At 37.2% G+C, this 44,048-nt stretch carries 41 protein-coding genes, 1 pseudogene and 1 other annotated feature; of the genes and pseudogenes, 10 read left to right on the forward strand and 32 right to left on the reverse strand.

All coding sequences use genetic code 11. From position 1 onward, the window contains the following. On the forward strand, positions 1–242 hold a 242-nt coding region (locus tag SAY88_RS18955; RefSeq protein ID WP_332633723.1), incomplete at its 5' end, for a hypothetical protein. A 224-nt stretch (positions 243–466) separates the two neighbouring features. Here SAY88_RS18955 and SAY88_RS18960 read toward each other — a convergent pair. Next, positions 467–991, reverse strand: a complete 525-nt coding sequence (locus SAY88_RS18960) for a GNAT family N-acetyltransferase (protein WP_332633760.1) — start codon at positions 989–991, stop codon at positions 467–469. Positions 992–1,278: 287 nt separating this feature from the next. Between SAY88_RS18960 and SAY88_RS18965 the strand changes: the two genes are divergently transcribed. Continuing rightward, positions 1,279–1,701 carry a VOC family protein gene (locus SAY88_RS18965; RefSeq protein WP_332633724.1) on the forward strand — a complete coding sequence of 141 codons (423 nt, stop codon included), beginning with the start codon at positions 1,279–1,281 and terminating at the stop codon, positions 1,699–1,701. 152 nt (positions 1,702–1,853) lie between these two features. Here SAY88_RS18965 and SAY88_RS18970 read toward each other — a convergent pair whose 3' ends face one another. The 6 genes from SAY88_RS18970 to SAY88_RS18995 all read right to left on the reverse strand — a co-directional run bounded on the left by SAY88_RS18970 (position 1,854) and on the right by SAY88_RS18995 (position 5,030). Beyond that, positions 1,854–2,189, reverse strand: coding sequence for a nitrite reductase (locus tag SAY88_RS18970; RefSeq protein WP_332633725.1), 336 nt, complete (start codon positions 2,187–2,189; stop codon positions 1,854–1,856). Positions 2,190–2,398: 209 nt separating this feature from the next. Then, positions 2,399–2,809, reverse strand: coding sequence for a hypothetical protein (locus tag SAY88_RS18975; RefSeq protein ID WP_332633726.1), 411 nt, complete (start codon positions 2,807–2,809; stop codon positions 2,399–2,401). A 114-nt stretch (positions 2,810–2,923) separates the two neighbouring features. Next, positions 2,924–3,346, reverse strand: coding sequence for a hypothetical protein (locus SAY88_RS18980; RefSeq protein WP_332633727.1), 423 nt, complete (start codon positions 3,344–3,346; stop codon positions 2,924–2,926). Positions 3,347–3,592: 246 nt separating this feature from the next. Continuing rightward, complete coding sequence (locus SAY88_RS18985) at positions 3,593–4,156, reverse strand: DUF2812 domain-containing protein (RefSeq protein ID WP_332633728.1); 564 nt, start codon at positions 4,154–4,156, stop codon at positions 3,593–3,595. Position 4,157: 1 nt separating this feature from the next. Further along, positions 4,158–4,475 carry a PadR family transcriptional regulator gene (locus SAY88_RS18990; RefSeq protein ID WP_332633729.1) on the reverse strand — a complete coding sequence of 106 codons (318 nt, stop codon included), beginning with the start codon at positions 4,473–4,475 and terminating at the stop codon, positions 4,158–4,160. A gap of 363 nt (positions 4,476–4,838) precedes the next feature. Further along, positions 4,839–5,030 carry a hypothetical protein gene (locus SAY88_RS18995; RefSeq protein WP_332633730.1) on the reverse strand — a complete coding sequence of 64 codons (192 nt, stop codon included), beginning with the start codon at positions 5,028–5,030 and terminating at the stop codon, positions 4,839–4,841. A gap of 196 nt (positions 5,031–5,226) precedes the next feature. On the opposite strand from SAY88_RS18995, the gene SAY88_RS19000 reads away from it, so the two are divergent. Beyond that, positions 5,227–5,781: an undecaprenyl-diphosphatase gene (locus SAY88_RS19000; RefSeq protein ID WP_332633731.1), complete on the forward strand. Its 555-nt coding sequence runs from the start codon at positions 5,227–5,229 to the stop codon at positions 5,779–5,781. 498 nt (positions 5,782–6,279) lie between these two features. On the opposite strand, the gene SAY88_RS19005 is transcribed toward SAY88_RS19000, so the two are convergent. Continuing rightward, positions 6,280–12,531, reverse strand: coding sequence for a GH32 C-terminal domain-containing protein (locus tag SAY88_RS19005; RefSeq protein ID WP_332633732.1), 6,252 nt, complete (start codon positions 12,529–12,531; stop codon positions 6,280–6,282). Between the two features lie 175 nt (positions 12,532–12,706). Beyond that, positions 12,707–12,925 (reverse strand): GH32 C-terminal domain-containing protein, encoded by a 219-nt coding sequence (locus tag SAY88_RS19010; RefSeq protein WP_332633761.1) that lies wholly within the window; start codon positions 12,923–12,925, stop codon positions 12,707–12,709. 483 nt (positions 12,926–13,408) lie between these two features. On the opposite strand from SAY88_RS19010, the pseudogene SAY88_RS19015 reads away from it, so the two are divergent. Then, positions 13,409–13,507: pseudogene (locus SAY88_RS19015) on the forward strand (LacI family DNA-binding transcriptional regulator); the annotation flags it as partial. A gap of 563 nt (positions 13,508–14,070) precedes the next feature. Here SAY88_RS19015 and glgA read toward each other — a convergent pair. The 10 genes from glgA to SAY88_RS19065 form a co-directional block, all read right to left on the reverse strand. Further along, a complete protein-coding gene (gene glgA, locus SAY88_RS19020; protein WP_332633733.1) occupies positions 14,071–15,522 on the reverse strand; it encodes a glycogen synthase GlgA in 1,452 nt (483 codons plus the stop codon). 18 nt (positions 15,523–15,540) lie between these two features. Then, positions 15,541–16,638 carry a glucose-1-phosphate adenylyltransferase subunit GlgD gene (glgD, locus tag SAY88_RS19025; RefSeq protein WP_332633734.1) on the reverse strand — a complete coding sequence of 366 codons (1,098 nt, stop codon included), beginning with the start codon at positions 16,636–16,638 and terminating at the stop codon, positions 15,541–15,543. Positions 16,639–16,675: 37 nt separating this feature from the next. After that, the gene (locus SAY88_RS19030) at positions 16,676–17,830 is read right to left on the reverse strand and encodes a glucose-1-phosphate adenylyltransferase (protein WP_332633735.1); all 1,155 of its coding nucleotides are present in this window, start codon (positions 17,828–17,830) and stop codon (positions 16,676–16,678) included. A 16-nt stretch (positions 17,831–17,846) separates the two neighbouring features. Continuing rightward, positions 17,847–19,757: a 1,4-alpha-glucan branching protein GlgB gene (gene glgB, locus SAY88_RS19035; RefSeq protein ID WP_332633736.1), complete on the reverse strand. Its 1,911-nt coding sequence runs from the start codon at positions 19,755–19,757 to the stop codon at positions 17,847–17,849. A gap of 1,102 nt (positions 19,758–20,859) precedes the next feature. Further along, a complete protein-coding gene (locus SAY88_RS19040; RefSeq protein WP_332633737.1) occupies positions 20,860–21,453 on the reverse strand; it encodes a hypothetical protein in 594 nt (197 codons plus the stop codon). A gap of 305 nt (positions 21,454–21,758) precedes the next feature. Next, entirely contained in the window at positions 21,759–22,751 is a 993-nt protein-coding gene (gene trpS / locus SAY88_RS19045; protein ID WP_332633738.1) for a tryptophan--tRNA ligase, read from the reverse strand. 105 nt (positions 22,752–22,856) lie between these two features. Then, positions 22,857–23,114 (reverse strand) — a binding site (T-box leader). Between the two features lie 173 nt (positions 23,115–23,287). Beyond that, positions 23,288–24,061, reverse strand: coding sequence for an APH(3') family aminoglycoside O-phosphotransferase (locus SAY88_RS19050; protein ID WP_332633739.1), 774 nt, complete (start codon positions 24,059–24,061; stop codon positions 23,288–23,290). 685 nt (positions 24,062–24,746) lie between these two features. Further along, positions 24,747–26,117: an aspartate kinase gene (locus SAY88_RS19055; protein ID WP_332633740.1), complete on the reverse strand. Its 1,371-nt coding sequence runs from the start codon at positions 26,115–26,117 to the stop codon at positions 24,747–24,749. Positions 26,118–26,408: 291 nt separating this feature from the next. Further along, positions 26,409–26,951, reverse strand: coding sequence for a hypothetical protein (locus SAY88_RS19060; RefSeq protein WP_332633741.1), 543 nt, complete (start codon positions 26,949–26,951; stop codon positions 26,409–26,411). A gap of 110 nt (positions 26,952–27,061) precedes the next feature. Beyond that, positions 27,062–27,346 carry a hypothetical protein gene (locus tag SAY88_RS19065; protein ID WP_332633742.1) on the reverse strand — a complete coding sequence of 95 codons (285 nt, stop codon included), beginning with the start codon at positions 27,344–27,346 and terminating at the stop codon, positions 27,062–27,064. A gap of 280 nt (positions 27,347–27,626) precedes the next feature. On the opposite strand from SAY88_RS19065, the gene folE2 reads away from it, so the two are divergent. Further along, positions 27,627–28,511 (forward strand): GTP cyclohydrolase FolE2, encoded by an 885-nt coding sequence (gene folE2 / locus SAY88_RS19070; protein ID WP_332633743.1) that lies wholly within the window; start codon positions 27,627–27,629, stop codon positions 28,509–28,511. A 25-nt stretch (positions 28,512–28,536) separates the two neighbouring features. On the opposite strand, the gene SAY88_RS19075 is transcribed toward folE2, so the two are convergent. Genes SAY88_RS19075 through cobA form a run of 3 tightly spaced genes read right to left on the reverse strand, consistent with a single transcriptional unit; the run spans position 28,537 to position 31,482 of the window. Continuing rightward, positions 28,537–29,178 carry a precorrin-2 dehydrogenase/sirohydrochlorin ferrochelatase family protein gene (locus tag SAY88_RS19075; protein ID WP_332633744.1) on the reverse strand — a complete coding sequence of 214 codons (642 nt, stop codon included), beginning with the start codon at positions 29,176–29,178 and terminating at the stop codon, positions 28,537–28,539. After that, positions 29,175–30,011 carry a sirohydrochlorin chelatase gene (locus SAY88_RS19080; protein WP_332633745.1) on the reverse strand — a complete coding sequence of 279 codons (837 nt, stop codon included), beginning with the start codon at positions 30,009–30,011 and terminating at the stop codon, positions 29,175–29,177. The genes SAY88_RS19075 and SAY88_RS19080 overlap by 4 nt, the downstream gene beginning before the upstream one ends. A 4-nt stretch (positions 30,012–30,015) precedes the next feature. Beyond that, positions 30,016–31,482, reverse strand: a complete 1,467-nt coding sequence (gene cobA / locus SAY88_RS19085; protein ID WP_332633746.1) for a uroporphyrinogen-III C-methyltransferase — start codon at positions 31,480–31,482, stop codon at positions 30,016–30,018. Between the two features lie 269 nt (positions 31,483–31,751). Here cobA and SAY88_RS19090 point away from each other — a divergent pair, with 269 nt between their 5' ends. The 4 genes from SAY88_RS19090 (at position 31,752) to SAY88_RS19105 (ending at position 35,467) form a co-directional block, all read left to right on the forward strand. Further along, the gene (locus SAY88_RS19090; protein WP_250096033.1) at positions 31,752–32,057 is read left to right on the forward strand and encodes a MerR family transcriptional regulator; all 306 of its coding nucleotides are present in this window, start codon (positions 31,752–31,754) and stop codon (positions 32,055–32,057) included. Between the two features lie 143 nt (positions 32,058–32,200). Further along, positions 32,201–33,013 carry a divergent polysaccharide deacetylase family protein gene (locus tag SAY88_RS19095; RefSeq protein WP_332633747.1) on the forward strand — a complete coding sequence of 271 codons (813 nt, stop codon included), beginning with the start codon at positions 32,201–32,203 and terminating at the stop codon, positions 33,011–33,013. Between the two features lies 1 nt (position 33,014). After that, the gene (locus SAY88_RS19100) at positions 33,015–33,578 is read left to right on the forward strand and encodes a GNAT family N-acetyltransferase (RefSeq protein ID WP_332633748.1); all 564 of its coding nucleotides are present in this window, start codon (positions 33,015–33,017) and stop codon (positions 33,576–33,578) included. A 5-nt stretch (positions 33,579–33,583) separates the two neighbouring features. Further along, entirely contained in the window at positions 33,584–35,467 is a 1,884-nt protein-coding gene (locus SAY88_RS19105; protein ID WP_332633749.1) for a S8 family peptidase, read from the forward strand. 158 nt (positions 35,468–35,625) lie between these two features. Here SAY88_RS19105 and SAY88_RS19110 read toward each other — a convergent pair whose 3' ends face one another. The 10 genes from SAY88_RS19110 to SAY88_RS19155 all read right to left on the reverse strand — a co-directional run bounded on the left by SAY88_RS19110 (position 35,626) and on the right by SAY88_RS19155 (position 43,204). Continuing rightward, a complete protein-coding gene (locus tag SAY88_RS19110; protein ID WP_332633750.1) occupies positions 35,626–35,826 on the reverse strand; it encodes a DUF3906 family protein in 201 nt (66 codons plus the stop codon). Beyond that, the gene (locus SAY88_RS19115; protein WP_332633751.1) at positions 35,823–37,442 is read right to left on the reverse strand and encodes a nitrite/sulfite reductase; all 1,620 of its coding nucleotides are present in this window, start codon (positions 37,440–37,442) and stop codon (positions 35,823–35,825) included. The genes SAY88_RS19110 and SAY88_RS19115 overlap by 4 nt, the downstream gene beginning before the upstream one ends. Positions 37,443–37,456: 14 nt before the next feature. Next, complete coding sequence (cysC, locus tag SAY88_RS19120; RefSeq protein WP_332633752.1) at positions 37,457–38,053, reverse strand: adenylyl-sulfate kinase; 597 nt, start codon at positions 38,051–38,053, stop codon at positions 37,457–37,459. Positions 38,054–38,135: 82 nt separating this feature from the next. After that, the gene (gene cysP / locus SAY88_RS19125; protein WP_332633753.1) at positions 38,136–39,212 is read right to left on the reverse strand and encodes a sulfate permease; all 1,077 of its coding nucleotides are present in this window, start codon (positions 39,210–39,212) and stop codon (positions 38,136–38,138) included. Between the two features lie 18 nt (positions 39,213–39,230). After that, positions 39,231–40,367, reverse strand: a complete 1,137-nt coding sequence (sat, locus tag SAY88_RS19130) for a sulfate adenylyltransferase (RefSeq protein ID WP_332633754.1) — start codon at positions 40,365–40,367, stop codon at positions 39,231–39,233. Positions 40,368–40,389: 22 nt separating this feature from the next. Further along, entirely contained in the window at positions 40,390–41,097 is a 708-nt protein-coding gene (locus SAY88_RS19135; protein WP_332633755.1) for a phosphoadenylyl-sulfate reductase, read from the reverse strand. An 85-nt stretch (positions 41,098–41,182) separates the two neighbouring features. Continuing rightward, the gene (locus SAY88_RS19140) at positions 41,183–41,326 is read right to left on the reverse strand and encodes a YezD family protein (RefSeq protein WP_332633756.1); all 144 of its coding nucleotides are present in this window, start codon (positions 41,324–41,326) and stop codon (positions 41,183–41,185) included. Positions 41,327–41,504: 178 nt separating this feature from the next. Next, a complete protein-coding gene (locus SAY88_RS19145) occupies positions 41,505–42,275 on the reverse strand; it encodes a DUF4097 family beta strand repeat-containing protein (protein WP_332633757.1) in 771 nt (256 codons plus the stop codon). 93 nt (positions 42,276–42,368) lie between these two features. Continuing rightward, positions 42,369–42,623 carry a hypothetical protein gene (locus SAY88_RS19150; protein ID WP_250096045.1) on the reverse strand — a complete coding sequence of 85 codons (255 nt, stop codon included), beginning with the start codon at positions 42,621–42,623 and terminating at the stop codon, positions 42,369–42,371. 152 nt (positions 42,624–42,775) lie between these two features. Further along, positions 42,776–43,204 carry an SRPBCC family protein gene (locus SAY88_RS19155; protein ID WP_332633758.1) on the reverse strand — a complete coding sequence of 143 codons (429 nt, stop codon included), beginning with the start codon at positions 43,202–43,204 and terminating at the stop codon, positions 42,776–42,778. A gap of 54 nt (positions 43,205–43,258) precedes the next feature. Here SAY88_RS19155 and SAY88_RS19160 point away from each other — a divergent pair, with 54 nt between their 5' ends. After that, positions 43,259–43,867, forward strand: coding sequence for a CPBP family intramembrane glutamic endopeptidase (locus SAY88_RS19160; protein ID WP_332633759.1), 609 nt, complete (start codon positions 43,259–43,261; stop codon positions 43,865–43,867). Positions 43,868–44,048 lie beyond the last annotated feature (181 nt).

Here is a 44,048-nt window from a genome sequence, read left to right on the forward strand (position 1 = left end):
TCTTAGCAATAATTTGTGCACTCATTTTACCTAGAATCCGTAATTGGGCAAAACCGCTAGCACTTGCTATGATTGCTAGTTTAGGCATTTTCTTCTCTTTATTTGCTTACAGTAAAGGCTGGTTGATTTTTCATAAATGGAACCACTTATTAATGGCCTTGCGTTACATCGTCCCCTTAACTTTAATATTTATATACGACCGCTGGGAGACAGCATACAGGTGCCGCCATCATCGCGTGTAGAAAGTATATTTCTTAGCCTTCTCTATTCTTCGTGGAGAAGCGTTTTTTCAAGTAAATGGTGAAATTCACAACTATATTTGGAAGTGGTAAATTTCCTAAATTCAATTTTGGTGATTTTATTGAATTTTTGGTAATAGCCCAAGAGAAGCAAAGTCAAGAATATAGATTTTACCTTGCAAAAGCAGAAGGTATTAGGCAAGATATTGAAAATAAATAAAACGTTCTTATAAAAACCATTCGTTTTCTAAAATACTCATTTCCCATAAACTCCAGTATTCATCACCATTTTTTCTTAAATCTCGAAGTAAACCCTCTTTTATAAATCCTGCTTTTTCGTAACAGGCAATAGTAGAAACATTAAAGTCAAATACCCCAAGTCTAACTCTATGTAGTTGAAGTTCATCAAATGCGATTTTAAGAATTTCCTTAATCATTTGCTGACCTAGTCCTTTACCTCTTGTGTTTTTATCACCGACTAATACTTTTCCAACTCTTGCAGATTTGTTTTTTCTATCAATATTATACAAAGAGATATGACCAATAGTTTCACCAGTTTCATTATCAATTACTTTATAAACCATAGTTTCTGCGTTTTCATTATTGGCATTTTCAATGTACTTTTTTAATTGAGTATCATTCAAGGGGGAATCCAACCCTGGACCTCCCCATTGAAGTAAGAATGCAGGTGAATCAATCCATTTGATAAGTTGTTTGAAATCAGAACGCTCAAAATACTTTAGCTCTACCATCATAAATACCTTCTCCTTTTGGTTTGTAACTTTGGCGCTTTATCACTTTATATAACTAAAGTACAACCTGATAATTCCTTGTTCCTCAACTTTTCTTTAAAGGCATTGCTCCACAATATGGCACAATTCATGAAGAAGAGCACATTTCTTGTTCCAGAAATGCGCCCGATTGCTGAAGATCCTTTTTCTATTGAATAGTATCGTTGTACTGTGCATAATTCTTTAATTTTTCTCCTAATCATAAACTGATATAATTTACTTAAAAATCAGTTTAGGAGGCCCATTTTATGAAACCACGAGTTACTGTAATTACTTTAGGTGTAGATAATTTAGAAAAATCTTTAGTTTTTTATCGTGATGGTCTTGGTCTTCCCACAGAAGGCATAATCGGTGAAGAATTTGAAAATGGCGCAGTTGCTTTTTTTGAATTACAACCTGGATTAAAACTTGCCATTTGGAATCGAAAAGATATCGCTCATGAAGCAAAAGTTTCCTTATCTGCACCAAGCACTACCGAATTTACATTAGGTCACAATGATAATAGTAAAGCCGAAGTTGATGAAATAATGGAACAAGCAAAACAGGCAGGAGCAACTATAACTGATCCCACTCACGACACTTTTTGGGGTGGATATTCAGGTCACTTTCAAGACCCAGATGGTCACTTATGGGAAGTAGTTTGGAATCCTCATTGGGATACAATTGAGTAATTCGATTTTGGAAAATCTGGTAATCGCCGGCTTTTTTGCTGCGCAGTATTTAGTCTACTACCTAATATATGTTACTCCACAATCTGGCCCTTTTCATGAAGAAAGACGCTTTCCTTATTTCAGAAAAGCGCCCGATTGTGGAATAAACTATTCTACTTTTTCTTTATACGAAGTTCAGCTACTTCTTCTAATAAATGAATAAACTTTTCCTGTTCCCTCTTACTCCTTTTAAGTCGGTATACACGAATAGAACTTTCTAAATATTTTCTGACTTTTAGGCTTACAAAAAAAGAGCGATGATGTTGTTCGTTTTCATACAATTCTTCAAACCATGAGAACTGTTTTAATTTTTCTATATTCTTTTCGATTTTCTCTGTTTTTAAGCCTGTACGTCCACCACTAACAAGATCAGTATTGGATATTAGACTAAGTAAAATTGCGAATAAAGAGATAATAAAAGAACCTAGCACTCTCCAAAATTTATTCATATACATCTCCCTAAGAATATTATGACCAGTTTATCATTGCTATAATTATTGTTGTATCTAATAATGCTAAACCTTCATAATCTCAATTACTTTTTTACATGAGTACGTGATAACGTTCCTCTACAATATGACCCTTTTCATGAAGAAAGACGCTTTCCTTATTTCAGAAAAGCGCCCGATAACGGAGTAACAAAAACATGAGATCATCGTTATAACTTTAACTTGATTACATCTTGTTTATCTTTGAATTTTATCGTAATTTTAAATTTATCCTCTTTATATGTCTCAAAATTAACAGTACCAATTAAAAATGAAATAACGTTACCCTCAATTTTTGTTTCCATTTCCCCTACATTTCCTGTAATCAAACTGTCCCTACTTTCAATCTCGATATCAATTTTGTTTATGTCTTCCTCAGAAAGCTCTAAATCTTTCAATTCGAGTTCAACCCAATTTACTTTTTCATCATCATATAGTTCTGAATTAAAAATGTACTTAACTTTCCAATATTCTCCCTCGCCATAAAAGATTGCTTTATCAGAAACAACAGTTTGTGCGGATGCTGAACAAGCCGTCAAAATAATTAAAAGAAAAATACCCAAAAACACTCTCAACTTCATTACAAAACCCCTTCATAGTAAATAAATTCTTAAATAAACCTGCCTTTTCAAGAAGAAAGGCCATTTCCTTTATTTCAGAAAAGCCCGATTGTTCAATAACAAATGATTATTAATCTAATATTGTTTACTTCCATCTAAAGAAAATATTCCGTTTTCTCCTCTCATACCTTTTTCAACAGGATTGTAAGAGTTTCCCCCAATCGCTTTTCCATCTGAAATAATAACAGATACCATTGTTTCTTCATGTTCAATATCAAAAGGATGGTTACTGATGCTGAAGTATTCCACTACCATTTCCTTACCAATATGATCACTTGCAGTGAATTCTTGCACTGAACAGCTCAATTTATCTGGAAGTTGACTAACCATTCCTTCGGTCAATAAAAAACTATCCTCATTTATATGGCGTAAAACATTATATCCGTGTTCTTCTAAGTAATCATTCGCTATCTGTACATTTCCCTCCACTTTTTCAGTAGTGTTACAACCTGGAATCACAAATAACATAGCGGTTAAAAATATAATAAATCTTCTCAACAATTTCCCCCCTCTTTGAAAGTGTCGGTTACTTACATTTATTACGAATTCCACAAATGTACTTAAAACCCCTTTCTCTTGTTCAACTCTACTGCCCCATTAATTAAATAAAAAGAGCTGAGTCAACATTACTTGTTGCTCAACTCTTGCTCACTTGTTCAATTTGTGCGCCCGATTGGTGAATAAAATCACTTTGATCCACTTTATTAATCTACAAAAAGAATAACATGTGTAATAATGCTTAAATTACACTAGTGATCTAAGAGCTTTTCTATGTCTAAAGTAATCGACCATAAATTTCAAACTGGAAATTAAGAAAAGAAGTCCCACTCCTCCAAAAACAGGTTTTTCAAATATGCCATAAAGAATTGTTAAGATTGTAAAACCAACAAAACCAGTAATAGCTGATATAAGGGAATTGTGTATCTTTCGCTTTTCTCGTCCTTTATAAGATTCTGTATCAGAGAAAATATCCAGGTTTGAACTTCTTGATTCCGCACAAAATATATGTTTGGAATACCATTTATTTTTCGAAAGTACCGTCCATCCATCATCTTCAAAAATAGCTTTATATTCTAGGAAATCTTCTTTTTTATCAAACTCCCGGTAGTCAATTTTATAAATAATATTTTGTTGTTCTTTATTTTCAATGGGTTTGAACACATACGTGCAACCATCTTCATCCTCGTATCCGTACTTTTCAAGTATCCAACCATCTTGTAACATATTTTGTAACCAACGTTCTTCATCAGCAAAATTAGTAAACTTTTTGAATTTGTGCTTCTTTTTTGCAGTGTTTTTTTTAAACATTTCAAAGCTCCTTTTCTTTCATTATTTTTTTCGTAAAAAAAATAATATTTTCATATCGATGAAACTCTGCTCGTAATGTCTCTTTGCCCTGTTCTGTAATACAGTATGTCTTCTTTTTGCGGTGATTTTTTTCTTCTTTTACTGTTTCAATTAACCCTTGTTTCTGCAAATTTTTCAAAACCCCATAAAGAGTTCCGGGGGCTATAATATAGGCACCCTCACTAACTTTTTCTATACTTTTAATAATTCCGTAACCGTGCAAAGGTTCATGATATAGGGCTAATAAAACTAAATATGTAGATTCAGATAAAGGATTCATAGCTATCACCCCTAAAATATAATGACTTCCAATATATCGACTGACAACATATCGTTACCCATAGTATGAGATATAATATATCGAGTGTCAATATATAATTAACATAAAAATATCCCCTGAGTAGAGATTTTTTATAACAACAAATAGAACCTGTTCCTCCATTAAATGGCCCTTTTCATGAAGAAAGACACTTTCCTTATTTCAGAAAAGCGCCCGATTGTGGAAGATCATTTTATGTTGCATTATTGAAGAAAGCTCCCATTACTTAGAGTGATTCTTAAGCTATCTACCCTTTAATCATTGACTACAAAAATTTCTCCATTATAACGTAGGATTTCCCTTCTTTTATAAAACTGGAGTTTGTCACTTGTAAACCAAACTTTTTATAAAAAGTGAGATGACAGATATCAATATATCCCCTTTAATAAGACCATAATGAATACCTAAATCATCGTCTTCCAATTTTATATAGTCAAAGGGCATATCTGGCCACATAACCTTATGCCTCAATTCCCAAACTTCTTGCCTATCTACTTGTCTAATAGTGATTTCCATAGTCCTCCCCTTTATGTCTTCGCTTTAATGAAAATATTATCTACGCATAAAAAAGCAAAAGAACAAGCCAAAATTTAATTAATTAATTAAATTATTTTTCTTATTCAACTAAATTGTAAATGTTTAATTGATCTTTTTACATGTTAAAAATCAGTTGGGGAAAAGTATGACTATCTATTTTTAAGGAGAGAACATCATGGACTACAAAATATTCAAAGCGATCAATCGACTTGCTGGCCACTTTCCCCCATTAGATGCGCTTATGATTTTTATTTCAAATAAAATACGATATGTATATATGGGTGTGCTCGTATTCACGTGGTTTAAAAACAAAAAAATGACCGTAAATGTTTTGATTTCAGTTCTGGTTGGAATCTTGATTAATACAATTATTAAAGCGTTTTGCTTTAAACCACGTCCTTACATGAAGCATCGAGTGGGTATTCTTCTTCCTTCAAAAAATGATTCAACCGTTTTAAGTAAGCATACTTTACTAGTATTTGCGGTATCGACCTCTATTCTATTCCGTGATCGTTTCCTTGGTACGATCATGACAGCTTTTTCTATTATTACAGGCTTTTCGCGAATTTGGTTAGGATTGCATTATCCATCGGATGTCATAAAAAGTGCTTTTACTGGTAGTATTATTAGTATGCTTGTTGAAAGGATACAACGGTTTAAAAACACCTGGTGTCATGACCCGAAATCAAGTGATCTACAAGATCTGCAGTCGGAAAGGTATTTCGATTAGCATGGAAAATAGTCATATTTAGGATATTAAAATACTGGAAGGATCCTGTTGAATAAAAGGAAATGGTCTCCCGATTTTTAACTCTTTAAGTTGATAGTGCCCCCAATTGATATTGGAAACAGTAATGGTGTCATAGCTACTATATTAAATTTTATACTGTTTCCTTTGTCATCTAAAATACCTTATTTGAGCTTTTTACCAAAGGCACATGATCTATAAAATACCCAACCCATAAACATGGAATATTTCACCACAAATATCCAATCTATTCTTCAACTTTCCTGACAGTTAGTTCAATTAGTCCTACTCCAAAATATGACCCTTTTCATGAAGAAAGACGCTTTCCTTATTTCAGAAAAGCGCCCGATTGTGAAACTTCTTTCGGATAGAAAAACAAAAATCTTTCTCTCTTCTATTTATTCCTTTTCATCCCCGATCATCCATTTCACATCATAAAAGTAAGGCACTGCTTACTTCTCCAGCTTTTTATGCTGCTTGCTACTTATTTCCTTTTGGTACGTCAAACTGGAATGGAATACGTTCTAGTATGTTTTGAAAAATCCCTTTTCCCTTTCCTGGCTTTTCTTTCTTCTCTTCTCCTTGTTCTTCTACTTGCTTTTCTTCTAAACCAGTTAAATCAAATTGAGTACTCGGGTCAACTGGAACATTTACGTTATCGAAGTTGATATGTCCCCAACCGCCTGTTGCTTGGTCCACTACTTTCAAATACAATTCTTCGCCAATATACTCAGATGCATCCCAACGCACTCTGCGATATTGTTCCGAGTTGTGACCAGTAGCTTTCATGATATATTCATCATCAGACGCCCTCACTAATGCGACATAAAGCTGGTCTGGAATGTTTCCTCCTGCTACTAAGAAGTCAATTTGGCCATTGCCGCCTAAAATAAAGTTTTGCGACTTCATGACCCCTGTTGCCCCATCTCCTCCTTGATCAGGATGGAAACCCCAATAATGATAATGGTTCATATCAACATCTGTATGAGCTTGATTAAACGGACCGCCCCAGCCCCAATCGTAACGATCGGTAATATGTTCATCTGAAAACGCATTGCCTTCTGTGATCCAGCCCGTTAAATCTCCCGTTTGGAAATCATGATTTGGCAAGTCAATCGAATCCGGAGCTTGTTTCACGTCAGGCCAATAAGCTGGAACCGTTTCTCCATAAGCAGAACCCAGCTCCCACACTTCCATTGACTTAATCTTCACTTCACCTTTTTCACTCCACAGCTCTAGTCCAAGCGCATCCGAGCGCGTCGGGTACACTCTTGATGTCAGACTCTTATAGCCATTTGCATACGCTTCGACCATTGATCGGTCTAAGTAAATGTGGAGTTTCAAATTTTCTCCATCCAAATCCATGACATCTCCTTGGATTCCTTTCCGAACATCGGGATCTAAACTAGATTTGTTTCGATCAATCGAATACATGAAATTCTCGTAGTCATAATAGATCCGTGTTTCCTCTTCTCCATTTTCACTGCGTCTTACTTTGATTCCAAATTTACTCGCATTTTTATTGTCTACTTCTAAAATAATCTCTAATAGATCTCCCTGAACATCTGATAAGAGCTCATTTGCTTTTGAGATCTTCGTATTTTTAAAGGAAGCTAATTGCTCCATTCGAAGCTCTTGCAGCTCTTTAATAGGTTCGATTCCAAGTTGATTGTTATCACGCAACGTCAGGCTTAATGGCAGTCCGGCATTATGAGCCCAACCAGCATCATGCTGTGCTTGCTCCGATCGTCTGCCTTGAGCAATGCTAAACAAAATCGAACGTCCATCATGATCGACAAATCCACTTGGACCGGTGAAATGCTCACCCTTATCGAATATTCTCGGCTCCGTGTGATCAGGAGTAAACTCTAAGTTTTCCTTATCCCACGTTCCGATCCAATGCCAGACATATTTGATGTTGTGCGGGCTGTAGCTTTCATACCATGGATTAATTAATAACACATGTTTGCCTGTGTCATGTCCTTCTTCGTCTTTTAACGGTAAGAATACAGGCAGCTCCCAAACTTGTCCGGTCTCAGGATAGTTCTCGTAATCCCCAACCAAAAACGGCTTTTCATATGTCCAGTTTTCTAAGTCGGTTGACGTATAAAGCAGCGCTGTTCCGCCTACACTTTTGTCGCCATTTCGAATCCCAGAACCGACTAATTGATACCATGTATCTCCCTCCTGCCACACATATGGGTCTCTAAATTGTCCGTACCAAACTTCGCCTTCCTCGGCGTGTAAATTTGGTGCTTGAACCGTTACAGGCTCATCATTCATTTCCCAATCTGGCAAGTTAATATCTCCGTCTTTGGCAAATGTACTTCTTGCAAGACCTGTCATTTGGTTAGGAACTTTACTATCATCACCAGCGGTAAACAATAACACCGGCAGACCATCTTCATCAAACGTCGCATCCCCTGACCATACTCCATCCGGGGTCACAGAACCCCCTTCTGGCGCTAAGGCTATCGGCATATCCTCCCAGTGGATCATATCATCACTAACGGCGTGTCCCCAGTGAATATGGTTCCAATATGGTCCTTGCGGGTTATGCTGATAAAAGATATGGTATTTTCCCTTAAAATAAAACGGCGCATGCGGCTCATTCATCCAATGTTCAGGCGAAATAAAGTGATACTGTGGACGATGACGGTCTCCGTCAAAACGGCTGCGGTCCATGGCTACATTCGGCGTTGGATGCTCACCGTTTTCAAATGTGTCCACATATTCTTTGTAAATTTCGCTTACCTTTTCTGCACTAAAGGAAGCAGTATGAATTTTCACTTCATCCATTAAGCCATTAAACATATTTGCTGAAAACGTCCCATTGATAATGGCTGGATGATTATGCTTCCCTATAATAAGCGGTTCATTGGATGGCGTGATATTGGCATGTAACGGAGTTTTGGTCGTTCCTACTTTCTCACCATTTAAATACAACGTGAGCTCACTCTTTTCTTTATCATATGTGGCAACGATATGGGACCATTTAAACTTTTCCAGCGGCTTATCTTTATCTGCCCAAAGCTCAATCCATTCCCCATTCATGCCAACTTCGATCGACCAGCTTCCATGTCTGCCCATTCCTAACGCAAAGCCTTCATTTTTGCTGGCATCATGCTGGTTCACAATCATCGACTTTTTGCCTTCATTTCCCCATTCATATGCTCTTGGAGCAACCCAAGCTTCAATCGTCAGGGCATCTGTGATTTGGGCAAACTCACTTGCTTCTCTTTCAATATAAGTAGAATACCCATCAAACAGCAAACCGCTGCCAACAATCCCTTCTCTCCAAAGCGGATCGGATGACGGTTTGTCCACGGCATCATGAAAGATATAGTCAATATGGTCTTCGATTTCACTGATTTCATCTAAGGCATTTGTTCCTGCTCCTTCATCAAAGGACCAATAGGAGACAGGACCATGATGCAAGACGTTAAAATCGTCGACATTAATATGGGACCAGTCGCCAGAATCATCGTTATCGACGATTAACAGATACAGCTCTTCTCCAATGTATTTAGAGGCATCCCACGTAACACGGTGGTAGTTCTCAGAATCATCAAACCACTCATTTGTTTGACGCATTAATTCTTGATCATCAGAGGCCCTCATTAAGGCAACATATTGATTTTCAAGGTCGTTTCCTCCACCGATTAAAAAGGTAATCGCACCCGTACCAGCTAAAACAAAGTGACTAGATTTGATTTTTGCCGTCTTATCATCTTTTCCCCAAAGGTGGTATTCGCCAGCTTTATTAATGGGTTCAGGATGCCAGTAATCGACTTCTGATGTTACATCATCGTCATCATACGTTCCTTCCAATACGGTCCAACCCGTTAAATCTCCTGTTTCAAAGCCCGGATTTTCAATCTCGTTCGGTATGATATCCTCATTGGAATTCAGCACACGAAAGTCGTCGACATTAATGTGACCAAAGCCGCCGGAATGCTGATCAACGACTTGAATAAACACCGCTTCCCCCAAGTATTCGGACGCATTCCATGACACTCTCCGGTATTGCTCTGTATTTCGGCCAGTCGTTTTAAATAACTCTTCTCCCGTTTTTGCCTTCACCAATGAAACGTAGAGATTGTTTTCATCTTGGCCGCCCCCTACTAGGAAGCTAATAGTTCCATTTCCATCTAACTTAAATAAGCTCGATTTCATCACCCCTGTACGGATGTCTGAACGGTCATCATTGTCGGCACCTGCAAAACCCCACACATGGTACGTACCTTCTTGTTGAAACGGTCCACCCCAAAATTGAGTTTCATCCGATACAACCCCATTAAAGGCACTGCCATGCGTAATCCACCCCGTTAGGTCCCCTGTTTCAAAGCTTGGATTTTCAATGTTTGTCGGTAAGCTCTCGACATCAATTTCACTAGGATCATAGCCATAGCTTCGTTTAAAGTCATTTTTATAACCTGGTGTAAAATGAGCTCGATTGACTTGATAGATTTCTAGATTCTTCAGATGAATCGTGCCTTCATCCGCAAACAATTCTAACCCTTTGCTGTTTGGATCAGGAAAGATTTGTTCCGTAAAGACAACCTCACCATCGTTAATAAACACTTCAACAGACGAACGATCCACAAACATATGCAGCTTTAGCGTCTCGTTATTCGATTCTAACGAAGCCGTATGCTTGGCTGCAAAATCAGGATGGAAATCAACGATTCCCGACTGACGTCGGTCGACAAAGGCTTCTTTCTTATCCTGTTGATAGCCAATCGCAGTATACTCTGAATCGCCTTTTCTTACATGAAAGCCTACTTCATTCGCAGTCGTTTGCTCAAGGTCAATTTCTGCGATGATCTCTAACGTATCCCCTTCAATTTCGGATAATAGAGTATTTGTACTTTCTACTGTCTCATTCGTCCAGCTCACGTTTTCTCCGCGTAACGAATCTAACTCATTTACTGGAGCTTGCGCTAAGCGAATCCCTGCATCCGTTGTTTCTAGTCTTAGCTCTCGAGGCAGTGTCATCGCACTTCTCCACGGATCAGTTGGAGTATCTCCCGCATACTTTGGCGGACTCATCCATCCAAGCAAGATCGGACGATCATTTGGTGTGTTGCTCCATGTCACACCTGCATAAATATCGGCTCCATAGTCAAGCCACTTGATCTCCTCTTCATCTGGAATGAAACTCTCGCCATCAAACTCACCAATAAAGTAGCCGATTCCTTGTCCACCCGTCGGACCATTCGCCACACTTGTAATGAGAACCCATTTTTCCTGAATTCCCTTCTCCGTTTCAACCGGCATCTTCAACAGATCGGAGCATTCCCATATACCAAGATCTCCATTTACCGCTGGGTTTTCAAAGCGGCTGACCTTTGTCCACTCTTTTAAATTTGGCGACGTATAGAGATCCACTTGTTTACCGCTTGCGATGACAAAGACCCACTCATTGTTTTCCTCATGCCAAAATACTTTTGGGTCTCTGAACACACCGTCTCCGCCATTAGTCACTTTCGCTTCTTCCGGCATATCGATGACAGGATTTCCTTCATATTTTTCCCATGTCCTGCCTTTGTCGTTACTGTACGCTAAACCAACCGTTTGGTTATCATTGCCTAACTCATACGAAAAGATTGCGACTAACGGCGGCCCGCTACGATCGCCAAATCCGCTTGTATTATTCTCATCGACAACCGCACTTCCTGACCAAATAAAGCCATTTTCATCTGGGTACAGAGCAATCGGCATATGCTCCCAATTAACGAGGTCTGTACTAATCGCATGACCCCAATACATCGGCCCCCATACTTTATCGGTCGGGTTATGTTGATAAAACAAATGATATTCTCCATCTAAGTACACCATTCCATTTGGATCATTCATCCAATTTTTTTCTGGTGTGAAATGAAACTGTGGTCGAAACGCTTCATCATAATAATCTCCAGGCATATTATCATTCGTTTCATTTTCTTTTGGTGTTTTTGTTTCTTCTTCTGTTTCTTCTCGTGATTCTTCCTCTTCAGGCACTGCTTCTTCAGCTCCTTCCTCTTTTGGTACTTCTGTTTCTTCGGGAGCCTCTTTTTCTTCAGGTATTGCCGGGTACAAAGAAATAGCCTCTACTCCAACTGTCGGAGCCTCTTCATAATACGTAAAGAAGGCATCTGCAAACAGCAGTCCCCATTCTTCTACGGCATTATCTACTAATTCTATATATAGATTTTTGCCAAGATGAGGGGTTAGATCTGCTTTATATTGTACAAGATTTGCTAGGTTCATTTCTTCTTCAGTATTGGGGAAATGACAATCGCAAAACTTTGTATTTCCGTATTGAGCGAGGAGCTCCTTTGAATCGGCATCATAAATATTGATATGAACAAGCTTAGGATCAACACCTCCCCCTAATTTAAAAGTAATCCAGCCTGACCCATCTAACGTAAAGGTCGATGAACGCAAGATCCCTGTTTCCTGCTCAGGGTACGCCCATCCATTTAGAAAGTAGTCTCCTTCTTGATCAAATGGAATGTCTTCATCCAACCACGTCTTCTCATCAGATATACTTTCCGGCCCAAAAGCACCTCCTTGGACAACGGTCCACCCTGTTAAATCTCCTGTTTCAAAACCAGGATTTTCAATTTCTGTCGGAAACTGATCACGAACAGGCGTTTCAGCTGAAACTGGATACATCAAAAATGGCTGGCTAACTAGTAAAACAGCCATAAACAATAGGATCCATTTCCGGAACTTCCTTTCTCTCATACCCTCTTCCTCCTTAAAATATTCTATAGAAACGCTTTCATTTTTGAGTTTTCATGTAAGCGTTTTTGAAAATGATTACGTGAATAAGCAAATGAAAGCAATATCTACCAATCATTTAGAACACCTAAATGATTGAACCATAGTACGGCATCATGCCGAACTATGGTTTACCCATTTACACGTTCGTACAATCAACGTTTTGAGCTGTTTCAAATCCAATACTTTTACGCAAGTTCCATTTTTTCAAGCTTTTAATCAAAGCAATCCCTTGAGCGAAAAACTTAATACCAGTAGACGCTTGCCCCGGATAAAGCCTTGATGTCATGACCTTCTCGCCGCCATTGATAAAAATCTCATCTGTAAAACTAGCAACCTTACAAAGGAAATGTGAAATTTACAGATCTGTTTGAAAGGGCTTACACAAAGTATACAGGCACAAACTCTTGTATGTCAAACGTTTCCATATAATTAAATCATAGTATTTTATAACTATATACGTAAAAAACCTTGTTATTATTGGTTTTTATTAGAAAAAAATCTATTTTAACTATTCATAAATTCACTTTTTCTAGCGAAAAATCCATAAAAACATGAATACGTTACCATATTTTCTTGTAGACATTGTCATTAATATAGGTGAATCGCTATAAATCTATGTTGTAAATTCATAAAATACAGATAATCCCCCTTATTTTCCCTATCCCATTCTGAGAATTCACGTGTCATTCGTTACCACTTTTATGTTACACTTTTAACGACCTTATCGAATTATCTAGAAATCGAAATACTTTTTCTTGTTCTTTCCTGTAACTTTCTGCTATTTAAAAATAGAGAACATTTCCATATGTTTTGGAATTCTTATACAAAGGAGATCACTATGGTAAGTATAAAAGATGTTGCAAAAGAGGCTGGCGTGTCCGTCACGACTGTGTCACGCGTCATTAATAATAGTGGCTATATCGGGAAAGAAACACGATGTTGGCATACGCCATGTACACCCACGCTCAAAAAACCAATATTCATGTACCTGAGCAACTTAAAATTGTAGGCTATGACTATACGTCCTTTACCCGGATGCTTCAACATCCAAGGCTCACTTCGTCCTACCCTGGCTATTGATATAATAGGCCCTACATAAAAAAGATCAACCAGTAAAATCTGGTTAACCTTATAATACAAAAGCATCCTTTGAATAAAGCTTCTGTAATTATTCCTTATTTTTCAAAAAATTGGCTTAGCGAACTTCGATAAGCCAATTCCATACATATTGTATTACTTTGATAATGCGATTTTTATATGGGATAGTGGTGCTCTTCATGCCAAGCTAAAGAAGCTTGTCCTGGAGATAACGTACAGGAAACTCCTTTTGAAGTTGAGGGTATTATCACCCAAGCAGGAGTACCGCTTCTAGCGTAGCCCAACAGTAAGGAGGAGATGAATCTTCATCACTTCCAGAACACAAATTCATATCAAAATATATAATTATTGAGTACACGTTCTTTGAAAATTGAAGTTATGCAGGAATCCCCCACTTAAGCGTTAGCTAAGTGGCGGGAGGTTCATTAAGCTTCTATAAACCTCCTTGTACTCCTTAGCTGAGGCAGTCCAGCTAAAATCTTTACTCATCGCTTTCCAAACAAGATCTGACCAAGTATCTTTATCTTGATGATAAAGTTCTACCGCCTGCTTAATCGTATAAAGCATGTCATGTGCATCATAATTTGTAAAACTAAAGCCAGCACCCTCCTTTGTATTTTGGTTATATCGTTGTACAGTATCTTTTAACCCCCCAGTTTCTCGAACGATTGGCAAACTTCCATAGCGCAATGCCAATAGTTGACTAATGCCACAAGGTTCAAATTGAGATGGCATTAAAAACAAATCAGACGCTGCATAAATTTGACGCGCTAAGCCTTCATCAAAATAAATGTGAACGGAGCATTTATTAGGACTCTGCCATGCAGCTTCTTTTAAACTGTTTTCATACTCTCTCTCTCCGGTACCCAGTATGATTAATTGTAAGTCTAAAACTAAGATGTCCTGAAGTACATGGAGAATTAAATCAATTCCTTTCTGATCCGTCAATCGTGTAATGACAGCAATCAATGGTTTCATGTCGTCTACAGGAAGACCAACTTTTTCTTGCAGCCCAAGTTTATTCATTCGTTTTTCTTCGTACGAGTACTTTGTATAGTTTGAAAATAAATATGGATCTGTCTCCGGATTATAAAGAGCATAATCGACTCCATTTACGATTCCCTTAAGCTCGTGACTTCGTTTTCGTAATAAACCATCAAGCCTTTCACCATAATCAGGCATCTGAATTTCTTGTGCATATGTCGGACTAACCGTAGTAACGATGTCTGAATATACTAGCCCAGCCTTCATAAAGCTTACATTCCCATAAAACTCTAGACCATCAGGATAATAGTAAAGCTCACTTAAATCTAACAAATCATGAAGAATTCCCTTTGGAAAAACCCCTTGATAGCGCAAATTGTGTATCGTAAACATCGTTTTAATTCCTTGATAATACGGATGATTTCGGAAATGGGCTCTCATTAACACACTAATCATTCCCGTTTGCCAATCATGGCAATGTATTATATCTGGCTTTTCACTTAAATACGGCATTGCCTCCAGAACAGCTCGGCAAAAATAGGCATATCGCTCTCCATCATCATAAAACCCGTAGACACCATCACCACGTCTAAAGTAATATTCATTATCAATAAAATAAAATGCAATGCCATCAAACTCTAAATACTCAATCCCGCAAAACTGATTACGCCAACCAACTGGAACAGTAATACTCGTTTTATGAACCATTTTTTCTTTAAATTGTTTTGGAATATTCCCATATTTCGGTAAGATTACTTGTGCATTTACACCTTGTTTTTTTAATTCTTTTGGTAATGCACCAATAACATCAGCAAGACCTCCCGTTTTTAGAAAAGGGACTGCTTCAGATGCTGTAAATAATACATTCATTTCAAACACTCCTATGATCTAAAGATGACTTGATTTGGCAAAAACAGTAGGGATTTCATCACCTTTTAAAATCCGGTCCTTTGATACTTTCACATCTTTATCAAGAATAACATTTTCTAAAAGAGCTCCTTCACCAATTTCTCCTTTTTGCATAATAATACTGTTTCGTATAATGGCCCCTTTGTGTACTTTAACACCTCTGAATAAAATACTGTTTTCAACTGTCCCTGCAATCGAACAACCATTTGCAATAAGAGAGTTTACTACTTGTGAACTTTGTAAGTATTTAGCCGGCGGTCCATGATTTACTTTTGTATAAATAAAACCATGGTTATAAAATAATTGCTGCAGGACATTTTCATCTAATAAATTCATACTATGATTATAAAAACTTTCAACGGAATGAATAAACGGCATATAGCCTTTAAAATGAAACCCTTGAACATGATAACTTTCTAAATTAGTTCTTATCGCATCTGTAAAAAAATCATAGTTTCCTTGCTCATATGTTTCTTTCATTAAATCAATAAACAACGATTTCTTCATTAAATACGTATTTAGAAATACATTGTCCCCTTGATTGACTATTTTCTCAAGATCTACAGCTTGGACACGTTCATTTTCATCAACATCAAGTGTATGATAAACCGCTTTCTCTTCCTGAATATAATCTTTATATATTAAAGTGATATCTGCACCTTGTTTTTTATGTTCTTCAAATACATGCCTAAAATCAATATTCCACACAATACTCCCTTGTGTGACAAGAATATATTCTTCTTTACTCCGCTCAAAATATGGAAGATTATCATAAAAATGCTGAATATCTCCTTTATATGACTCATTTGAATAATAAGGCATAATAAACAATCCATCTTTTTGGCGATCTAAATCCCACTCTTTTCCTGATCCTAAATGGTCAAGAAGGGAACGATAATAATTTCTAGCAAATACTCCAACATTACGCACCCCTGATTTCACAAAATTTGATAGAGTAAAATCTACTAATCGATAACGACCGCCAAAAGGTACAGAAGCTTGGCATCGGTGTTTTGTTAAGTCTCCCAGTGAATCTTTTTCATTTCCTAAATTAATCACTCCCATTATTCGCTCCATCAAACATTCTCCTTTCCTCCTGTAAACTTTCTCTATGCTAACGGCTTATTACGGTTGAATCTACTGCAATCCGATGGTCTTCCACAAATAATGTAATTTCACCTGAGTCATCTCCTATTACTGATCCGTCTTCAATTACTGTACCGCTTGCGATAATAGCTTTCTTAATCGTTACATTCGCTCCTATTTTAACGTCCGGCATAATAATAGATTCTTTAATTGTTGAACCTAGTCCAACATATACCCCGTAAAAAAGGACTGAGTTTTCAACATTTCCGTAAACTAGACATCCTTCATTAACAAGAGAGCGTTTAACCCTTGCCTCTGGTGCAATATATTGAGGTGGTTGATTGGGATTTACAGAGTAAATCTTCCAAGTTGGATCATTAATGTCTAACTCCGGATTGTCACTTAAAAGATCCATATTTGCTTCCCATAAGCTTTTAATCGTGCCGACATCTTTCCAATATCCTTGGAATTCATAAGCATACAACTTTTTCTCTTTATTAAGCATGGCAGGAATAATATCTTTTCCGAAGTCGTTTGAAGAAAGTTCATTTTGTTCATCTTCTAATAAAAATTGCTTTAACACTTTCCAAGTAAATATATAAATTCCCATTGATGCGAGATTTGACTTAGGATTTTTTGGTTTCTCTTCAAAATCTACTATTTTATTCGTAGCATTTGTATTCATTAAACCGAATCGACTTGCCTCGTCCCAAGGCACCTCTAATACAGCAATCGTCGCATCGGCTCCTTTTTCTTTATGATATTTAAACATTTTAGAGTAATCCATTTTATAAATGTGGTCGCCTGAAATAACAAGAACATATTCAGGATCATATTGATCGATATAATAGATATTTTGATAAATCGCATTTGCTGTCCCTTTATACCACTCGCCGCCTTTTTGTCCTTGATATGGCGGTAATACTGAAATACCTCTATGCTTACGGTCTAAATCCCATGCACTGCCGATCCCGATATAAGAATTTAAAATATAAGGTTGATATTGTGTCAGAACTCCAACCGTTTCTATTCCTGAATTGCTGCAGTTACTTAATGTAAAATCAATAATTCGGTACTTTCCTCCAAATGGAACGGCCGGCTTCGCTAATTTAGTTGTTAAATCTTTTAACCTCGTACCTTGTCCCCCAGCTAACAGCATAGCAATCATTTCTTTTTTAACCATTATGTCAACTCCTTTCTTATACGTTTCTTGGAACCCTTGTAACTTTTCTTAATATTGTGACACCAAATGGAGGAACTTTGATAGAAGCACTGTATGGTTGGTTATGATAAGGCTCTTTTTCTACTTTAATTTTCATTTGATTTAATTGACCAGATCCTCCAAATCTCTCAGCATCACTATTAAATAATTCTTCGTAAAATCCTTGTGAAGGAACTCCAATGCGGTAATCATGATAAACATCTGCAGAGAAATTACAAACAATGATACAATAATCACCTTTTCGTTTTCCTTTTCTCATAAAGGTCAGCACATTTTGTGACTGATCATCAGCATTAATCCATTCAAGCCCTTCCGGCTCATGATCAAGACGCCATAAACTTCTTGTTTCTTTATACAGATGGTTTAATTCTTTCACATAATCAAACATTTTCTTATGCATGTCATAATCTAACAGCATCCAATCTAACTCCGTAAAATCTTTCCATTCATCGTATTGACCAAACTCCCCACCCATAAAAAGAAGTTTCTTTCCGGGATGCGCTATCATAAATCCGTAAAGGGCCCGCAAATTAGCAAACTTTCTCCAATAATCACCAGGATATTTATTTAATAAAGAGCGTTTGCTGTGAACAACTTCATCATGTGATAAAGGTAAAATATAATTTTCAGAAAATGTGTACAAAAATGAAAAAGTTACCAAGTTCTGATGAGAAGAACGTTGGCTCGTATCTATTTCCATATATCGAAGCATGTCATTCATCCAACCCATATTCCATTTGTAATTAAACCCCAGTCCTCCCGCATCCACGGGAGCGCTTACATTAGGCCATGCTGTTGATTCTTCAGCAATCATTAAGGCATCGGGATATTGAGAAAAAACGGCTTTATTTATCTTTTTGATAAACTCAATTGCTTCTAGGTTTTCAAAACCGCCAAACTGATTTTTGACATCAAATTGATGATTTGCTTCATGATTTAAATAAATCATTGAAGACACAGCATCAACACGCAAACCATCAACATGATAAACATCCATCCAAAATAGAGCATTTGAAATTAAAAAGTTTACCACTTCTGGTTTACTGTAATCAAAGCTGTATGTTCCCCAATTTACTCGTTCAGCCATTCGTTCATCAGTCGGTTCGTAAAGCGGTGTACCATCAAACTTTCCTAATCCATGTTCATCCTTACAAAAATGGGCCGGTACCCAATCTAAAATAACACCAATTTCCTTTTCATGACATTTATCTACGAAATACATAAAATCTTGCGGTGTCCCGTACCGACTTGTAACAGAATAATAACCTGTTACTTGATATCCCCATGAACGATCATAAGGATGTTCAAGTATTGGCAATATCTCAATGTGTGTGTATCCTAAGTCTTTTACATAATTGACAAGCTCATCAGCCAGCTCACGATATGTATAAAATGAGCCGTTGGCTTTCTTTTTCCAAGAGCCTAAATGTACCTCATATATGAGCATTGGCTGATGATAACTATCTTTCTTTTTCTTTTTTGTAAACCACTTTGAATCATTCCACTTATAACCTTCTAAACTACAAACAACGGAAGCTGTGTTCGGGCGTAATTCAGAATAAAAAGCGTATGGATCGGCTTTTAATAGAATTTCTCCATTTGGTGTATGAATTTCATACTTATAAATTTCCCCGTCTTGAAGATTTGGAATAAACAAGTTCCAAATACCAGACTGTTCAACCCGTTTCATTGGATGGTTATTTCCATTCCAATGGTTAAAATCCCCTACAACTGACACTCGTTTGGCATGTGGTGCCCAAACAGAAAACCTTACACCTTTTTGCCCATCTTTTTCTGCTATATGGGCCCCCATCATTTTGTAGCTGTGAAAGAGGTTTCCTTCATGAAAAAGGTAAACATCATGATCACTCGGAACCGAAACTTTCACTTTACGTGCCTCCCTTCTATTTTTTTATAATTTAAATATGCAAAGGATATACCCTTTAAAAACTTATTTCGACAAAAATTTAATGAACCCCTTCATTATTTTGAATTTTCTTAATATTATTTCTTCTCTTTTTTTACAGCTTCCTACCCTGCGAGTTTTAATAGGTCGATTGCTTCCATATTAGTGGAAATTACAGTGGATAGTCCTGGATCCCGTGATGGGGCCTGAAAAGAAATTCTTCTTTTCGTGTAGAATGATAGAATGACCAAAAAGAATAACTTTTATGGTCATAATAAAAACATCAGGTAAACTTACCTATTGTTCAATACAATAGCCATCCTAGAACAAAAAAAGACGACTTACCCAAATAAAGCCGTCCTCCAAGTTAACTGATTATTTTAGTGCCTTACTAACTTTTAGTTTCTTCCCCTTAATTGTCGTGTTTTCCATAGCTTGTAGCATCCTTAAAATACAACTCCAACATGATTAATGTTTTTTCAATTATCTTGCTCGTTACGTTAAGTACAATGTTTCACAATCTCTAATTATTTTAACATAAATATCCAAATCAACTGCCAAGTGTTGTTCAATTAAATGGCCCTTTTCATGAAGAAAGACGCTTTCCTTATTTTAGAAAAGCGCCCGATTGCTGAAGATCATTTTAAGTTTCCTTATTGAAGAAATGCATTCTTTAGTTAAAGAAAACTCTACTGATTAAACTTATAAAGGGAAAATAAACCAATTAATAAAAGTATTATTCCAGTAGGTAAGAGCCATGTTTTACCGTCATAAGCCAAATAAATTAGTAATTCACAAAAATTAGCAGGTCCTGAATTTAACGGATTATTATTAGGAAAAGGTACAACAAAAGGAACTATGCCGAAAATGACTAATATTATCCCTAATACAAGTGTCCAAAACATCCATTTTTTTATATAAACCCTCTCCTTTACTTAGTAATTCTAGTTTTAATTAATAAATACCTCTCTTCAACTCTTCTGTACCGTTAGTCGATTAACAATAGCGATACCCACTGTTCAAGCGTCGCTCCCGTTAGCTGAAGAATAAAAGTAATGTATATCAAAAAGGTGTTTAAGGTAACTTAATCAAAATTACTCAGGTCGAAACTTGCGATTTCTTTATCGCTAATAGAAACAATTAAAGTTGCATCCATAGCAAATCCCTTCAACTTTTCTAATTGTTCTGATGAGGGTGCAAGTCTTATTTCAGGATTTTCTTCTAACACACCTAAAATAAAATCAAAGGTATATTCTCCTTCTTGATTTGGTTCAAGAATAGGCACACCAGTTTTCCCTGTACCTAACTTCGCTACCTGTCTTCCTTCTTCATCAAAAATAAAAATATTAACACCCATTATTTCTTCTGAAACAGCTTTCAAATTTTCACTAGGTTCAATATAAACTTTTATTCCATCATCGAATTCATATGTCTGTGCATTTGGCTTTTCGGCTCCCCCAAGAGTTTTTTTACCAGTATTCTTTAAAACGAAATCATAACTGAGTGCAATAGGTACTATGATTCCACCTTGCTCTTCTCCTGAAGTAATACCAATTCCTCCGAGTCTTTCTTCGTCATTTCTAATTTCAACAGTTGAGCTTACTAATTCTAAAGAAGGTTTACTTGAACACCCTGACAAGAGCAGTAAAATAATGAAAATAATTGTTAAAATTCGCATAAAATCCCCCCCTGAAATAATTGTATTTATAAACTAACTATAAATCCCTTAGTGAAACTATCCTCCCTCGTTACTTTAAGTACATGTTTCACAATCTCTAATTATTTTAACATAAATATCCAATTTAACTGCCAAGTGTTATTCCATTAAATGGCCCTATTCATTAAGAAAGGGACGCAATTCTTATTCCAGAATTGCGCCCGATTGTGGAAGATTAATTATATTTCTTTATTTGGAGTAATACCACGTAGCTGATACTAGGGGATAAATAAAAGTATCTGAATTGAAATTTATGTTAACTCTAATTAATTGGTAAAATAGTTCATTCCCATCGCTTCTCGTACTTCTTGCATCGTTTCTTTTGCCACAAGACGTGCTCTTTCTGTACCTGTCACCAGAATCTCATCGACCTTTTTGGGATTATTTTGATACTCTACTCTTCGTTCTCTCATTAGCTCTAGCAAATCGTTAATACTTTGAGCGATCTTTCTTTTACATTCCATACATCCGATTTGTCCTTTTTTACAATTTTGATAAATCTCTTCGGAGTCTTCTTTACGAAATGCTTGATGATATGCATAGATTGGGCAAACTTCAGGATGACCGAGATCCATTTTATGAATTCGGGCAGGGTCAGTTTTCGCTTTTTTAATCTTCTCATTAACCTCTTCTTTTGTTGAATCTAAATGAATAGCATTCCCGATACTTTTGCTCATTTTATTGTTTCCATCAAGCCCAACTAGACGAGGGACATCACCCACTAGTGGTTTCGGTTCCACTAAGACAGGCTGATAAAGTTGATTAAATCGACGTACTATTTTTCTTGTTTGTTCAATATGAGGCAGTTGATCTTCTCCCACAGGAACCAACGTCGCTTTACAAAATGTGATATCTGCTGTCTGACTAATAGGATAGCCAAGGAAACCATAATACATATCTTTGTAACCTCGTTCTTTGGATTCAGCTTTAATCGTAGGGTTATGGCGAAGAGAATTCACCGTTATAAACATGGAATAATAGGTCGTCAATTCTGCAATCTCTGGAATCAGGGATTGAACAAAGATGGTTGCTTTTTCTGGATTAATTCCTGCTGCTAAATAATCTAATGCCACATTTCTTAAGTTATCTTTGATCAACTCTGGATTTTCAAAGTGAGTAGTTAGTGCCTGTACATCTGCAAGTAAAAGGAACGTTTCGTATTGATTTTGCAACTCTACTCGATTTTTTAGACTTCCAACGTAATGGCCAAGGTGAAGTTTTCCTGTAATCCGATCTCCTGTTAATACACGCTCTTTCATTTAATATCCTCCTTATAATTTTGCTTAGATTTTTTGTGTTTGAGATCCACCAACCATCTTCCATGACCATCACCTCCTTTAAGAAATACAAAAAAACCCCGCCCAGTAAAGGACGAGGTTCTCGTGGTACCACCTTTATTAATCGCAAAAAGCGACTCACTCTTTAGTACAGAAAGGTAAAAAAAATTCCATTCGATACTCCTCTCTTGGTAACGGAGAGAGAAACCCGGCGACGCCTACTCATTGGTTCAGCGAAGCGATTCAGAAGCCCATTCGGTATCAGGTGAGGATCGGTTCACAGCAACCACCGACTCTCTGGACCTCATAATCTGATACGTACTTGCTCTTCCTCTACATCGTTTGTCCGTTCATGTTTCTTTTAAAAAGATTTTACGCTGATATACTAAAGAAGTCAACTGAAACTCCTTGTTTACTTCATTAAATTAGATCACTTATTGTATAGATAAGCGCCTAATTGCGGAATATTAAAAAATGTGAAAGAGCTACCAAAATAGCTCATCAATCATTTAACTAAATTAAAAAAACTCATCCATGAGTTGATAGTAAAAGATTTTTGATTCATCTAATTCTTTAACACCATACTCCTTAAGAAAAAAAGGAATATACTCCTTCCCAAAATTATAGGTAATACTTCTAATTGCCAAAGCTAAATCTTGATATCTGTCAGAAACTCCTGCTCTCCCCAAATCTATAAAACCACTTACTTTCCCCTTATCAATAATAATATTTGGTAAGCAATAGTCACCATGAGTAAAGACCAGATCTTCATTTATTGTTTTTTTTGAAATAAGTTCTTCAAAGAGTTCCCTTGCTTTCAAACCTTTTCTTACTTCATCAAAATCTTCTTCATCAACCAGTCCATTTTCAACCCTTCTTTTTGCCTCTTCAATTTTCACATCCAATTTTTGATTAAAAGGGCAACTTTCAATACTTAAACTATGTAATGTTTTTAGCCCTAATGCCAATAGTTCCATTAAGTAAGGTAAAATTCCTTCATATGATTTATCTGAAGCGTTAATACCTTTTATTTCTGTAATTAATAAGTATTCGTTTACTTCATCCTTGTCATAATAAAGAACCTCTGGTACAGAAAGCTTCCCCTGTAACCACTCTAATTTTTCTTTCTCATGATACAGATTTTCTATAGAATTATTTGGTTGTATTTTAAGGTATTGATTATAAGTAGAGCCTTTCAACAAAAAAGTCATAACATCTGAATGACCAATTGTAATTTGTTCCCATGAGTATCCATTTGTCAATCTTGCTACGCTTTGTGGAATTCCTTTCATTTATGTCACCACTTTCACAGACTTACTCTTTTTATAATTGATTATTTCTACACGTAATTTTGCAATCCCTTCCTCAACTGATGACCTACCATTAGCGCAATAAGTCTTATTCCAGAATCTGGCCCTTTTCATGAAGAAAGACGCTTTCCTTATTTCAGAAAAGCTCCCTTTAATGGAATAACTAATATAAATTGCCTTAATAGTCAAATCACTTAATGCTTCTTTAACTAACGCAATCCGTTGAAGAAGTGGCTAGTGGTAATCAAAATATAAATAATTCATATTGGTTTATGAAGAACCTTTCCCCTGTATTTCTGTTCTATTTTTTTCTTCATCAGCTTGATGAAGGACTTTTTCCCTACATTTCTGGTCTGCTTTGTCCTTCATCAGTTTTATGAAGGCAATAGCTTATTCAACTTTTTTTGCCCTTTTAGCTGAACAAGATTCTCTTGTAAATTATAGTATAGCAACTGTTCCCCAAATAGCAGACCGTTTAACACCTTAAACAATAAGAATCTGCTAGACCACGGATAGTTAGTATTTTATATGTTAACCACCTTAAATATCCTCATAAATCAACAAATAAAAGTAGTCCAATTCATTATGTGAATTGGACTACTTTTTTTATTGCTTTTTTAGTTTTCTACCTCTATACCGAACCCGTTAGGATCGTACTCATTCTTTTTTATTGGACCGTTTCGTCTGCACCACCAAAGAATTCATGGTACAATTCAACAACTGTACGGTCTGCGTCTGAAGCATGAATCCCTAAAATTAAACTTACTTCAGAAGACCCTTGGTTAATCATTTCAATATTTACATTTGCTCTAGTTAAAGCTGCTGTTGCACGCGAAGATATTCCGATTGTATTATGCATTCCTTCTCCCACAATCATGACCATAGCAAAATCACGTTCAACATACACATCATCTACTTGCAGCTCCTCTTGAATTCTTGAAACGACACGCTCCTCAATTTCTGCTGTTAACTGCTCTTGTCGCAGTATTACAGAAGTATCATCAATTCCAGATGGCATATGCTCATAAGACAATCCTTCGTCCTCTAATATTTGTAACAACTTGCGACCAAAACCAACTTCTCTGTTCATCAAATACTTCCGAACATAGATTGTTGCAAATCCTTCATCTGCCGCTATTCCAATAACTGGATTCATGAAGTATTCTCTCTCAGCGATAATCATTGTTCCTGACGAGGACGGGTTATTCGTATTTTTTACGCAAACAGGAATTCCATTTCTAAACGCCGGAAATAAAGCTTCATCATGAAACACGGAGAAGCCTGCATAAGACAACTCACGCATTTCTCGATAAGTCATTTTTTTAATTTTAACAGGGTTATCAATAATATTAGGGTTAGCAGCAAAAACTGAATCAACATCTGTAAAATTTTCATATAAATCAGCTTTTACGCCTGCTGCTAAAATGGAACCGGTAATATCAGATCCCCCTCGTGAAAAGGTTACGAGCGATCCTTCTTTTGAATAGCCAAAAAATCCCGGAAACACAATTATCTCATTACGATCACGTAAAGCTTTAAGGTGCTCATATGCTTCTGGTAAGACTTGTGCATTTCCTGGTTCATCACTAACAAATAGACCAGCATCTTGCGGATTTAAATATGTAGCATTTAATCCAATGCTTTGGAAGTAGGTAGCAATTAATTTAGCATTGTTATCTTCACCACTTGCCTTTAATAAGTCCATGCATGCACCAGGGCGATTACGATCAAACTGAAGACGCTCACGCAAATCTGCCTCGATCGTCGCAACGATTTCCTTTCCAAGACCTAACCCTTCTGCAATATCTTCATAACGATTTAAGACTGCTTGTAATTCGTTTTCCGTATCTTCATTTTTTAAATAGGTTTCACCAAGGTGGATAAGAAGGTCTGTCACCTTTGTATCATCACTGCTTCTTTTTCCCGGTGCGGAAACGACGATTATTTTTCTTTCTTTGTCTTCTGCTACAATGGAAGCTACCTTTTTAATTTGCTCCGCACTTGCGACTGATGTTCCCCCAAATTTCGCTACCTTCATCTTATGTCTCCAGCTCCCTTATTCTTCATTTCTCTCTTCATTTATAAGTTTTTTGAACATTCCCAATATAGCATAATCAAACAGGTTCTGCAAAACGATTCTTACACGTTTTAAGCTTACATACTCGCCTAAATCTTCTTCTGTTATTCTCACCACATTGTTCCACACAATCCTCCCTGATTCTTGACAATGGCTCCCATTCCCATAAGAAGCCGCGCATGCGGCCTTTTCTTGTTTTAAACAAAGAGGGGGTGTCTAAAAAGGTCTGTTTTTGACCTTTTTAGACACCCCCTATAATGGGTCATCATCAATTTTCACATAATATAAAAACACATGTTCATATTCATTATTTGGATAAATGGCCTCTTCATAATCAAAAGATTTTAAGTGAGCCGCTTCTACATTTTCTACAAAATAAGCGGTATAAACCTTCTCACCAACAGGAAATTCATCGAAGCGATCAAACAAATAGCCCCAAGAAGAAGCACCTCGATTAGTCCCTTCGCGGGTAATAGAATAGTCTGTAGAACCTGCAGCTCCACGGTCATACAGTAGCTTTAACGTTCTAGAAACCGCAAGATCGTCTCCTTCTTCCTTCGTATCAAAGGTAAAAAGAAATCTCACTCTCTCGTCTTCTACTTCTGCCTCCGGATCGTTAGCCCCCATTTTCATACCACCAATGTTCTCGACAAGTTCACCATAATGATAATATTCTACCCTTACTTCGATAGATTGAAATTGTTTCTCCCGCTCATGAAACTCGAAATAAAAAATTTGATCAGCAAGCAGTGAAAACATTACCTCTTCGTTTTCTGATAACGTTATCTCATTCATTGATTTTTTATTTCTATCATTTCAAGAAATAAGCGTATTACAACCAGCTATAAGCAAGAGACAAACAATTCCTAATCCCCATTTAGCCATGTTGCACCTACTTTCTCACATCATTGAAAGATCCCTATTAAGAATGGTTTGGTTTCTTGCAACTGATCTTGTGTACAAGAAGATTCACTTACATAATCAAGCTCTAATGCATGCTTTAACGTGGTCTCTTCTAAGTTATTCGTTAAATCAGCTTGATCAAAGCATGCAGGTGCACTATACACTCTATGTGTATGATCTAATATTACTCGAGTATCACCAGATACCGTTACTGTAATTGGAATGACTAGACCAATAACAAGTAAAAAAGCTGCCAAAATCATCCAAAATATGGTTCCCTTTTTCATTTTATACCTTCTTTCCACTCTTTTCCTTCTAATCTCTTTGTAGAAAACAGTCGATTTTCTTGTTTCCTTTTCCCTTTGTAGTGTAATATGGAGTAAGCATAACTCGCAACTTTTTCACCTTTCGTATTTCCATAAACATGCCATCGTTATGCTAACTTTTCGTTAGAGGTGTTCGTTAGCAGCATCGATGCTTGATGAACAACTAGACAACAATGAATCTATTCATATTTGTTGTCAAACGCCACATAAATAGAATTAATTTTCAGGAGTGATAGATCAGATGAAGCGTTCTTTACCACCTAAGGCTGAGCGTCATCGTCATTTTGGTACAGTTGATCCCATTGTAGGAACAAAACCAACAGACAAAGAAAAGATGCCAGACCTTCAAAATAAACCAGATGATTTTTATTTTCCTATTCAACAAGTGGGAATTTCTGACGTGAAGTACCCTGTCATGATTGAATCAGAACTAGCACCAACAACTCAAACAACAACAGCAACATTTGCCTTAACAACAAGCTTAGAACAAGATTTTAAAGGAATAAATATGAGTCGCCTTACAGAGCAACTTCATCTATTTTTCCAATCTCACTTGTTAACAGATCAAACCTTACGTGAATTTACGGCGATTCTTGCTCGTGAAATGAAACAAAGAGCTGCGAATGTTCGTGTAACTTTTCCATGGTTTTTCACAAAGACAAGCCCAGCTATGCAAAAAGAAGGAATGGCCCACGCTGATATCACATATGATGTCTCGTTTGATGAGGACAAAGGGTATACATCCGTTATTACACTAACCGGGGCAGTAACAACTCTATGTCCATGTTCTAAAGAAATTAGTGAGTACAGTGCCCATAATCAGCGAAGTTTCGTAACAATGACTGCAACGGTCGATGATTCGTACGAAGCAGATTGGAAGGCTGTTCTGTTAGAAGCTGCAGAAAGTAATGCTAGCTCCATTCTATTCCCTGTATTGAAGCGCCCAGATGAGAAGGCTGTTACCGAGCATGCATATGAGAATCCTCGCTTTGTAGAAGATCTCGTTCGTCTAGTTGCAGCTGATTTATATGAACATGAAGCGATTCGTTCATTCGAAGTTCAATGTCGCAATGAAGAATCCATTCATCAGCACGACGCAATCGCAAAACTATCTTTTACAAAGTAAGACAAAAGGGAGAACCATTGATTGATTAAAAATGGTTCTCCCTCTTTCTATTAATTTCTTGTTCAATCAATTGATGTAGGAGTTGTTCTCGATTTGGCTCCTGCAAAAAATGCAAAGACGCACATTTCTGTAAAATTTGTTTACGAACTTGTTGCTCTAAACCACTAGTAAGTACTTGTTTTCTTGCATATTCTAAAAAAAGCAAATCTTCTTCAATGGAATCAGGGATGTTTTTCTTTATTTGCGCCATCAGTCTCTTTCCATACGTAGGACTTGCTCCACCTGTTGATAATGAAACGGAAAAGGGGCCTCTTTGAAACGTCAAAGGAAAATGAAAATCACTTAGGCTAGAATTATCAGCAAAATAAACAAGTTGATACGTCTTTCTATGTTGATAGAGAGCTAAATGAAGCGCAGAATCATTCGTCATTAAAAACAGAAAGTCTTCATCAAAAGAAAATGTTGGATCGACCATTCCTTTTTCCCATTTAAAATGTGGTTTATTTAAATAGCTTTCTAGAGTTGGATGAAGTGATGGTGCATAAACAATCACTTGACTGATTCCCGCCTCAAGTAATTTAGGAATTTGGCGTGCTGCCACAGTACCAGCTCCAATAACGGCAGCCCTTTTTCCATCTAGCTTTAGTATAACTGGAAGATGACTCACGCTTTTACACCTGGTACCTGATTAGAACGTCCACGCAAGTAACAAGTGTCACAATTTACTTTCACTTCTTCGTCTAATACCTCTTGAACCCGTTGTCCTAACACTGAGATCAATTGATCGTCAAAACCTAAATAGTCACATAAAACAAATTCTTTATTCGTTTGTTTTGACCATTCATCTAATTGCTTTTGCAAACCTTTCATTAATACACCTGTAAATAACAAATAAGGAACAACATACACTGTGCTATTTGGCAAACGGTTCACTCTAGCTAAGCCTTCATCAACATTTGGTCTTGTAGCCGCTAAGAAGCAAACATCCACTTCATCTACAGGAGTATATTCCCAAAGGAGTCGAGCAATTTTCATTAAGTCACTCGTCTGATCAGGATCACTGCTTCCCCTTCCTACTAAAAGAATTGAGATCGGCTTACGCTCCTCATAATTTGGTCTTTCATTCTTAAAGTGAAATCCAACAGCTCGTAATCGATCTTGAATGATATCAATCACGGTTGATTCAATACCAATTGGTCGCCCGTAAGAGAAAGCTATATGAGGATATTTTTCCTTCATTTTATCAATTTCTTCAGGTATATCTACTTTCGCATGCATTGCTGTTAGTAAGAGGAGGGGGACAACTGCAATCTTCGTGGCACCTTGCTCCACACATGCCTGTACTCCCTCTTCAATGGTCGGCTCGGCTAGCTCTAGAAAACTGCATTCTTGAATCTTCACTTCTGAATGTTCTCGCTTTGCTTTATTCACAAAAGAAAGAAGCTCCTCATTCCCGGCTTGAACACGACTTCCATGACCTACATATAAAATAGCTTGCACAAAATCACCTACTTTGTTTTACAATGTCTTTTAATACATCAACTAGCTCTAGTTTTGATGGCTCTTGCAGCACATGTTGAACGTGATAACCTAATTCATTTGCTGTATTAGCCGTTTCAGGTCCAAAGCAGATAACTTCAGCCCTCTTTGATAATGAATCTGGTGTTTCCTGACATGCTTCGATTTGCTCTGTCACAACTTTTACAGCTTCCGCACTTGGAAAAACAATTGTATCCACCCGGTTTTCGTCAAGAATACGTTGACAAGTAAAATTGGACTGCTCAATAATCTCGTCTGTATGAGATACATAAAAGTCATGCTCTCCATAAAGCTCGTACCGTTTCTTCTCACGTTTCCCCCAATTTTTAGACCCAATTACTAGTCGCTTATTTGATTCAATCATCTCATGTACTGGGAACCCAAGACAGGCAAACGACTCAATTGCCTTAATTGATTTTTGAGATGCACCGTAAAAGCTTGCTTGAAGAGACCTAATATCGATTCGCTTTGTTCTAATTTGCGCAAAGAACCAATCAACTGATTTCGGTGAATGAAATATGATTTGATCATAGTTATGAAAGGCCACCTCGATATCCATATGCTCCCTTGTTACAAAGCGAGGGTATTCAAATACGTCAGCTCCTAATTTAGTTAATTCTTTTGCAATCTCACTTGGCCCTTCAGTTGTGCGTCCAAATAAAATATGTTTCCCAAAAAGTGGCTGACATTCAAACCAGCTTTCTTTCGTTCTTAGTTTAGCTACCTCACCTACTAACGTAATCGCTGGATTAGAGAATTTTTCCCTTTGAACAAGTTCTGCAATCGTAGCTAAATCGCCAGTTAGTGTCTTTTGCTTTCCTACTGTACCCCATTGCACAAGTAGCACAGGTGTTTTTGGATCTCGACCATGTTCGATAAGTTGCTCACAAATATATGGTAAGTTTTTTACACCCATATAGAAAGCAATCGTATCTACTCCTGTAGCAAGTCCATTCCAATCTATAATTGGTTGTCCAGTAGGAGATTTATCATGTCCTGTTACAACGGCAAATGATGCTCCATGATCTCGGTGCGTTACCGGAACACCAGCGTATGTAGCTGCTCCAATACCTGCTGTAATTCCCGGTACAATCTCATATGAAACTCCGACTTCTTCAAGAGCTGCGGCCTCTTCTCCCACTCGTCCATATACACTTGGATCTCCACCTTTTAACCGAACTACTTGCTTTCCTTCTAGTGCATATTTCACAAGCAAATCGTTAATAGCTTCTTGTCTAAGCAAGTGTCGATCAGGTAGTTTCCCACAATAAACTAACTCTGCTCCTGGCTTCGTGGTCTCAAGTAAAAGTGGATTGACAAGACGGTCGTACAAAACAACATCCGCTTTTTCAAGACACTGCTGACCTTTCACTGTCATTAAACGAACATCTCCTGGCCCTGCGCCAATTAAATATACATATCCTTTAGTCATTATGATTCTCCTTTAAGCTATCTGTAAAATACGGATTAAATTATTTCCGACTTTTTTTATATGTTTTATCAATTATAATATACAGAAAGCCTGATCTCAATTGAAAAAATACAATTAATGTTAGTCTTACTCTCTCTATATGTTTTTCCCACTGTTAAACCTCAATAATCAATGTCAGATTATCTAACATTCCCAACCACTTGCCACCTGTTAATGTGCTATGATAGTGAAAAGATCTGAACATTCTAACTTAATAAGGGGTGGAATGGGTGTCAACATATAAAGATAAAAAAGTAATTACAATTGGAATTGTTAGTGAACTTACAGGCCTTTCAGAAAGAAAGATTCGTTATTATGAAGAGAGAAAACTAATCTATCCAGAAAGGTCAAAAGGCGGAACAAGAAAATATTCATTTCTAGATGTTGAACGATTACTAGATATTGCTAATAAAATGGAAGATGGTATGCAAACATTTGAAATTCGGAAAATGGAACAAAAACAAATGCAGAAAAAAGAAGTACGCGATCGTATGCTTCGCGGACAGCTTAATGCCGCATTTAATATTCGTAAGTAAGACATGTGTGACGAGAGCTCGTTATACATGTTTTTTTTTGGCGTTTTTCAATAGGTTATCTTTATTTTATCTTTTTATCATAGAACGTAAAGCCCTTTGACAAACTAACATAAAAACAGAGTGTTTAGAAAAGGTGGATGGCTATGCGATTTCGATTCATAATTATGTTTTTAATCTGTATGTTCCTACTTTCGGTCTCCTTGAGCCCTGCTTCATTTGCCAATGAGAACAAACAAGTTGCCATCATCATTGACGACTTTGGGGGGAAAGTAAAAGGAGTTGAGTCTTTTTTAGATGGCAATATTCCCATTACTGCGGCAGTTATGCCTTTTATGGAGCAATCAATTGAACAAGCAAAGCTTGCTCATCAAGCAGGACTTGAAGTAATGATCCATATGCCCATGGAACCTAAAAAGGGGAAGGCATCTTGGCTCGGGCCAAATGCAATTACAAGTGACTTGTCTGATGAAGAAATACGAAAAAGAGTATTAGCAGCCATTGAGAACGTTCCTTTTGCAAAAGGGATCAACAACCATATGGGATCTAAGGTTGTGGAAGACGAACGAATTATTCGTATCATTTTAGAAATAGCTAAACAAAAAGGGCTATATGTAATTGATAGTGGAACAAGCTCAGCTTCTGTGATTCCTAAATTAGCAAGTGAGATGAATATTCCTCACGCAACAAGAAGTATCTTTATCGACGATACTCACTCTTCAAAAGAACAGGTTATGAAGCAAATGTCGTCTTTATTAAAAATAGCAAAAAAAGATAAAAAAGCAATTGCAATAGGGCATGTAGGAATAAAAGGTCATGAAACGTTTGCAGGTATTTCAAATACACTTCCATTATTTATAAAAGAACAGGTAGAAATTGTACCTGTATCACATCTATTGGACACTGAAATAGAGAAAGATCCTATTCATTTTTGGCATCCTAAAGAAAAGGAGGATTAAAATGACAACACTTACACACTTAGGTAGTGAAACGTTTACAGCTAAAGATCATTCAAAAATTATTCTTCGCCCAGCACAAAAGCAAGATGCAAAAGAAATTATCTATTCAGTTTCCACTATCATTGAGCAAGGAGCTTATATTCAAAAAGAACGAGTTCGAACAGTTGAAGAGGAAAAAGCATTTATTGAGGAAATGAAGAAAAGTGGGAACATGTATATCGTAGTCGAAGTAAACGGTGCCGTCCGAGGCATTGCGAGAGTTATCCGAGGAGAATTAGAGATGAAACGACATACTGGTCTCTTTCGAACGTGGCTTCACGAAGATGCACAAGGAAAAGGAATTGGAAAGAAAGTAATGGAGTATACGCTTGCATGGTGTAAACAAGAAAATTTGCATAAATTATGCTTAACGGTTTTTGCTTCAAACAAAGTAGCCATTAGCTTATACGAAAAAGCTGGGTTCGTCACAGAAGGCGTCCAAAAAGAACAAGCATACCTTAATGGTGCGTATGATGACGAATTATTTATGGCTTATTTTTTTAATTGTAAGAGAAAGGATGTTTGATTCTAATGTTATGGAGAATGGCAAAAACAGTGTTGATTGTCGGTCTCATAGGGATTGGTCTTGCCATAATTGGAAGAGCACTTATTGACGACAATGATTTCACAATCCAAACAAAAAAGATTCCAGAGCAGCTAGAAATCTCGGCAATGAACCACTTAATGGCTGAAGACCTGACAATGACAACTTCTATGTTCTTGAAACAGCTTTCTGCTCAAATGCAAAGGTGGGCAAATCAAGACTTAACTGATCAAGAGTTACGAACTAGGTTTGAAGAAGAAGTGATAGAACATCCACATTTTCACGGTTTCGCTATTATAGAAAACGATAAAGTTATTGAACAAGTTGGCCATATCGAGCGAATGGACGTATCAAAGTTAACCCACCGCCATATGAAGAGTAACTTTTCTGACCCTTATTCTGTTGAAGGAAAGCAATACATGTTAATGGGAGAAATGCTTGATGATGGTCGTACTGTTTTAGGGGAAATTGACTTATCTTTCGTAAAATCTTTCGTCAAAGGGCTAGCATCCGTAGCTGATGCCAACGGGACTTTTTTCGTTTCTGGGGCTGATCCTGAAGTTGACTGGAAAACAACTGAAGATATCCCTGAAAATTTAGAAGCAGAAACGGTGCCAGAATTAGGTTGGCAAATTGTTGTTCATTCTGATGACCAAAAACCAGAACAACTTCAACAACCTTTTTTTGAACGACAAGCCGTTATTAAATTTAAACACCCCGAAGTTGCTCAAACGTGGTTAATGGAAAATCAAGATTTACAAGTTCTTGAAGATCACAATCCAATGTTTGTTGTCGAATCAAAGACAGAATCAACTGAACAATTGATTCAGCGTTTACGTAAAGAATATGATTTAGCCATTGCAGAGCCAAATTATAAAATTTCTAAACAAGTCATTCTTTTTTCAACTGACCCAAATGAACCAAGACATACATCTCCTGCACAAAACAATAGACAACAAAATCAGAGAAGGACGGGACGAGAACAAGTACAGCAAAATGTTTTAACATCAAAACCAAACGATGAATTTTTCGAACCTTATCAGTGGAATTTAGATCAAATAGAGATTGATGAAGGATGGAACTTGGCAGGAGGTCAAGGGGTAAAAATCGCCATATTAGATACCGGCGTAGACCCAAATCACCTTGATCTCGCTGAGAAACTAGGACCAGGATACAACTCGTTTGACGATACCTCGGATTTCTCTGATGCACATGGGCATGGGACACATGTAGCAGGAGTAGCTGCTGCCTTAACAAACAATGTAACAGGAATAGCTGGTGTGTCTTGGGATAGTACGATTTTGCCTGTTAAAGTATTAAATGATGAGGGAGAAGGTTCATCTTTTGAAGTGGCTAAAGGAATTTACTGGGCCGTAGAACAAGGGGCTGATGTGATCAATATGAGTCTTGGCGATTACTACTCTTCTGATTTATTACACGAGGCAATTCGATATGCATATGAACAAGATGTTGTTTTAATTGCTGCATCTGGAAATGACAATGTCCAAGACCCTATGTACCCAGCACAATATGAAGAAGTGTTCACAGTTGCAGCCGTTGATGAGGCAAGAAATCGTGCATTTTTCTCCAATTACGGTGAGCATATCGATGTTACAGCTCCAGGTGAGCATATACCAAGCTTGTTTCCTGATAACAACTATGTAGTGATGTCTGGTACATCTATGGCAGCTCCACATGTTGCTGGCTTGGCTGGGCTTATTCGTTCACTGCGTCCGGATTTAACAAATGAAGAAGTATACAACGTTATGCGTTCAACAGCTAAAGACCTCGGTACAGCAGGACAGGATCCATACTATGGATTTGGTGAAATTGATATAGCTGCCGCTTTACAATCAATAGCCAATCAATAAACAGCAATCTTTGTAATGCGTTAATATAATAAAGGAGGGTCTGACCCCTCCCTTCTTGCTCGATTCCAAAATTTTAAGTAAATAAATAAAAAAAGCCAGATTCCCTCTGTGATCAGCCTCAGTTTAACGCGGTGAAGATACACAGAGGGGTCTGACCCCTAAATGACAAACCCTGCTGTTTTTCCAACAGGTTTTTTTTCTTGTAATGTAATAGACGTAATGATCGGTAATTTTAAATAATTTTTTTCAACTTCTTGCTCAGCAGTTGAAAATGCACTTTCTTCATCTGCTGCGACAACAACGACAGTCACATTCCCTCGCTCTTCTATTTCTACCTCAAATCGATATAAATGCATCATGCTGTCTCTAAAATGTCATCTAAAGCAGTTTGTAAAGCATCATGGCCTACACGGTTGTAGAAGTCAAAGAATACCTCGTTTGGTTCTTTGTTTTCTTCAAAAAAACGTAGAAAGGCTGCTAATGCAGCTGCAAGCTCATCTGCTTCGATTTTTCCTTTTAGCTTGTTGTTAAATTGGGCAACTTCCTTTTCAAGAGTTCCCCCAACATAAAATTCAAAAGCTTCAACCATCTTTTTATCCTTGTTTTTCATCTTTACACCTTGAAGACCTATGTCGGCAATTTGACGTTGACCACATGCGTTTGGACATCCAATCATATGGATACGCACAGGGACATCAACTGCGACATGCTCGTCTAAATACTCTGCTACACGTCTCATTCGCTCTTTTGTTTCAACAAGTGCTAGGTTACAATACTCAATCCCCGTACAGGAAACTGAATACCCAATGAAGTTTTTAGGTTCAAGCTTAATACGATCAAATAAAGGCTCTTGCAAAAGCGCTTCCACTTTCTCATTAGCTACGTTTGGAATTACTAGATTCTGAGAGTTACACGTACGAATTTCACCGTTTCCGTAATCTCTTGCAATTCGAGCAAGATCAAACCACTCATCTGAGTTCATCCGACCAACAGGAACATTGAATCCAACATAACTTAAACCTTCTTGCTTTTGTGCATGTACTCCGTAGAAGTATCCACCGTTCCACTCCTCTAGTTTACATGTCCCTTTGGCAGGAAGCTCACCAGTATACTCAAGTAGCTTCTCTTTAAATTTTTCAACACCCCAGTCAGCAACTAAGAACTTCAAACGTGCACGGTGACGTTTCTCACGATAACCATAGTCACGATAAATTGACGTAATTGCAATTGCAACATCTTTCACTTTTTCTGGAAGAACAAATACATCCAACTCTTCGGCAAGATATGGCTTAGCTGATAATCCGCCTCCCACCTTCACATGAAATCCGATCACTTCTTCTCCGTCAATTACTTTCACAGCTGGAGTAAACGACATACAGTTAATGCGATCATGACCAGCATTATGTACATTTCCTGATATTGACATCTTAAACTTGCGTGGTAAATTTGAAAAGTCTGAATTACGTTGAAAAAAACGATACACATCTTCGACGATCTCTCTCGTATCGATTAACTCATTTGGATCTACACCAGCAAGTGGATTTCCCATAATAGTTCTTGGGATATCTCCACATGCCCCTATAGACGAAAGACCAACTGACTCTAAACGTTTAAAAATGTCAGGTAAGTTTTCAATTGTTAACCAGTGATACTGAATCGCTTGACGTGTAGTAATATCAATTACATCACGACCATAATCGCGGCCAATTCCAGCTAGAACTTCTGCCTGTTCATTTGTAATTAATCCTGATGGAATATTAACTCGCATCATAAAATATCCATCTTCTTTTGGCTTTTGTAAATAAAGGCCAGCCCATTTGAATAAGCTCCAGTCTTCTTTCGGAATAGAATCAAATCCACCCGCCGCATACTTTTCAATATCATTTAGAATTTCAAGACCATCTTTTTCTAATTTACGGATCTCATCCTTATTTAGATTGTCTGGCTCCTCTTCCCAAATTTTTTCATATGCCATGACCTATTTGCCCCCTATAGGATGTTCTTCTCTTGCAAATAATTTATTATTGCAATAACTGATTCTTCAACAGTTTGTTTATCCGAATCAACGATAATTTCTGGAGCATCTGGCTCCTCATAAGGCGAACTAATTCCTGTGAATTCAGGAATTTCCCCAGCACGAGCTTTTTTATAAAGTCCTTTTGGATCACGTTCTTCACAAGCTTCTAAAGAACAACGCACGTAAACTTCAATAAATTCTCCGTTTTCTACTAATTCACGAACTCGATCGCGGTCTTCTTTAAAAGGAGAAATAAAGGCCGTACAAACGATTGTACCTGCATCGACAAAAAGTTTGGCTACCTCACCGATTCGTCTAATATTCTCTTTTCGGTCTTCATCACTAAACCCAAGACCTTTATTTAAGCCATGGCGAACATTATCGCCATCTAAAACATAACTGTTCTTCCCTTGTTTAAAAAGTTGTTGCTCTAAAGCATTAGCTAGCGTTGACTTCCCTGCACCTGAAAGTCCTGTAAACCAAAGTATCGCACTCTTATGACCGTTGCGCTCTTGTCGCTCCTCTTTCTTTATCGTAGTCTCATGCCAAACAATATTATTATCTGCCATTATAGCTCCCCCTCTAAAAATTCTGATAATTTTACTTTGTTTTAAAAATAAAGTTCTTTCGTTCATTTGTCAATTCGCTAATTTATATGCCTGCCCCATCATCATACGTCGTTCGTCTTTCTTGTCTAGCCGCTTGATACATGCTATAAGCTCCAGCAGTAGCAATCAGAACACTTACTAAGACAAATAAGGTGTAGTAATCACCTTTTTTAAAAAGAAGAATAAGTCCATACGACAAGACTAGAGAAAATAGCGGAGATACAACCCACACTTTTAAAATTTGTTTAAGAATGCTTTTTTGCCATAAACGCAAGCCGCCCTCTACCGTACCAATCCCGATAATAGCTGATGTTGTAACTTGTGTTAATGGAACGGGCAATCCAAAAATAGACGCCGTTATAACAAGAGAGCCACCAGTTAATGAAACGGTACTTCCTTGTAACAAGCTTAATTTCGTAATTCGTTTCCCGTTTGTCTCAAGAACACGACCACCTAATAGAAGCGCGCCGCTAGCTACAAAAAAGCCTCCAAGTAAAATTGCTGGACCGATCTCTAGCAGACCTGCACCTACAAGAGGGCCCACTGCATTTGCAACATTGTTCATCCCTGCTGCATAAGCTTCCATACAGCCACTAATAATGAGCAACATGACTAATGGTTTCCGCCATTTACCCTTTCCCGTAAGATCAGGATATTTATTCTCTAACTTTCTTACTAAATGACCTGCTGCATAAGCAAAAAGAAAGGCAACAATCGGAACAATGACCCAAAACGCTACGATCACTAGTAACTTATCAAAGAAAAGCGATTGATAAGCTATTCCAGCTCCTACAATCGCTCCAACAACGACTTCACTTGTTGATAATGGAATCCCTAACATATTAGCAATAAATAAGGAGAGGCATGCAGCACCAAGGATAATAATAACGAGTTCTACATCAACGATGGAAGTGGGAATAATCCCACTTCCTATCGTCCGGACAACCTCTCCACCAGCTAATGCACCTAAGAACGCAAATACTCCAACAAGCAGCATCGCATTGCGTTTTTTAGGGATCGCACCACTTCCGTACGCAGGCCCCATTGCCGCGGCGGTTCCACTAGCTCCTATATTCATTGCAAAGAAACATGCAATAATGATCGCGGCAATGGCTAACATACTATGACTTCCTTCCTTTTAGGCATGCACTTTCTGCATTCCACGAATCAATACTTCAACTACTTCACGACGACTAAATTCTGGTGGTGGCACTACACCTTCAGACAGCATTTGGCGTACTTTCGTTCCAGAAAGAACCACATGGTCTTCTTTTCCATGAGGGCATGTTTTTGTTGATGCCATGTTTCCGCATGCCTTACAGAAGAAACTATGTTCAAAGAATAATGGACTAATTGCTAATTCACCTTCTTCAAACTCAGAGAAAATCAATTGTGCATCATACGTTCCGTAATAATCACCAACACCAGCATGGTCACGACCAACAATAAAGTGTGTACACCCGTAGTTTTGGCGAACGATTGCATGGAAAATTGCTTCGCGCGGCCCCGCATAACGCATTGCAGCAGGGAACACCGCTAAAAATACGCGATCTTTTGGATAATACTTCTCAAGCAACACTTCATAACTTTCCATACGTACATCTGCTGGAATATCATCTGACTTTGTTTCACCAACTAATGGATTTAAAAATAGACCATCAACAATTTCAAGAGCCGACTTTTGAATGTATTCATGTGCACGGTGAACCGGATTACGAGTTTGGAACCCTACAATTCTCTTCCAACCTAACTCTTCAAATCTCGCTCTCGTTTCTTTCGGATCTAGATAATACGTTTCAAAACGCTCATGTTTCACACGTTTTGTCACCGTAATTTCTCCACCAACATATACATTTGGACGTTCAAACATTTTTTTCACGCCTGGATGAGCACCATCACTTGCACGGTATACCTTTTCAGCTTCAACCTTCTTATCCGGTGTGTAAATATCAGCAATTTCAATTACACCATAGACGTCACCATTAAATACTAACTTTGCCTTCTCACCAACAGAAAGAGTTGCTGCTTTTTCTTCTGAAACTGGCAATGTTACAGGAATACTCCACACAGTTCCATTTGCTAAGCGCATGTTGTGTACGACTGACTCATAGTCTTCTTTACCTAAAAATCCTGTTAATGGGCTAAATGCTCCAATTCCAATTAATTCTAAATCGGAAAGTGAAAATGAATCTAGTTCAATTTCTTTCTTTACAGCCGAACTATCATAAGATTGGTCAAAACGGTTAATTAGTGTTCCTCCATGTGCTTGAATCATTTAAAATCTCCCTTTTCCATTATTATTTGTGTAAACCACATTCTGTTTTTTCTGAATTTGCCCAACGGCCACTCCGAGGATCTTCCCCTTCAGCAACTGGCTTCGTACAATATTCACAGCCAATGCTTGGATAATTTCTATCATGCAATTCGTTATACTCTAATTGATGAAGTTTCACATACATCCAAATTTCTTCTTCCGTCCAATGAATTAGAGGACATATTTTAATCGATTTAAACCTATTATCTTGATTAACAAACTGAGTGTTTGCGCGAGTTGGTGATTGCTCTCTCCGCAAACCGGAAATCCATGCATCATAACGGCTTAACTCCCTCTCAAGAGGAACCATTTTTCGAATATTACAGCAAGCATCAGGATCTCGCTCCCAAAGTCGATCGCCATGTTGTTTCGCTTGTTCTTCAGGTGTAACTTCGGGCTTTGCTAACTCAATATTTAAGGTTGGATAGCGCTTCTTCACTTTTTCAATTAATTCATATGTTTCTTTAAAATGGAAGTCTGTGTCTAGGAATACAATGGTAGCATCTTTTTTCACTTTACTAATTAGATCAATCAGCACCATACCTTCAACACCAAAACTACAGGAATAAACTAATTTATCGCCAAACTTCTCGTAAGCCCATTTTAAAACTTCTAAAGAGTCTTTACGTTCTAATTCCTTATTTACTTGTTCATAATCCTCTTTTGCTAAGGAATTGTAATTAAAAATCATACATTCACCCCTCTTTTAAACAAAAAGACGACGTAGATTAAGTGTCCCAATCAACCGTCGCCTCTAGTTTTCTAGTCAGCACTCATTATTTAATTCGTACTTTTTCATTTTTCTCCAATTGAATGACCTTTCCATCTTGAACGATAAGCGTTACAGAACCATACTTTAAACCCTTTAAAAGCTCTTGTAGCTGCTTACTAATTCGTTGGAATTCCTGTTCACTCGCCATAATAGCCTCCCACAATTACCGTTATTAAAAACGAGGAAGTTTAATTCCTTGTAATTTGATATGATTTATTAGTTTAATAGTATTCTATCCATCAATCCAAAAAAAGTCAAGACGATATATAACGAAATGTGTACAAAAAAAATAAGTGCACTACCATTGACCAGTAGTGCGCTTATTTTTATGGTTGCGTAATTGTTCCTGTCACATCTTCAATATTTATCGTACCGCCTCTACTTTCTAAAATCTCAACATCTCCATTAACTCCAACAATGCTTATATTCCCTGAACCGCTCCTAACAACGATGTCTCCATCATGATCCTGAAAGTCAACATGCCCTGATCCCGCTATTAGCTGTAATGAGCCAGATGATGCGGTAACATTGGTTGTTCCTGCATTATTATTAATCGTTATTGATCCGTGTACATTTTCTAATGTTACATGCCCCGCTCCGTCAGTAATTTCAACATTACCTTCTATATCCTTTATAGAAAGATGATTGGAGCCATGTTGTACCTTTAAATCCGACTTCATTGATAAGATTTTTAATTGGCCTTCATTTTGTCGATACACTAAAGGCAGATGATCTGGCACTTGAATCTCTAAATGAACAAATCCTTGTTCTATGTCCGTCCCTCGTTTAACAGAGGTATGCAGCTCTCCAGTTGTCCCTTCTGCTTCCAATAAAAGTGATGTGTTATTTTCACTAAATGTTTTCGCGTGTTCAATATCTTGATCACTCATTGCTGCAAACGTTGCTGTAACATGAATGTCGTCAAGGCCTTCAACACCAGTAATAGTCACATCGCCTTCATCTTGATGAACAACGAATTCCTCTAGTCCTTTTGCATCTAACGTGAAAACTTCTTCGTTATCATACGTTACAATATTGCACCCTGTCATAATAATTACTGCCATGACAAGCATAGTCCCACTTACTAATTTGTTCATTATGTTCTCTCCTGTCTATTATACATGCCAGTTTCCTAGTTAAGTGTACAAAATGTTTCGGACGGAAGCCAACAAATATAAACAGAAACGATGTTAATTCACGATTTGGTCACTTTTTCGGAATGGTATTACTTCTGCTGGAGGTTTTGAAACAACTATATATTCAATTTTATAGCCTTCTTTTTTTCTTTTTATAAAAGTTGATTTTGAAATAGGCCGTGCTCTTGACCAACTTAACGAATCAACATTTTCCCAAGAGTCATGTGTTATTAATTCTTTCTTGTAATAATAGTCATTTCCAGATGGATAGGACTCACATATATATTTTACCGTCTGTTTTGAATGCATTTATTGCCACTCCTTTGTCCTTAGCTTTCCCAGAACATGACAAGTTAAAACTACACTTGCTAGGAGTTCGTGAAATCCGTAAATACATGCTAAACTATGGTAAATGAATAGATTATGAAGTGGGTTTGTTTAATACAGTGCTGTTACTCTATTCACTTAAACTCTTGCTTAATGGCTAATTCACGTCCTTGAAACATTGCTATTAAAATCGGTCTCATAACAAAACTTGTCACATGAGCGTTAAACATAACGATATCTTCCATGATTGTTCTTGAACCATTTTCAATAAAACTGTGCGTATGACTCCATTCTGTAATTGGAAATGGTAGTTTTACTCCTTGATCTATAAAGCAATTTGGAGCATGCACATAAGTGATCTTTGAAGTCCAGTTCACATACAAACCAGCAAAATGAAGCTTCATTTGAATTGTGTTTCCTTCGAGTGTTTCTGGATTTGAAAGAATAGTCACTCTCGGAAATGATGTAATCTTAGCTAAATTTTCTGCCGTAGAAAAAAACGTCCAAACTGCTTCAATTGGTGCATCAATAACTGTTTTATATGTAAAAACAAGCAAACCCATCGTTAGCATCACCTTTATCAAAATTTACCTGCTACAATTTAAGAGGGATTATTTATGGTAACAAAAGATTTCAATTTTTGTATTGGATTTCTTTTCGCAGTAACGTTATTATCAATCAGTTTTTTCTTTCTCCCCACATATTTTTGGACCCTCTTCCCTTTATCGCTTTTTTGGCTTTCGATGTACAGTTGGTTATTCGAGAATCAACAAGTAAAGAAACTACATTTATCACATTGGTTTCTTTCATTAGCAAGTGGCCTCATTTTATATCTCTTCTTTGCTTTTGGTAAATGGCTGATAAAGATTTCTGGCATTCCATTAATGGACCAACTCCAAACACTATACGCATTAGTCAAACCAACCGATTGGCTTCATTACGTTTGGCTTTTTATCATCATCATACCTGGAGAAGAGTGGTTTTGGCGGGGATTTATTGTTAAACGACTGAGTAAAGAAACAACTTTATATAAAGCGTCCATCATTGGTACGTTTTTATATGGAAGTGCACACCTTGTAACTGGTAGTTTACTTTTAGTGTTAGCCGCTTTATTCGGTGGGTTCCTTTGGTCCATTCTGTACTTGAAGACGAGAAACATTTTAGTTCCCATTATCTCACACTTGTTTTTTGATGTTCTTTTACTAATTCTTTTTCCTTTAGTGTAAAAAAATGACTCAATCAATTTCTTTTAATTGATTGAGTCATTTTTACGCATATATATTTATCAACAATCATTTAATTTCCCCAACCATATTAAGGATATCTAATCCTCAGATTGTCGAGAAACCCCACTTTTTTAAAGTGGGGTTTCTATTTTGACTTTATTTCATTCTCTAAGATTTAAGA

It is taken from the genome of Halalkalibacter flavus (assembly GCF_036663575.1).
In the GTDB taxonomy this organism is placed as follows: Bacteria; Bacillota; Bacilli; order Bacillales; family Bacillaceae_D; genus Halalkalibacter; species Halalkalibacter flavus.

Excerpts from the sequence above, each read along its gene's own strand:
- SAY88_RS18960 (WP_332633760.1), bottom strand. The coding sequence starts at position 991 with ATGGTAGAGCTAAAGTATTTTGAGCGTTCTGATTTCAAACAACTTATC.
- SAY88_RS18965 (WP_332633724.1), top strand. The coding sequence starts at position 1,279 with ATGAAACCACGAGTTACTGTAATTACTTTAGGTGTAGATAATTTAGAA.
- SAY88_RS18970 (WP_332633725.1), bottom strand. The coding sequence starts at position 2,189 with ATGAATAAATTTTGGAGAGTGCTAGGTTCTTTTATTATCTCTTTATTC.
- SAY88_RS18975 (WP_332633726.1), bottom strand. The coding sequence starts at position 2,809 with ATGAAGTTGAGAGTGTTTTTGGGTATTTTTCTTTTAATTATTTTGACG.
- SAY88_RS18985 (WP_332633728.1), bottom strand. The coding sequence starts at position 4,156 with ATGTTTAAAAAAAACACTGCAAAAAAGAAGCACAAATTCAAAAAGTTT.
- SAY88_RS18990 (WP_332633729.1), bottom strand. The coding sequence starts at position 4,475 with ATGAATCCTTTATCTGAATCTACATATTTAGTTTTATTAGCCCTATAT.
- SAY88_RS18995 (WP_332633730.1), bottom strand. The coding sequence starts at position 5,030 with ATGGAAATCACTATTAGACAAGTAGATAGGCAAGAAGTTTGGGAATTG.
- SAY88_RS19000 (WP_332633731.1), top strand. The coding sequence starts at position 5,227 with ATGGACTACAAAATATTCAAAGCGATCAATCGACTTGCTGGCCACTTT.
- SAY88_RS19005 (WP_332633732.1), bottom strand. The coding sequence starts at position 12,531 with ATGAGAGAAAGGAAGTTCCGGAAATGGATCCTATTGTTTATGGCTGTT.
- glgA (WP_332633733.1), bottom strand. The coding sequence starts at position 15,522 with ATGAATGTATTATTTACAGCATCTGAAGCAGTCCCTTTTCTAAAAACG.
- glgD (WP_332633734.1), bottom strand. The coding sequence starts at position 16,638 with ATGGAGCGAATAATGGGAGTGATTAATTTAGGAAATGAAAAAGATTCA.
- SAY88_RS19030 (WP_332633735.1), bottom strand. The coding sequence starts at position 17,830 with ATGGTTAAAAAAGAAATGATTGCTATGCTGTTAGCTGGGGGACAAGGT.
- SAY88_RS19040 (WP_332633737.1), bottom strand. The coding sequence starts at position 21,453 with ATGCGAATTTTAACAATTATTTTCATTATTTTACTGCTCTTGTCAGGG.
- trpS (WP_332633738.1), bottom strand. The coding sequence starts at position 22,751 with ATGAAAGAGCGTGTATTAACAGGAGATCGGATTACAGGAAAACTTCAC.
- SAY88_RS19050 (WP_332633739.1), bottom strand. The coding sequence starts at position 24,061 with ATGAAAGGAATTCCACAAAGCGTAGCAAGATTGACAAATGGATACTCA.
- SAY88_RS19055 (WP_332633740.1), bottom strand. The coding sequence starts at position 26,117 with ATGAAGGTAGCGAAATTTGGGGGAACATCAGTCGCAAGTGCGGAGCAA.
- SAY88_RS19060 (WP_332633741.1), bottom strand. The coding sequence starts at position 26,951 with ATGAATGAGATAACGTTATCAGAAAACGAAGAGGTAATGTTTTCACTG.
- SAY88_RS19065 (WP_332633742.1), bottom strand. The coding sequence starts at position 27,346 with ATGAAAAAGGGAACCATATTTTGGATGATTTTGGCAGCTTTTTTACTT.
- folE2 (WP_332633743.1), top strand. The coding sequence starts at position 27,627 with ATGAAGCGTTCTTTACCACCTAAGGCTGAGCGTCATCGTCATTTTGGT.
- cobA (WP_332633746.1), bottom strand. The coding sequence starts at position 31,482 with ATGACTAAAGGATATGTATATTTAATTGGCGCAGGGCCAGGAGATGTT.
- SAY88_RS19095 (WP_332633747.1), top strand. The coding sequence starts at position 32,201 with ATGCGATTTCGATTCATAATTATGTTTTTAATCTGTATGTTCCTACTT.
- SAY88_RS19100 (WP_332633748.1), top strand. The coding sequence starts at position 33,015 with ATGACAACACTTACACACTTAGGTAGTGAAACGTTTACAGCTAAAGAT.
- SAY88_RS19105 (WP_332633749.1), top strand. The coding sequence starts at position 33,584 with ATGTTATGGAGAATGGCAAAAACAGTGTTGATTGTCGGTCTCATAGGG.
- SAY88_RS19110 (WP_332633750.1), bottom strand. The coding sequence starts at position 35,826 with ATGATGCATTTATATCGATTTGAGGTAGAAATAGAAGAGCGAGGGAAT.
- SAY88_RS19115 (WP_332633751.1), bottom strand. The coding sequence starts at position 37,442 with ATGGCATATGAAAAAATTTGGGAAGAGGAGCCAGACAATCTAAATAAG.
- cysC (WP_332633752.1), bottom strand. The coding sequence starts at position 38,053 with ATGGCAGATAATAATATTGTTTGGCATGAGACTACGATAAAGAAAGAG.
- cysP (WP_332633753.1), bottom strand. The coding sequence starts at position 39,212 with ATGTTAGCCATTGCCGCGATCATTATTGCATGTTTCTTTGCAATGAAT.
- sat (WP_332633754.1), bottom strand. The coding sequence starts at position 40,367 with ATGATTCAAGCACATGGAGGAACACTAATTAACCGTTTTGACCAATCT.
- SAY88_RS19135 (WP_332633755.1), bottom strand. The coding sequence starts at position 41,097 with ATGATTTTTAATTACAATTCCTTAGCAAAAGAGGATTATGAACAAGTA.
- SAY88_RS19140 (WP_332633756.1), bottom strand. The coding sequence starts at position 41,326 with ATGGCGAGTGAACAGGAATTCCAACGAATTAGTAAGCAGCTACAAGAG.
- SAY88_RS19145 (WP_332633757.1), bottom strand. The coding sequence starts at position 42,275 with ATGAACAAATTAGTAAGTGGGACTATGCTTGTCATGGCAGTAATTATT.
- SAY88_RS19150 (WP_250096045.1), bottom strand. The coding sequence starts at position 42,623 with ATGCATTCAAAACAGACGGTAAAATATATATGTGAGTCCTATCCATCT.
- SAY88_RS19155 (WP_332633758.1), bottom strand. The coding sequence starts at position 43,204 with ATGGGTTTGCTTGTTTTTACATATAAAACAGTTATTGATGCACCAATT.
- SAY88_RS19160 (WP_332633759.1), top strand. The coding sequence starts at position 43,259 with ATGGTAACAAAAGATTTCAATTTTTGTATTGGATTTCTTTTCGCAGTA.